The organism is Meridianimarinicoccus sp. MJW13, from assembly GCF_014901205.1.
Lineage (GTDB): Bacteria > Pseudomonadota > Alphaproteobacteria > Rhodobacterales > Rhodobacteraceae > Meridianimarinicoccus.
Genome location: NZ_JACNMU010000003.1, coordinates 1 through 57,380, shown reverse-complemented (window position 1 = coordinate 57,380; position 57,380 = coordinate 1). Strand labels below are relative to the sequence as shown.

Annotated in this window: 50 protein-coding genes and 1 tRNA gene (1 of these 51 running past the window's edge); 23 read left to right on the top strand and 28 right to left on the bottom strand. The window is 63.1% G+C overall.

What is annotated here, in order from left to right:
- The 3 genes from H8B03_RS05915 to H8B03_RS05905 form a co-directional block, all read right to left on the bottom strand.
- Positions 1-290: the beginning of a TRAP transporter large permease gene (locus H8B03_RS05915; RefSeq protein WP_193140824.1), read on the bottom strand. The gene continues 1,051 nt to the left of window position 1, outside the view; the window shows 290 of its 1,341 coding nt (coding positions 1-290); the start codon lies at positions 288-290; its stop codon lies off the left edge, out of view.
- Positions 291-310: 20 nt separating this feature from the next.
- Positions 311-841 (bottom strand): TRAP transporter small permease, encoded by a 531-nt coding sequence (locus H8B03_RS05910; protein ID WP_193140823.1) that lies wholly within the window; start codon positions 839-841, stop codon positions 311-313.
- A gap of 67 nt (positions 842-908) precedes the next feature.
- Complete coding sequence (locus H8B03_RS05905; protein WP_193140822.1) at positions 909-1,916, bottom strand: TRAP transporter substrate-binding protein; 1,008 nt, start codon at positions 1,914-1,916, stop codon at positions 909-911.
- Positions 1,917-2,070: 154 nt separating this feature from the next.
- On the opposite strand from H8B03_RS05905, the gene H8B03_RS05900 reads away from it, so the two are divergent.
- On the top strand, positions 2,071-3,552 hold the full coding sequence (locus H8B03_RS05900) for a PLP-dependent aminotransferase family protein (RefSeq protein WP_193140821.1): 1,482 nt from the start codon (positions 2,071-2,073) through the stop codon (positions 3,550-3,552).
- Between the two features lie 183 nt (positions 3,553-3,735).
- Here H8B03_RS05900 and H8B03_RS05895 read toward each other — a convergent pair whose 3' ends face one another.
- Complete coding sequence (locus tag H8B03_RS05895; protein WP_193140820.1) at positions 3,736-5,094, bottom strand: tetratricopeptide repeat protein; 1,359 nt, start codon at positions 5,092-5,094, stop codon at positions 3,736-3,738.
- Between the two features lie 96 nt (positions 5,095-5,190).
- On the opposite strand from H8B03_RS05895, the gene H8B03_RS05890 reads away from it, so the two are divergent.
- The 4 genes from H8B03_RS05890 (at position 5,191) to H8B03_RS05875 (ending at position 9,230) form a co-directional block, all read left to right on the top strand.
- Positions 5,191-5,457 (top strand): hypothetical protein, encoded by a 267-nt coding sequence (locus tag H8B03_RS05890; RefSeq protein ID WP_193140819.1) that lies wholly within the window; start codon positions 5,191-5,193, stop codon positions 5,455-5,457.
- A gap of 45 nt (positions 5,458-5,502) precedes the next feature.
- Complete coding sequence (locus H8B03_RS05885) at positions 5,503-7,266, top strand: sulfatase-like hydrolase/transferase (protein WP_193140818.1); 1,764 nt, start codon at positions 5,503-5,505, stop codon at positions 7,264-7,266.
- Between the two features lie 104 nt (positions 7,267-7,370).
- The gene (locus tag H8B03_RS05880; protein ID WP_193140817.1) at positions 7,371-8,183 is read left to right on the top strand and encodes a transporter; all 813 of its coding nucleotides are present in this window, start codon (positions 7,371-7,373) and stop codon (positions 8,181-8,183) included.
- A 285-nt stretch (positions 8,184-8,468) separates the two neighbouring features.
- Positions 8,469-9,230: a cytochrome c gene (locus tag H8B03_RS05875; RefSeq protein WP_193140816.1), complete on the top strand. Its 762-nt coding sequence runs from the start codon at positions 8,469-8,471 to the stop codon at positions 9,228-9,230.
- 166 nt (positions 9,231-9,396) lie between these two features.
- Here the strand turns inward: H8B03_RS05875 and H8B03_RS05870 are convergent, their stop codons facing one another.
- The 4 genes from H8B03_RS05870 to H8B03_RS05855 all read right to left on the bottom strand — a co-directional run bounded on the left by H8B03_RS05870 (position 9,397) and on the right by H8B03_RS05855 (position 13,505).
- Complete coding sequence (locus H8B03_RS05870; RefSeq protein WP_226925739.1) at positions 9,397-10,419, bottom strand: LacI family DNA-binding transcriptional regulator; 1,023 nt, start codon at positions 10,417-10,419, stop codon at positions 9,397-9,399.
- A gap of 40 nt (positions 10,420-10,459) precedes the next feature.
- Positions 10,460-11,959, bottom strand: coding sequence for a tripartite tricarboxylate transporter permease (locus H8B03_RS05865; RefSeq protein WP_193140815.1), 1,500 nt, complete (start codon positions 11,957-11,959; stop codon positions 10,460-10,462).
- A 10-nt stretch (positions 11,960-11,969) separates the two neighbouring features.
- Positions 11,970-12,389: a tripartite tricarboxylate transporter TctB family protein gene (locus H8B03_RS05860; RefSeq protein ID WP_193140814.1), complete on the bottom strand. Its 420-nt coding sequence runs from the start codon at positions 12,387-12,389 to the stop codon at positions 11,970-11,972.
- 66 nt (positions 12,390-12,455) lie between these two features.
- Complete coding sequence (locus H8B03_RS05855; protein ID WP_193140813.1) at positions 12,456-13,505, bottom strand: ABC transporter substrate-binding protein; 1,050 nt, start codon at positions 13,503-13,505, stop codon at positions 12,456-12,458.
- A 235-nt stretch (positions 13,506-13,740) separates the two neighbouring features.
- On the opposite strand from H8B03_RS05855, the gene araD reads away from it, so the two are divergent.
- The 3 genes from araD to H8B03_RS05840 all read left to right on the top strand — a co-directional run bounded on the left by araD (position 13,741) and on the right by H8B03_RS05840 (position 17,279).
- On the top strand, positions 13,741-15,483 hold the full coding sequence (araD, locus tag H8B03_RS05850; protein WP_193140812.1) for an L-arabinonate dehydratase: 1,743 nt from the start codon (positions 13,741-13,743) through the stop codon (positions 15,481-15,483).
- Entirely contained in the window at positions 15,483-16,382 is a 900-nt protein-coding gene (locus H8B03_RS05845) for a dihydrodipicolinate synthase family protein (RefSeq protein ID WP_193140811.1), read from the top strand. Before araD ends, H8B03_RS05845 begins: the two co-directional genes overlap by 1 nt.
- Positions 16,383-16,478: 96 nt before the next feature.
- Positions 16,479-17,279 (top strand): inositol monophosphatase family protein, encoded by an 801-nt coding sequence (locus H8B03_RS05840; RefSeq protein WP_193140810.1) that lies wholly within the window; start codon positions 16,479-16,481, stop codon positions 17,277-17,279.
- Here H8B03_RS05840 and H8B03_RS05835 read toward each other — a convergent pair.
- The 3 genes from H8B03_RS05835 to H8B03_RS05825 are packed head-to-tail and all read right to left on the bottom strand — an operon-like array spanning position 17,263 to position 21,583.
- The gene (locus H8B03_RS05835; protein WP_193140809.1) at positions 17,263-18,336 is read right to left on the bottom strand and encodes an ABC transporter ATP-binding protein; all 1,074 of its coding nucleotides are present in this window, start codon (positions 18,334-18,336) and stop codon (positions 17,263-17,265) included. The genes H8B03_RS05840 and H8B03_RS05835 overlap by 17 nt on opposite strands.
- A gap of 3 nt (positions 18,337-18,339) precedes the next feature.
- Complete coding sequence (locus H8B03_RS05830; protein WP_193140808.1) at positions 18,340-20,553, bottom strand: iron ABC transporter permease; 2,214 nt, start codon at positions 20,551-20,553, stop codon at positions 18,340-18,342.
- Positions 20,554-20,557: 4 nt separating this feature from the next.
- The gene (locus tag H8B03_RS05825; RefSeq protein ID WP_193140807.1) at positions 20,558-21,583 is read right to left on the bottom strand and encodes an ABC transporter substrate-binding protein; all 1,026 of its coding nucleotides are present in this window, start codon (positions 21,581-21,583) and stop codon (positions 20,558-20,560) included.
- Between the two features lie 386 nt (positions 21,584-21,969).
- On the opposite strand from H8B03_RS05825, the gene H8B03_RS05820 reads away from it, so the two are divergent.
- Positions 21,970-22,665 carry an N-formylglutamate amidohydrolase gene (locus H8B03_RS05820; protein WP_193140806.1) on the top strand — a complete coding sequence of 232 codons (696 nt, stop codon included), beginning with the start codon at positions 21,970-21,972 and terminating at the stop codon, positions 22,663-22,665.
- A gap of 97 nt (positions 22,666-22,762) precedes the next feature.
- Here the strand turns inward: H8B03_RS05820 and H8B03_RS05815 are convergent, their stop codons facing one another.
- From H8B03_RS05815 to H8B03_RS05805, 3 genes are all read right to left on the bottom strand, one after another.
- The gene (locus H8B03_RS05815) at positions 22,763-23,569 is read right to left on the bottom strand and encodes an ATP-binding cassette domain-containing protein (RefSeq protein ID WP_193140805.1); all 807 of its coding nucleotides are present in this window, start codon (positions 23,567-23,569) and stop codon (positions 22,763-22,765) included.
- Positions 23,545-24,627, bottom strand: coding sequence for an ABC transporter permease (locus H8B03_RS05810; RefSeq protein ID WP_193140804.1), 1,083 nt, complete (start codon positions 24,625-24,627; stop codon positions 23,545-23,547). The genes H8B03_RS05815 and H8B03_RS05810 overlap by 25 nt, the downstream gene beginning before the upstream one ends.
- A 115-nt stretch (positions 24,628-24,742) precedes the next feature.
- Positions 24,743-25,753 carry a sugar ABC transporter substrate-binding protein gene (locus H8B03_RS05805; RefSeq protein ID WP_193140803.1) on the bottom strand — a complete coding sequence of 337 codons (1,011 nt, stop codon included), beginning with the start codon at positions 25,751-25,753 and terminating at the stop codon, positions 24,743-24,745.
- Between the two features lie 193 nt (positions 25,754-25,946).
- Between H8B03_RS05805 and H8B03_RS05800 the strand changes: the two genes are divergently transcribed.
- Complete coding sequence (locus H8B03_RS05800; RefSeq protein WP_193141204.1) at positions 25,947-27,146, top strand: ROK family transcriptional regulator; 1,200 nt, start codon at positions 25,947-25,949, stop codon at positions 27,144-27,146.
- A gap of 139 nt (positions 27,147-27,285) precedes the next feature.
- Here the strand turns inward: H8B03_RS05800 and H8B03_RS05795 are convergent, their stop codons facing one another.
- The 10 genes from H8B03_RS05795 to H8B03_RS05750 form a co-directional block, all read right to left on the bottom strand.
- Positions 27,286-27,753: a hypothetical protein gene (locus H8B03_RS05795; RefSeq protein WP_193140802.1), complete on the bottom strand. Its 468-nt coding sequence runs from the start codon at positions 27,751-27,753 to the stop codon at positions 27,286-27,288.
- Positions 27,754-27,874: 121 nt separating this feature from the next.
- On the bottom strand, positions 27,875-28,621 hold the full coding sequence (locus tag H8B03_RS05790) for a hypothetical protein (protein WP_193140801.1): 747 nt from the start codon (positions 28,619-28,621) through the stop codon (positions 27,875-27,877).
- 141 nt (positions 28,622-28,762) lie between these two features.
- The gene (locus H8B03_RS05785) at positions 28,763-29,377 is read right to left on the bottom strand and encodes a membrane integrity-associated transporter subunit PqiC (RefSeq protein WP_193140800.1); all 615 of its coding nucleotides are present in this window, start codon (positions 29,375-29,377) and stop codon (positions 28,763-28,765) included.
- A gap of 12 nt (positions 29,378-29,389) precedes the next feature.
- Positions 29,390-30,838, bottom strand: coding sequence for an MlaD family protein (locus H8B03_RS05780; protein ID WP_193140799.1), 1,449 nt, complete (start codon positions 30,836-30,838; stop codon positions 29,390-29,392).
- Complete coding sequence (locus tag H8B03_RS05775) at positions 30,835-31,665, bottom strand: ABC transporter ATP-binding protein (protein WP_193140798.1); 831 nt, start codon at positions 31,663-31,665, stop codon at positions 30,835-30,837. Before H8B03_RS05775 ends, H8B03_RS05780 begins: the two co-directional genes overlap by 4 nt.
- A 9-nt stretch (positions 31,666-31,674) precedes the next feature.
- A complete protein-coding gene (locus H8B03_RS05770; RefSeq protein WP_226925736.1) occupies positions 31,675-32,886 on the bottom strand; it encodes an ABC transporter permease in 1,212 nt (403 codons plus the stop codon).
- A 195-nt stretch (positions 32,887-33,081) separates the two neighbouring features.
- Entirely contained in the window at positions 33,082-33,543 is a 462-nt protein-coding gene (locus tag H8B03_RS05765; RefSeq protein WP_193140797.1) for a thiol-disulfide oxidoreductase DCC family protein, read from the bottom strand.
- Between the two features lie 152 nt (positions 33,544-33,695).
- The gene (locus tag H8B03_RS05760; protein WP_193140796.1) at positions 33,696-34,061 is read right to left on the bottom strand and encodes a hypothetical protein; all 366 of its coding nucleotides are present in this window, start codon (positions 34,059-34,061) and stop codon (positions 33,696-33,698) included.
- A gap of 386 nt (positions 34,062-34,447) precedes the next feature.
- Positions 34,448-34,524, bottom strand: a tRNA-Arg gene (locus tag H8B03_RS05755).
- A 100-nt stretch (positions 34,525-34,624) separates the two neighbouring features.
- Positions 34,625-35,395, bottom strand: a complete 771-nt coding sequence (locus tag H8B03_RS05750; RefSeq protein WP_193140795.1) for an alpha/beta fold hydrolase — start codon at positions 35,393-35,395, stop codon at positions 34,625-34,627.
- 83 nt (positions 35,396-35,478) lie between these two features.
- Between H8B03_RS05750 and H8B03_RS05745 the strand changes: the two genes are divergently transcribed.
- A complete protein-coding gene (locus H8B03_RS05745; RefSeq protein ID WP_193140794.1) occupies positions 35,479-35,862 on the top strand; it encodes a hypothetical protein in 384 nt (127 codons plus the stop codon).
- A gap of 15 nt (positions 35,863-35,877) precedes the next feature.
- Here the strand turns inward: H8B03_RS05745 and glyA are convergent, their stop codons facing one another.
- Positions 35,878-37,173: a serine hydroxymethyltransferase gene (gene glyA, locus H8B03_RS05740; RefSeq protein WP_193140793.1), complete on the bottom strand. Its 1,296-nt coding sequence runs from the start codon at positions 37,171-37,173 to the stop codon at positions 35,878-35,880.
- 188 nt (positions 37,174-37,361) lie between these two features.
- Between glyA and H8B03_RS05735 the strand changes: the two genes are divergently transcribed.
- Positions 37,362-38,120 carry an NAD kinase gene (locus H8B03_RS05735; protein ID WP_193140792.1) on the top strand — a complete coding sequence of 253 codons (759 nt, stop codon included), beginning with the start codon at positions 37,362-37,364 and terminating at the stop codon, positions 38,118-38,120.
- Between the two features lie 70 nt (positions 38,121-38,190).
- Here the strand turns inward: H8B03_RS05735 and prpE are convergent, their stop codons facing one another.
- Together prpE and H8B03_RS05725 are read right to left on the bottom strand one after the other, a co-directional pair.
- Positions 38,191-40,080, bottom strand: a complete 1,890-nt coding sequence (gene prpE / locus H8B03_RS05730; RefSeq protein WP_193140791.1) for a propionate-CoA ligase PrpE — start codon at positions 40,078-40,080, stop codon at positions 38,191-38,193.
- Positions 40,081-40,343: 263 nt separating this feature from the next.
- Positions 40,344-42,623: an NADP-dependent malic enzyme gene (locus tag H8B03_RS05725; RefSeq protein WP_193140790.1), complete on the bottom strand. Its 2,280-nt coding sequence runs from the start codon at positions 42,621-42,623 to the stop codon at positions 40,344-40,346.
- A 164-nt stretch (positions 42,624-42,787) separates the two neighbouring features.
- Between H8B03_RS05725 and H8B03_RS05720 the strand changes: the two genes are divergently transcribed.
- The 6 genes from H8B03_RS05720 to H8B03_RS05695 are packed head-to-tail and all read left to right on the top strand — an operon-like array spanning position 42,788 to position 47,873.
- Positions 42,788-43,180, top strand: coding sequence for a cytidine deaminase (locus tag H8B03_RS05720; RefSeq protein ID WP_193140789.1), 393 nt, complete (start codon positions 42,788-42,790; stop codon positions 43,178-43,180).
- A 3-nt stretch (positions 43,181-43,183) separates the two neighbouring features.
- On the top strand, positions 43,184-44,491 hold the full coding sequence (locus H8B03_RS05715; RefSeq protein ID WP_193140788.1) for a thymidine phosphorylase: 1,308 nt from the start codon (positions 43,184-43,186) through the stop codon (positions 44,489-44,491).
- A complete protein-coding gene (locus tag H8B03_RS05710; RefSeq protein WP_193140787.1) occupies positions 44,488-45,696 on the top strand; it encodes a phosphopentomutase in 1,209 nt (402 codons plus the stop codon). The genes H8B03_RS05715 and H8B03_RS05710 overlap by 4 nt, the downstream gene beginning before the upstream one ends.
- Entirely contained in the window at positions 45,693-46,688 is a 996-nt protein-coding gene (locus H8B03_RS05705; protein ID WP_193140786.1) for an adenosine deaminase, read from the top strand. The genes H8B03_RS05710 and H8B03_RS05705 overlap by 4 nt, the downstream gene beginning before the upstream one ends.
- Entirely contained in the window at positions 46,669-47,319 is a 651-nt protein-coding gene (upp, locus tag H8B03_RS05700) for a uracil phosphoribosyltransferase (protein WP_193140785.1), read from the top strand. The genes H8B03_RS05705 and upp overlap by 20 nt, the downstream gene beginning before the upstream one ends.
- Before the next feature lie 29 nt (positions 47,320-47,348).
- On the top strand, positions 47,349-47,873 hold the full coding sequence (locus H8B03_RS05695; RefSeq protein ID WP_193140784.1) for an SPOR domain-containing protein: 525 nt from the start codon (positions 47,349-47,351) through the stop codon (positions 47,871-47,873).
- Between the two features lie 4 nt (positions 47,874-47,877).
- On the opposite strand, the gene H8B03_RS05690 is transcribed toward H8B03_RS05695, so the two are convergent.
- Complete coding sequence (locus H8B03_RS05690; protein ID WP_193140783.1) at positions 47,878-48,684, bottom strand: FadR/GntR family transcriptional regulator; 807 nt, start codon at positions 48,682-48,684, stop codon at positions 47,878-47,880.
- A gap of 416 nt (positions 48,685-49,100) precedes the next feature.
- On the opposite strand from H8B03_RS05690, the gene dld reads away from it, so the two are divergent.
- The 5 genes from dld to H8B03_RS05665 all read left to right on the top strand — a co-directional run.
- On the top strand, positions 49,101-50,792 hold the full coding sequence (gene dld / locus H8B03_RS05685) for a D-lactate dehydrogenase (RefSeq protein ID WP_193140782.1): 1,692 nt from the start codon (positions 49,101-49,103) through the stop codon (positions 50,790-50,792).
- 320 nt (positions 50,793-51,112) lie between these two features.
- Positions 51,113-53,773 (top strand): pyruvate dehydrogenase (acetyl-transferring), homodimeric type, encoded by a 2,661-nt coding sequence (aceE, locus tag H8B03_RS05680; RefSeq protein WP_193140781.1) that lies wholly within the window; start codon positions 51,113-51,115, stop codon positions 53,771-53,773.
- A gap of 119 nt (positions 53,774-53,892) precedes the next feature.
- Positions 53,893-55,161 (top strand): dihydrolipoyllysine-residue acetyltransferase, encoded by a 1,269-nt coding sequence (gene aceF / locus H8B03_RS05675; protein ID WP_193140780.1) that lies wholly within the window; start codon positions 53,893-53,895, stop codon positions 55,159-55,161.
- Between the two features lie 14 nt (positions 55,162-55,175).
- The gene (lpdA, locus tag H8B03_RS05670; RefSeq protein ID WP_193140779.1) at positions 55,176-57,239 is read left to right on the top strand and encodes a dihydrolipoyl dehydrogenase; all 2,064 of its coding nucleotides are present in this window, start codon (positions 55,176-55,178) and stop codon (positions 57,237-57,239) included.
- Between the two features lie 3 nt (positions 57,240-57,242).
- Positions 57,243-57,380 (top strand): hypothetical protein (locus H8B03_RS05665; protein ID WP_394355448.1); only part of this gene is annotated, 138 nt, incomplete at its 3' end.

Sequence of the window (57,380 nt, the reverse complement as noted above, 5' to 3'; positions counted from 1 at the left end):
GCGGAAATACCGCCGGTGAACGGACCTGCAAGGCTTTCCGCGACATTTATGAGCCGTTTGGATATGCCCGCCGCTTCCATGAGCGCTCCGGCCAGGATGAAGGCTGGCAGCGCCATCAGCGGGAAGGACCCGACCGAGGTGAATGCGATCTGAACGAACTTGATCGGGTTTTCACCCAGATACAGAAACGAGAGCAGGGACGAGACACCAAGTGCCACGGTGATCGGCGCGCCCAGGACCAGCAAAAGCAGGAAGCAGCCGAACAGAATTGTTACGATTTCATTTTCCATGGAAATTTCCCTCGAGCCGCTTACGCGTTGTCGTCGGTTTTGAAGTCATCAAGATCGATCTTGTCCGGGTCACGAACGTCGATGCCTTTGACAAGCTTCAGGTAATTCACCTGGATGATACGGATCGTCATCAGAGTGAACGCGAGCGGCAGGACCATGTAAATCCACTTCATCTCGATCCCGAGGGTCTGGGATTTCCAGAACTTGTTCATCTTGTTGAAGACGAAATCATAGGCGAGGTAGACGAAGTAGAGGTTGAAGAAGATCCAGAAGAGATCGGCGAAGCCCTCGATCCACTTGATCCAGCTTCGCGGCAGCATTCCGAACTGGAACGTGACCCGGTTGTGGGCGCTCATCTTGGCGGCATAGCTCGCGCCGAAGAAGACGAACCAGACGAACATGTAGACCGACAATTCCTCGATCCACGAGAACGAGTAGCCGAACATCTCGCGCGAAATGATTTGCGTGAACAGCAGGCACACGAACATCACCAGCAGCGCGCGGCACAGATAACTTTCGAAATTGTTCAGAAATGTCCAGAAACGACTCATTGCAGTATCCCCTCCCAGGTCGGGAAGCGCACCCAGCGTGCGCTTCCCATTGGCTGTGGACTGTCGATTACTCGACGGTTTCGCGGCCAAGCGCGGTCAGCACTGCATTCAGCTTTTCGACACCGCCGATGGAGTCGTAGAACTGCGGCCAGACAGCCGTTGTTGCCAGTTCGATGAACTCGGCTTCGCCGTCCTGCGGGTCGGAGATTTCCATGCCGCGCGACACCAGTTCTGCCTTGATGGTTTCTTCCTGGTCGAGCAGGAACTGGGCAGAGTACTCGGTGGCAGCCTGGCCGGCGGCCAGAACGGCGGCCTGGTCGTCAGCGGACAGACCCTGGAACACCGATTCCGAAACGACCAGCGGTTCGATCGAGAACAGGTAACGCAGGTTGGTGATGTACTTCTGAACTTCGTCGAACTTCATCGCGTACACGGTGATGTAGGGGTTGTCCTGGCCGTCGACGACTTTCTGCTGCAGACCGGTGAAGGTTTCCGACCACGCCATCGGGGTCGGGTTGACGCCCCATGCCTTGTAGGTCGAAATCATGATTTCGTTCGGGGGAACGCGGATCACGAGACCCTGAAGGTCGGCCACCGATTCAACCGGACGGGAAGAGTTGGTCAGAACGCGGAAGCCGGAATAGGCCCAACCGATGATCCGTACACCGGCGTCGCGGATGGTGTTTTCCACCAGCTCTTGGCCGATCGGACCCTGGGTCACGGTGATGGCATCTTCAAGGCTCAGGATCACGTAGGGCAGGGTCAGGGTGCCCACGGTCGGCGAGAACGGGGTGATGTTGTTGATGGCCAGGATCGAGAAGTCCAGCGTTCCGATTGCCAGATCGTTCACAGTTGCCTGCTCGTCGCCCAACTGGCCGTTCAGAAACAGGGATGCGGTGTGATCCGTGTTTTTCTCGAGCTCGGCGATGAACGCCTTGCCCAGGGCTTCCTGCGTGCCACCGGCACCGTCGCCAACGGCGATCTTGAAGTTGTCGGCTTGGGCTGCACCCATGCTGAGAAGAAGGGAAGTCGCGGCTGCTGTCGTGACGGCATTGAACCGTGAAAAGATCGTCATGAGTTCCTCCAAGTGTTGGTTGCGCATCAGCGCTTTGCCTGCGGAAAAATCTTGTTGTTCACCCCAAGCTGAACCGTGATAGCGGAATTTTCCCGCGATCGGTTAGGGCCAGAAATATTATTGACTTAGACCAGATGGTCTCACAGGGTGACGTATGCCCAAACCTCGCATCGCTGCCGACGCGTTTTTTATTGATCGCGACTCAAATCGGTCCTTGCAGGCCCAGATTCGAGAACGCGTTGTTGCGTCAATCCTGTCGTCACAGGCCATGCCCGGCGCTCTGATGCCATCGTCCAGAAAACTGGCCGAGTATCTGGGCGTGGCCCGCATGACCGTGACTTTGGCCTATCAGGAATTGGTCGATCAGGGCTTTCTGGAAACACGCAGCCGGAGTGGATACATCGTCGCCGACACCGGTGCGCTGCCGCGCGTGCAGTCGGAAGGTAGAATAGAAAACATTGAAAACAATGGTATTTGGAGGAACGTCCTCTCAGAACAGCTTGTGAGGCGCCGTCGCATTGTCAAACCGCGAGACTGGAGTCTTCTGCCCTATCCGTTTGTATTCGGAGAGATGGATTCCAGCATCTTCAAGTATACAGCGTGGCGGGAATGTGTGCGTCAGGCCCTGGGAAGACGCGACTTTGACCTGATGGCCCGCAACGATGCCACGGACGATCCGCTGCTGGTCAACTACATCCGAACCCGGATGTTGCCGCGCCGTGGAATAACGGCAAAGCCAAGCGAAATCCTGATCACTGTTGGCGCACAAAACGCGATCTGGCTGGCGATCGAGCTTCTGACCCGCGGCCCCTTGAAGGCGGTTTGCGAGAACCCGGGGTATCCCGACACGTTGCAGGCCCTCAGGTGGTGCGGTGCCGACGTCACAACAGTGGATGTCGATGAGCACGGGCTGCCGCCCGACGGTATTCCCGACGGGACCCAGGCCGTTTTCGTGACCCCCAGCCACCATGCGCCCACCGGGGCCACGATGTCGCGGTCGCGCCGCGCGCATCTTCTTGAACAGGCCCGATCCCGGGATTTCATCGTTGTTGAAGACGACTACGAATTCGAAATGAGCTTCATTGAACCGCCCAGCCCAGCCCTGAAGGCCATCGATCGCGACCAGCGCGTGCTTTATGCGGGCAGTTTTTCCAAGGCGCTGTTTCCAAGCCTCAGGTTGGGATACCTCGTCGGTCCCGAACCGGTGATCGCCGAAGCCCGGGAACTGCGTTCGATGATGCTTCGTCATCCGCCGGGGCACCTGCAACGGACGGCAGCGTACTTCCTGGCCCAGGGCCACTATGATTTGCTGATCCGCGACATGAGAAGAGAGTTTTCCAAGCGCCGTGAAGCGGTTGTCCATGCGATTGCCAAGACGCAGCTTGAAATCGCCGGGGCCGCGCGTTTCGGGGGAACAAGTCTTTGGCTTAAAACCCCGGATGGCATGGATACCGAAGACATTGCGAAAGAGCTCATCCGCGACGGCGTTGTCATCGAACCCGGCGCGCCGTTCTTCAGTGGGAATGACCAGCCAACAGAGTACTTCAGGCTCGGCTACTCTTCGATACCGCTCGACAGGATCCCCGAGGGCATTCGGCTGATATCCGAGAAAGCCAGGGTTGCCGAAGGGCCGTGATTTCAGGTGGTTCCGATGGCGTAAACATGCCGGATGGCCAAGTAATAAATGGGGTGTCGCAGCCTCAGGCTGGAAAGCAGATGTCCGGTCCAGCCACCGCGTTCCGGGTCTGGCCCTGCCGGCCATGTGGCGCATCCATCTACGGCGTCACCAGGCCCTTTGGACAAACCAGCTGGTATCGGCCTATTTTTCTTCGGACCAGCCCGCGGCACGCAACTGGGTCAGAACCTGCGCTGCATGTTCCGGATACTGATAGAACCGCTTCACAGCGCGTTCGGGCCGGAAGTCAGGCCAGCTTGCCCCCAGTTCTTCCAACAGGGCCATGGCGGCGCTGGTGTTGCCAAGCGCCTGATTGGCTGCGGCCTTGTACATCAGGGTCAGTTCACTGACCGGGCCGCCCTGTTGGATCGCGGTGTTGATGGATGCGATGGCGGTTTCGTGGTTTCCAAGGTGGAAGTTCGCGACCGCGTAAATGTTCAGATGGGCAGGGTGGCGCCCCTTGTTGTTCCTTGGGCGGCTGGGGTCGGAGGCCTCGGCGGACTCCGCGAAATTTCCGGTCATTCCCAGGATGACCCCGTGAAAATCCAGTGTCTTGCCATCTTCGCCATTCAGCGAGGCCGCAAGCCGGCTCAGATCGACAGCGCGGGGATAATCGCCCTTTACAAAGGCAACCCAGGCCGCGGCCGACTGGGACCAGCCGTTGCGCGGGTTCAGGTCGATGGCCGTGTCGGCCAGTGACTCGGCCTCGGTCAACAACGCGTCGCGCATCTCTGCGTCGGGGGCGAGCAGGGCAAGCGTTCCAAGGCTGTGCGCGGCCCCGGCATAGCCTTCCGAGGACGTCGGGTCGATCTGCATGGCATCGCGATACATGGCCGTGGCAAGCTTCTGATGGGTGACATCCGCGATCGGGAACAGCAGCCCGCTGGCCTGTTCGGCCAGGTTTGCCGCCTGAAGCGCCGCCGTGGACTTCTGCGCAAAGGCGGTGCGTTCCAACTGGTTGCGGGCCGCGTGATCCTTTGGCCCGACCACGGGCGGCGCGGTCTGCCCCCGCAAAACAAGCGTCGCGGCCAGAACCACCAAAGCCAGTGCCAGGACGGCAACGACCAGCCGGGGCAGATCGCCAAGCGGTCGATGCGCCGCAACCGGGGCCACGGGATTGGAAGCGGGATCCTGCGCCACCGGTTCGACAGACTGGAAGCGCGGTGCATAGCCTCCGCTGTCGATGTAGACCCGTGTGGGATCCCCGGCACCTTCGTCTTCGTAGTATTCGGACAGCCTGCGCCGCAACCGGCCCGCATCGACCCGCACGATGCTGTCGCTGCCGTCGTCCGGTGCCCGTCCATAGACATCCTGGGCAATGGTCTTGCCGGCAATGAGATGGGCCCGACCCGCAAGGCTCTCTTCGGTCACATAGCTCAGGAACGCCCGCAACCGATCGGCATTGGCAAATGCCGAACTGGCCAGAACGCGATCGAGTTCCATCCGGATGGCACGCTCGGGCAGCGCACTGGCCGCGGCCCGGTTCTTTCTGCTGTCGGCCATGAAACTGGAAAGCCTTTGGAATGAGTGCGTTACGAGATGTTAAACCGCCGGTTTAATCCCGGTTATACGGTATAATCCTTGTTCCGGAAATCAAGGATGCCACAACCTGCCACGATGAGCGTGGAAAGAGAACCGGACAATCCCGCGGCACCCACCGCAGAACAGTTCTTCCCGGAATGGCGGGAGGACATCCGGCGTCTGCGCGCAAACCGTCCGATCTTCGATGAGATATGTCGCGACCTTGAACTGGTGGCAGGGATGCTTCGGGACAAGGACCCCGATGACCCAGCGGCGACCGAGTGTCTTGAAGGTCTGAAAGACGAAATCCGTCGCGCCCTGATGCGCGACCCCGGTGGTGCATGAAGACGTCAGAACAATGGCACCGCTGACTTCAACAGGAGAGAAATGATGACAACGGATAGAAGAAAGCCGAGTGGCGGCACGTTCGCTGCGGCAGCCATGATGGCGGGCGGGCTGTTGTCGGCCCCCGCGTGGGCGCAAAGCTCGCAAGGAGCCGGCGAGATCATCCATGATGCCGAGTTCTACGTTCTGCACGCGCAGAATGGCGAGCGTTGGGTCACCGAGGATGCCGACATTCAGGCCAAGCTTGCCGAACTGGAAGAAAAATTCGGCACCCCGCCCAACCTGATCCACATCATGTGGGATGACACGGCGTACGGCGATCTGGGCATCCCGGCCATCCAGGCCGTGCGTGGGCTTGAGACGCCCAACATCAATGCGCTGGCCGAAGACGGCATGATGTTCACGCGCATGTACACCGAGGTTGGCTGTACGCCAAGCCGCGCCGCGGCTGTCACCGGGCGCTTGGCGGTTCGCAGCGGCATGTACAATATCGGCATGCTGCAGGAGAGCCACGGGCTGGCCGACGAAGAGGTCACCATGGCCGAGGTCCTGTCCGAGGCCGGGTACGCGACCGCCTTCTATGGCAAGTGGCACCTTGGCGATATCGAACAAAGCTATCCACATAACCAGGGTTTCGACGAGGCGCTGTTCACCGGCTACAATCAGATCCTGTCGCTGAACTCGCGCGAGGCCGAGCAGGGCAACGCGTCCATCGGCCTGTTCGAGGACATGCTGATCGAAGACATCTACAAGCTTGACGACACATTCATCACCAAGGATTGGGTGATGGTCGCCGAAGGCACCAAGGGCGGCGAAACCCTGCAATGGCGCGACAACAGCTATGAGAGCTACGAGATGATCGATGCCGAGGGCATGGATCGGATGTTTGCCTTCATGGAGCGCAACGTCGAAGCAGGTCAGCCTTTCTATGTCGCCAACTGGCCGATGATGGCCAGCTTCCTGCCGACGCGCCCGAAATGCACACGCGCCCGCGCGCTGCTGCAAAACGGGCTGCAATGCACCGTTGATCCGATGATCGCCGAGATCCGCGCCAAGCTTGAAGACCTGGGCATCGCGGAAAACACGCTGATCGTCGCCATGGCCGACAATGGACCGATGTCGCACAACCCACCTCCGGGCACCGGATTTGCTGAAACCATCTTTCGCGGTGGCAAGGGTGATTTCCTTGAAGGCGGCGTGCGGGTTCCGGCCTTTGCCGTCTGGCCGGGCATGATCGAGGCCGGCTCTCTGCCCGGCGACATGATCCACATCACCGACATCTTCACCACCTTTGCCAGTGTGGCGGGCGCGCTCGACAATGTGCCCATGGATCGGGTGATCGACGGGCTGGACCAGACCGCGCTGCTGCTGAATGGCGACAGTCACGGGCGGCGGGATTATACCTTCACCTATGCGGGCCCGCAGCTGGGTGCGATCGTGAAGGGCGACTACAAGCGCCACTTCATATCGCCCGACCCGGTCGGTGACGCCAGCGGCATTCCGGCAGCGTTCTACTTCCTGCCGTCCGACCCGCGCGAGGTGCAGCCCATGCTGACCAACCTGATCCACCTGAAGCGTCCGTTCAACCGGATGCGTCTGCGCCACGATCTGTGGAAGCAGCGTTACCCCGACCGTCCCGAGGTGCACGGCATCCCGTGGACCGGGATCGCGAATGCATCCGAGGCGCTGACCCAGGAACAGAACCCGCAACTGGTTCTGAAGGATCTGCCGTTCGATCCGTTGGAATACATCGAGCATCTGGATCAGTTGCCGTTTGACCCGGCGATGGATCCGAACATCGGCGAGTAAACCGCGCAGATCCCGGCCTCTGTGATTGGGGGCCGGGGTTCATTGTGGTCCGGCCCGGGCAGCCGCCCTCAAGGCCGGACCGCTTTTCCTTGGAGATGCCCCAAATGCCGTTCCCAACGTCCGCACGCCTTGTCTGCACCCTAGGCTTTCTGTCCTGCATTGCCACCGGCGTTCATGCCCAGTCCGAGGAAGAACTTGCCAAGCAACTGGCCAATCCGATTGCCTCGCTGGTCTCGGTTCCGGTCGAGGGGATCTATGACCAGGGTCTCGGGGCGGACGGCAAGGGCTCGCAAACCGCCCTTGTGGTCAAGCCTGTCATTCCGTTCAGCATCTCTGAAAACTGGAACGTCATTTCACGAACGATCATCCCGTTCGTCTGGCAAAGCGACATCACGCCCGGACCGTCCCGTGATGGCCTTGCAGATGTGGTGCAGAGCTTCTTCTTTTCGCCCAAGCAGCCCACGGCTGGCGGCCTGACCTGGGGCGTCGGACCGGTCTTCCAGATCCCCTTCGATGTGGTCGCGACCGCAGACAACCGCCCAGGCCGCAACGAATGGGGCGCCGGCCTGACGGGTGTGGCCCTGAAGCAATCCGGGCCGTGGACCTATGGCATTCTGGCCAATCATATCTGGAACGTCGACGCGTCGGACCCCACGCAGAGCGACACCTTTCTTCAGCCCTTCGTGAGCTACACCACGCAGGATGCCTGGACCTTCGCGCTGAACACGGAAAGCACCTATGACTGGGTCAACGCGCAGTGGACCACGCCGGTCAATCTCAAGACCAGCAAACTGGTGTCCTTCGGCCGTCAGCGGGTCAGCCTGTCCGCCACGGCGCGTCATTGGGCCATTTCGCCGACAGGCGGGCCAGAGGGGTGGGGCGTGACGCTTGGGGCGACATTCCTGTTTCCAAAGTAGGGCGCCTGCGCACGGCTTGGGTTGAACGAAGACACCGGTTTTCCGGTCTCGCCGGGAAGCCGCCGATTTGCGGTGATTGGCAGGCAACCGCCTGGCCCAACGCGCATGGATTTCAACAAAGAGCGCCGCACATTGCGAGCAGGCCTGACCCGACTCCCGATCCCGGACATATCCCGCGCTCGGGGGGCAAGGAGTTTTCCTTGTCCATGATGCCCCACAACGACAACGGCGTTTTCATTCCTGTAAACTAGAGAGTCCCAATGGCTGGGCTCTCAGGAGGAAAAAATGCAAACTGCCAAGCGAATGACGGCTTTGATCGTGGCTTTTCTGGTGACGGGGGCCGCGGTCGCTCAGGAACATGACGAAAGCTATCATGCCGATTTCATCTTCGGTGCGCCGCTTCAGCCGACCGAAGCCTGGATCATCACTCGGGGTGGTCGGCTTTACGACAATTGGTACGTCACGCAGGGGCTGGACGAACCCGACAGCACTCATCCCGATTGGCCGGCGTCCAACAGTCGTACGGGCGCGACCACCTGGCGCTGCAAATCGTGCCACGGGTGGGACTATCGCGGTGCAGACGGCAAATACAAAAGCGGTTCCTACCAGACCGGCATCATCGGTGTCTTTGGCTATTCCGGTGACGCATCTGCCCTGGAAGCGGTCTTGCGGGACCACGGCTATACCGAGGACATGATCCCATCCGCGCAGTCCGCCTATATCGCAACTTTTCTTGCCAGGGGTTTGGACGACATGAACGCGGTCATCGATCTGGAAAGCGGGGAAGTGTCGGGTGACACGGCGCATGGCGCAGCCATTTTCCAGACGCAATGCGCGGCCTGCCATGGCTTCGACGGACGTGCGCTGAACTGGGGCGATAGCGACGACCCCGGTTATATCGGCACCGAGGCCAACGCGAACCCGTGGGAGGTCCTGCACAAGATCCGTAACGGTCATCCGGGTGTCGAAATGATCTCGTTGGGGGCGTTCGACTTGCAGCACGCGGTCGATGTTCTGGCCTACACCCGGACCTTGCCGGTGAAATAGACCGCATCTGGCGATAGCTTTACGGGGGCATCGGTTGGGGGTGTTCCTGCCGTCGCTGCCCGCATCGAAGCCAGAGGGTTGGATTGTGACGGGCGGTTGTCATCAACCGCCCGAACGGCACAGTTCCTTGGACACGGACCGCGCCAGAGCGGGGCGTCTGCATTGGCTAGCAGGACTCGCGTTCAATCATTTCAAATCCCAGGTCCGTCACCGGCTGGACCAGATCGTTGTTGTCCAGCCGGGCCAGCAATTGCTCGGCGGCGCGGTTGCCAAGGGCATCGCGGTCGACCCGCACCGTTGTGAGCGCGGGATGCACATCGGCCGCGTAGTCCTGATCTCCGAACCCGATCACGGCAATGTCGTCGGGAATGCGGATCCCGCGGACCTGCGCTTCGACAAGGATTCCGTGGGCAAGCAGGTCGGAACTGCAGAAGATGACTCCGCGCGCAAACCCCTGTGCATCCAGCAAGTGCCGAAGGGCCTTGCGGCCTTCGCCAATGCGCGCGGCACCATCTATATCGGCACGGGCCACGCGCTGACCGCCAAGCGCCTCGAACTGGGTGGCAAAGGCCGACCTGCGCCGGTGGGCGCGTTCGTCGGCGGCGGTCACGGTGGCGGCCTGCGTGTATCCCTTCTTGCGGGCGAATTCGGCAACGGCGCGGCCCGCATCCGTATGGCTGAACCCGACGCACAGATCGATGGGAGAGCTGGTCAGATCCCAGACCTCGACCACCGGGATGCCGGCCCCCAGAAGCAGGCGCCGGGCCTGCGCGCTGTGATGTATCCCCGTCAGCAGCATGCCATCTGGCCGCCGTGACAGATGTGCGGCGACAAGGGCCTCTTCCTCGGCCGGTGCGAACCCGGTTTCCGACAGCAGGATCTGGTAGCCGGCCCCGCGCATGTGTTCGCTGAAGCTGCGCACGAAGGTTGAATAGACCACATTGGTAATCGACGGGATCAGCGCGGTGACAAGACGGGACTTGTTGGACGCCAGTGCGCCGGCGATGGCGTTGGGCACGAAGCCCGTGACCTCGATCGCCTCGCGAATGCGGCGCAGGGTGTCGGGCGAAACCTTCGACGGATCCGACAGGGCGCGGGACACGGTGACCTGGCTGACCCCGGCCATGCGCCCGACCGCGGCCATGGTGACGCGCTTGTTGGCGTTGCGTGTGTCCCGATCCTGTCCCATGCGCGCAATATTCCGTCCTTTCTGCGTCAGGGCAACGGGGTCAGCCCGTTGCCGCGATCTTCGCCTGACGCCGTGACAGATAGATCGACGCGGTCAGCGATCCGATGATCAGCACCCACAGAAGCATCGCGATCCAGCTTTTGGTGAAGAAGATCGACAGGGTGCCGAAGCTTTCAAGGCTCTTGACGAAATAGATCTCGGCCGACGGACCAAGGATGAAGCCGATGATGAAGGGTGCGATTTCCAGCCTCAGCTTGACCGCGAGCCACCCGAAGAGCCCGAAGATGAGCAGGGTCCAGACATCGAACATGATGCCATAGTTGATCGTATAGGCGCCGATGACGCACATCATCAGGATGATCGGAAACAGCACGTGTTTTGGAATGGTCACCACCAGTGCGAAATAGCGGATCGCGAAATACATCATGGCGAACATGGCGATATTGGCGACCAGCATCGCGAAGATCATTGCGTTCCAGGTGTCGGGGTTGTTGCCGATGAACAGCGGGCCGACCTGAATGCCCTGCAGCGTGAAGGCTCCGATCAGCAGGGCCGTGGTGCTGTCGCCCGGAATGCCCAGCGACAGAAGCGGTACCAGCGCCCCGCCGGTCAGCCCGTTGTTGCCGGATTCCGACGCCATCAGGCCCGTGGGCTCTCCCTTGCCGAAGTTCGCGGATTTCTTCGAGAAGGTCTTGGCCTGCGAATAGGCCAGGATCGAGGCCGCCGAACCGCCCACGCCGGGCAGGATGCCCACGAAGGTGCCGATGCCAGAGGAGCGCAACAGGTTGACCGTCTGTCCCTTGAAGACCGAGAACGAGAAGGACGAGCCCTTGCCGATCTTCACGTCCCCGCGGCTTTGTCCCTTGGGCACGCCCAGTTCCGCCTGATCCAGGATCGCGGCCAGCCCGAAGACGCCGATCAGCACCGGCAGCAGGGAAAACCCGCTGTCCAGCCAGTACTCCGTGCCCGGTGGCACCAGCCGAAGCTTGCCGTTGCCGCCGTCGGAAATGTCATAGACGCCGATCAGCGAGATGAAGATGCCCAGAAACCCCGAGAAGATGCCCATCAGCAGATCGGTCGACAGCGCCGCCATGACGGTCAGCGCAAAGAGGATGATCAGGAACTTTTCGACGTAGGAAAACTCGATGGCGAATTCCGCAAGCGAGGGGGCGGCCAGGTACAGCGCCAGCAGGCTGACGATGCCGCCAACGAAAGAGGCGCAGATGCCGATGCGCAGGGCCTTCTCGCCCTCGCCCTTCTGCGCCATCGGGTAGCCGTCGAAGGTTGTGGTGATGGAGGAGGGGGTGCCGGGAATGCCCAGCAGGATCGCCGGTACCAGCCCGCCCGAGATGCCGCCAACATAAAGACCCAGCAGCAGCGCCAATCCATTCTCCAACCCCAGCGAATAGGTCAACGGAAGGCACACGGCGACGGCCATGGTGGCCGTCATGCCGGGGATCGCTCCGAAGATGATGCCGACGAAGGTGCCGCCAACAACAAGGAACAGAAACAGCGGCGAAATGATCGAAAGGAATTCCATGGCGCGGGCCTCAGGGTAGGGTGAGGAAAAAGATCTCGGTGAACAGCCACCAGACGAAAGACGGGCCGATCACGGCGATCACCAGCATGACCAGCACCTGCCGCAAGGGGCGCTCATGCATGAACAACAGTCCCGTCGCCAGCACATAGGGGATCGAGCAGATCAGAAACCCAAGCCCCGTGTTCGGCCAGAAGTTGCCCACCGGCACCATGAGCGAGAAGTAGAGCACGGTCAGCACGAGCGTTCCGAAGAACCGCAACTTGTCCATGTCCGCAAACGTCTGGCGCCAATTGGGCCCCGAGGCCGCGATCCGGTCGCGCCGGGTGATCAGGATGGCAATGCCAAGAAGCGCCAGAATGCTGCCGATCAGGATCGGAAAGACCAGATGCGAGCGTTCAAAGTCGATGGTGACCTGACCCAGGTTGCCCATGCATGCCTCCCTTCAAGGAACCAGAACGGCCCGGGCACAGGGTGCGCCCGGGCCGGATGTGTGGGATCAGGAACCGCCGGAGATTTGTTCGATGACCTTGGCGTAGGTCTCCCGCTTGTCCGTCAGGTGCTGACGTGCTTCATCCGCAGGCAGGAAGTTGGGGATGAAGAACGATGCCTTCTGACGATCCTGGATCGCGCCCTTGTCGTAGATGGCAGTCAGCGCGGCATCGACCTGATCGATGATCGCCGGATCCATGTCCTTGTTGTACAGGAAGAAGAATTCCTTATCGAAGGTGAAATCCTGCGTGCCGTCCAGTGTCACGCTGGTCGCGGGCGAGGCGTATTGCAGCATCTGGTCACGGGTGGTGTTGCCCATGCCGGCGGCGGGGGCCTGCTCAAGGGTCGCCGGGCGCGCGGTGATCCAGACAAAGCGCATGCACTTCTGGTCATCGGCAGGCAGTTGGGTGAACTGCTCGTTGGCCTGGATCGAGCCGTTGATGACATCGGCCAGATCATCCCACATCGCCTGGTTCTTGTCGGATTGCGATCCGGTGTTGACGGCCACGATGTTTTCCTCGGATCCCGGTGCGCGCACCGAAGCGGCGTTCTTCATGGCCGAGAAGCCGATTTCAGACACGCCGCCGGGCTGGATGGCCACGCGCACGCGGTCGCCATTGGCGGCGGCGGTCAGGATGTCGTCCATCGACTGATAGGGGCTGTCGCAGCCCACCAGATAGGCGTTGCCCGGGTTGATCGCGACGGTCTGGCCCACGGTGTAGCCTTCGAACGGGTCGGCATAGCCGGTCACCCCGTAGAGGTTCCCCAGATAGGACTGGTCGTGAAAGATCATCAGCGTGTTGCCGCGGCTGTCCCGACCCAGTGCCTTGAAAGCCTCGGTGGCGCCGACCGCGTCAACCTTGATGTTGATGCCAAGCTGTTCGGCCAGGGCTTCGGCCACGATGGCCGAGTTCTGGTAGGTGTCGCCGCCCGTCGAGGTGGAGCCGATCACGAGGCGCACGTTGCGGGGCAGTTCCTGCGCGGCCGAGGCCACCGGCTGGATGAGGAGCGCCGCGCTGCTGGCGGCTGCAAGAAGGGTTCTGCGGGTCAGTTTCATGAGGTCCTCCCGTTTGGCCGCACGCGGCCACTGGATTACAATCTGTTGCGCCTCCTCCAGCGCAAAGCGCGACTCGCAGTTGCGATGAAAGCGCATACATGGCCTTAGATCATCGCCAGCGCTGCGTTGTCAAGCTGCACGGCGCGCACCTTCTGGCCATTGCGGGTGAAGCGGTCTGCGTTGACATCAATTTATGTAAGCGCATACAAAAGGGGAATATCCTCGGGAGAGACACATGACGGATTCGCGGAAGAAGACGCCAGAGACCCTGCGCAGCGCGCGCTGGTTCGGGCCCGACGACCTGCGCAGCTTCGGACACAGATCGCGGATGATGCAGCTCGGCTATGCGGAAGAAGAGTTTCGCGGCAAGCCGATCATCGGCATCCTGAACACCTGGTCGGAAATCAACTCGTGCCACGGCCATTTCCCCGAGCGTGCCAGGGAAGTGAAACGCGGCGTCCTTCAGGCGGGCGGTTTCCCGATCGAGATGCCGGTCCTGTCGGTGGACGAGCAGTTCACCAAGCCGACCTCGATGCTGTATCGCAACATGCTGGCGATGGAGACCGAAGAGGTCATCCGCTCGCATCCCTTCGACGCGGTGGTTCTGATGGGTGGCTGCGACAAGACCACGCCCGCGCTGATCATGGGCGCGCTGTCGGCCGGGGTTCCCTTCCTCTTTCTGCCCGCCGGCCCGATGCTGCGCGGCAATTACGCGGGCAAGATCCTTGGTTCTGGCTCGGATGCCTGGAAATACTGGGACGAACGCCGGGCCGGCAACATCTCGGACGAGGAATGGCGCGGCGTGCAGGGCGGCATCGCGCGCTCTCACGGTGTGTGCATGACCATGGGTACGGCCTCGACCATGACCGCCATCGCGGATTCGCTGGGCCTGACAATGGCCGGGGCCTCGTCCATTCCTGCCGTCGATGCCAACCACAGCCGCATGGCATCAAGCTGCGGCCGCCGGATCGTTGACATGGTGTGGGAGGATATGACCCCCGACCAGATCGTGACACCGGCCGCGGTGCGCAACGCCGCCATCGTGGCCATGGCCACGGGCTGTTCGACAAACGCCGTCGTGCATCTGGTTGCCATGGCACGGCGGGCCGGGGTTGATCTGACGCTGGATGAACTGGATGCGCTGGGGCGCGAGACCCCGTTGCTGGCCAATATTCGGCCGTCGGGCAAGGACTACCTGATGGAGGATTTCTTCTATGCGGGGGGTCTTCTGGCGATGATGAAGCAGATCGGCGACCGGCTGGACACCACCTGCATGACCGTCAACGGCAAGACCGTGGGCGAGAACATCGCCACCGCCCAGGTCTACAACGACGACGTGATCCGCCCGCTGTCGAACCCGGTCTACCACGAAGGCTCTCTGGCGGTGCTGCGCGGCAATCTCTGCCCGGATGGGGCGGTCATCAAGCCCGCGGCCTGTGATCCGAAATACCATGTGCATGAAGGCCCGGCACTGGTCTTCGACAGCTATCCCGAAATGAAACAGGCGGTGGATGACGAGGATCTCGATATCACCCCCGACACGGTGATGGTGTTGCGCAATGCCGGACCGCAGGGCGGGCCGGGTTTTCCCGAATGGGGCATGCTTCCCATTCCCAAGGCGCTGATCAAGCAGGGCCATCGCGACATGCTGCGGATTTCGGATGCCCGGATGTCGGGCACCTCCTATGGCGCCTGCGTGCTGCATGTGGCCCCCGAAAGCTTCGTGGGCGGGCCGCTTGCCTTGCTCAGGACCGGCGATACGGTGCGGCTGGACCTGCCGAACCGGTCGCTGGACATGCTGGTGCCCGAGGCCGAGCTTGAGGCCCGCCGCAACGCCTGGACCCCACCAGAGCCGCGCTTTCAGCGGGGCTGGGGCTGGATGTTCACCAAGCACGTGGGGCAGGCCGATACGGGCTGCGATTTCGACTACCTGCAACGCCAACACGGCCCCGCCGCCGGTGAACCGGATATCTTCTGATGACCCATGATCTCGACACAGCGCTTGCCGGCATCTCCGGCATTCTGGTCACGCCCTATGATGCCGAGGGGGAGATCGCGCCTGGGAAACTGGTGCCGATCCTTGACCGCGCCTTGACGGCGGGCGTGCACATGCCCGTGGTGAACGGCAATACCGGCGAGTTCTACGCCCTGACCACCGATGAAGCCTGCACCATGGTGCAGGAGGTTTCGGCCATGGTTGCAGGCCGTGCGCCGGTGCTGGCCGGGGTCGGGCGCGGCATCCGTGATGCCTGCCGTCTTGCCGAAGCCTCTGCCGCCGCCGGGGCCAGCGCGTTGATGATCCATCAGCCGCCCGATCCCTTCGTCAGCCCGCGCGGCACCGTCGACTATGTCAGGGCAGTCTCGAAAGCCTCGGGCGGTCTGCCGATCATGCTGTACCTGCGCAACGATGCCATCGGCACCGATGGCATCAAGGCGCTGTGCGATATCGACGGGGTCAAGGGCGTGAAATGGGCGACGCCCAACCCGTTGAAGCTGGCCGCTGCCATCGCCGCCTGTGATCCCGGCATCACCTGGGTCGGCGGGCTGGCTGAGGTCTGGGCGCCGCCGCTTTATGCCGTCGGCGCGCGCGGGTTCACCAGCGGGTTGATCAACGTCTGGCCGGAACGCTCGGTCGCGATCCATGCGGCATTGGCCACGGGCGACTATCCGCAGGCCAACCGCCTGATCGAAGACATGCGTGCGTTCGAGGATATCCGGGCCGAGGAGTTGAACGGCACCAATGTGACCGGGGTCAAGGCGGCGCTGCTGGCCCAGGGCCTCGACTGCGGCCCGACCCGCCCGCCATCGGCCTGGCCCCTGACCCCGGCGCAACAAGGCAAGCTTGATACGTTCATGGCGGCAAACGGGCTGGTTTGACGGAACAGGGACGGCCGATGTTCCATATCGGTGTGAAACCACACAGAATCTGGCAGGGTGGCTGGCATCCCTTGGGCAACGGCACCGGAGAAAATCATGAACCTAACCGAACGCACGGAAATCACCCGCCAGATCGCGGTCGAAGCCGGGCAATTGGCCCGGGACTACTTCCGGCAGATCGACACCCTGAAGATCGAGAAGAAAGGCCACCAGGATTTCGTGAGCGCGGCCGACCGCGAGGTCGAGGTTCTGGTGCGTCGCCGTCTGGCCGAGCATTTTCCCGAGGACGCCATCGTGGGCGAGGAACATGCGCCGACCGAAGGGTCCTCGGGCTTCACCTGGGTGATCGATCCCATCGACGGCACCACGAATTTCGTCAACGCCATTCCAGCCTGGGTGGTGGTGATCGCCGGGGTCGAGAACGGCCAGACCTGTATTGGGGTCATCCACGATCCCTGTCACGACGAAACATTCGTGGCCGTGCGCGGCGAGGGCGCGCGTTTGAACGGGCATCCGATCTCGGTTCCGCGCGACCTGACCCTGCGCGACGGCAGCGTTGCTGTCGGCCATTCCAACCGCATCGCTTCAGAGGCAACAGCCCGGCTTGTGGCCGCGATCCTGAATGCCGGGGGCCTGTTCCACCGCAATGCCTCGGGGGCGCTGTCGCTGGCCTATGTCGCCGCCGGTCGGTTGCTGGGATATTCCGAAGCGCATATGAACGCCTGGGACTGTCTTGCCGGTCAATTGCTGGTCGCCGAAGCTGGCGGCAAGGTCGAGGCTCAGGACGCCGACCAGATGATTGCAAATGGCGGGCGCGTCATTGTCGGTGCACCGCGCGTGTTCGACGACCTTGTGCGCCTGTACGAAGCCGCGTTGGTGCCTAGCCCTTCGGAATAAGGACCGGCCCGGTGGGCTGGAAGCTCACCTTGACGTCCGATCCGACCTCAAGCGGGGCATCGACGTTTTCCTGTACCGCGAACATTGTGCCGAAGCTGGCTTCAAGGGTGTACTCCATGCGGATGCCCACATAGGTCGACTTGATGATCCGGGCGTCAAAGCCTTCGTCCCGACCAATCACCAGGCGCGACGGCCGCACCGCAAGGGTCGCTGGACCGACGGGCATCCCGCGCGAGGGCAGGGAGAACCGGTAGCCATCCACCGCGATCTCGGCGCGCTCTCCGTGAAGGGCGGTGATCTCGCACGGCAGCAGGTTCGCCTCGCCGATGAAATCCGCAACGAAGCTGTCGACCGGCGCGTCGTACAACTGGCGCGGTGTGCCGATCTGCGCGATGGAGGCGTTGCGCATCACCACGATCTCGTCGGACACCGCCAGCGCCTCTTCCTGATCATGGGTGACATAGACAACGGTCAGACCCAGATCCTGCTGGATCGCGCGGATGTCCTCGCGCACCTGGCGACGCAGCTTGGCATCGAGGTTCGACAGCGGCTCGTCGAACAGCAGGACCTGCGGTTCCAGAACCAGCGCGCGGGCCACGGCCACCCGCTGTTGCTGACCGCCCGACAACTCGCTGGGCAGCCGGTCGTCGAACCCCTTCAGGCCGACCAGGTCCAGCCCGGCCAGCGCCCGTTGCCGGGTTTCGGCCTTGGCAAAGCCGGAAAAGGTCAGTCCGTAGGAGACGTTCTCAAGCACCGTCATATGCGGGAACAAGGCATAGGACTGGAACACCATCGAGACATCGCGATCCGTCGCGGGCAGTTTCGTCACGTCCTTGTCGCCGATCAGGATCTGGCCCGAGGTGGCCATTTCAAGCCCCGCGATCATCCGCAGGGTGGTGGTCTTGCCACAGCCCGACGGGCCGAGCAGGGTCACCAGTTTGCCCGCCTCGACCTCTAAATCGATGTTGTCGACCGCCACCACGTCGCGCCCGAAGACCTTCGAGACCCCGACGAAGGAGACCGGCGCCGCCTTGCTGCGGATCAACGTCTCTACCATGGTCTAACTCCCCGAGGTGAACTGGGTGCGCCGCCCGATCTGCGTGCGACCGACCAGCAGTTGCAGCAGGCCGATGGCGGCCAACATCACGAAAATCAGCGTTGTCGAATAGGCAATCGCAAGCCCGTAGTCGTTGTTTTCGACCCGCCCGATGATATAGCTCGTCGCCATGTCGTATTCCGCCGAGACCAGGAAAATAACGGCCGAGATCGCGGTCATGGCCCGCACGAAGCTGTAGACCAGCGCCGCCAGAATGGCAGGCTTGAGCAGCGGCAGGATCACCCGTCGGAAGGTCTGCCAACTGTTGGCCCCCAGCGTCAGCGAAGATTCATCCAGCGACTTGTCGAGCTGGGACATCGACGCGATGCCGGCGCGCACGCCCACGGGCATGTTGCGGAAGATGAAACTGACCACGAGGATGATCCCGGTGCCTGTGATCTCGATCGGCGGCACGTTGAACGCCAGGATATAGCTGACGCCGATGACCGTGCCGGGGATTGCGAAGCTCAACATGGTGCCGAATTCGAAGGCGTTCTTGCCCGCGAAGGTCTGGCGGGTCAGAAGGTAGGCGGTCACCAGCCCGACGATGGCGGTCAGTGGTGCGGCAGCGGCGGCAATATAGATCGTGGTCCAGAAACTGTCCCAGGCAGAGCCGATCCAGCGGATGCCGCCTTCTTCCAGCCGGACCGCGAAGGCGGTCACATAGTGCTTGAACGTCAGTGTGTCATTCACGCCCCAAAGCTCCACCAGACTGCCGTAGAAGATCATCACGTAGATCACCACGGTGAACCCGCCCCAAAGGGCCGCAATGCTCAGCACCGGGATCGACAGCCGTTTTGGCATCAACGGATGCACCCCGGCGTCGCCCTTGCCAGTGACGGTAGTGTAGGACTTCTTCCCAAGCCAGGCCCGCTGTGCATAAAAGGCCGACAAGGTGAAGGCCAGCAGCACCATGGCCAGGACCGCCGCGCGACCCTGGTCGTATTGCGCGCCGACGATGGCAAAGAAGATCTCGGTCGACAGCACGTTGAAATTGCCGCCCAGCACCAGCGGATTTCCGAAATCCGCCATGCTTTCGATGAACCCCAGAAGGAAGGCATTGGCCAACCCCGGCCGCATCAGCGGCAGCGATACGGTCACGAACACCTGCCACTTGTTCGCCCGCAGGGTCTGGGCGGCTTCCTCCATCGACGGCGAGACGCCTTCGACCACGCCGATCAGCACCAGGAAGGCTATTGGCGTGAAGGCCAGCACCTGCGCGATCAGAACGCCGGGCAGGCCATACAGCCAACGGCTTGGCTGGATGCCGAAGACATCGGCCACGAACACGGTGACCGATCCCGACAGCCCGAACAACAGGATCAGCGCCAGACCGATGACGAAGGGCGGGGTGATGATCGGCAGCACCGTCAACGCCCGCAACGCGCGCTTGTAGCGGAACCCCGAACGGGTCACCACCAGCGCAAAGACCAGCCCCAGCGCCGTCGTGATCACGCCGACCAGGATCGCAAGGATCAGTGAATTCCACGCCACACCGCAGCGCGCGCCCTGGAAACAGCCAAGCCCCCACAGACGGTTGCTGAAGAATTTCGACGCAAAGACAGCCATCGAATAGCTGCCCTCTTCGGTCACGAAGGCGGCCAGCAGCATCTTGGCGATGGGGAAGAAGACAAAGGTGGCGACCACCACGATCACGCCGCCGATGGCGCTGACCACGAAGACATCGCCGTTGATCGCGCCGCGCGCCGCAATGCCCTGGGTGAGCAGGAACAGAAAGGCCGAAGCCACCAGCAATGCGCCGTAGCCCATGCCGTATTGCCGGTCATCGAAGTCGCCAAACAGCGCCGTCAGCCAGTCGAAGGTAAACCCGCGAATGCCGATGCCGAACCCTTGCGCCACCAGATAGGAAAATCCCACGGCGCCGGACAGCATCAGCACGGTGGCATAGGCCGGTTCCGATTTGCGCAGCCGCAGGACCGCAAGCGGGGCAAGCAGGGGCAGGGCCAGCGGGGCCAGCCAGAGCTTCTCGCCCTGCGCCAGAAGGAACGCCGCCGGCGCGAAATCCTCGTCCAGCGGGTAGCCTTCCAGCAGCCAGGAAAACCCGAAGAATCCGTCTTCGACCCCGTACCAGGGCAGAAGGCAAAATCCCACCCAGCCTGCCAGGACCCAGAAGGTCAGGACAGGATGGGTGGTCTTGGTAGAAGCGGCGTCTCGCACCGGTTTACTGCGGTAGGACCGAGACCTCCTCGTCCCATTTCTGCAGCAGACGCTTGCGTTCGTCGGACGAGCCGTACTTCACGAAGTCATAGTCGATCAGATTGATTTTCGACATGTCCGGGGCCTTGTCTGACGCCTGAGCATTCACGTTCGACATGACCTGAAACGAGTTGACCTCAAGGGAGAGGTTCTGCGCCTCGGCGGTCAGCGCCCAGTCATAGAATTTCTGGGCTTCCTCCAGGTTGCGCGCGCCTTCGATGATCGACATCGACCCGATTTCATAACCGGTGCCCTCGCAAGGCGCCACCACGGTGACGGGGAACCCGGCGACCGCCTGTGCCACGGCGTCATGCATGAAGACGATGCCGATGGTGGTCTCGCCACGGCCAGCGGCCTTGATCGGCGCCGATCCCGACTTGGTGTACTGGTTGATGTTGGCGTGCAGGCCCTTCATGAACTCGAAGCCCTCGTCCTCGCCGAACAGCTGCACCATCGAGGCGAGCGTCGTATAGGCGGTGCCCGAGGAGTTCGGGTTCGCCATCTGCACATGGCCCTTGTATTCAGGCTTCAGCAAATCTTTCCAGCACGCGGGTTCCGGCAGGTTGTTGGCCGCCAGAAGATCGTTGTTGTAGCCATAGCCCAGGGCCCCGGAATAGATGCCGATCGTCCGGTTGCCAGCGCTTTCGGCCTGGGCGATCGCCCAGGGGTGAAGCTGGTCCCGCATCGGCGAGATGTACTCCTGCGAAAGTCCTGCTTCCGCCGCCTGAAGATGCGGATCCCCGGTGCCGCCCCACCAGATGTCCCCCTTGGGATTGCTGGCCTCGGCACGCAGCTGCGCGAAGGTTTCGCCAGACGACTTGCGGGTCATGTTGACGTCGATTCCGGTGGCATCTTCAAAGCCACGGGCCATCGCCTGGCACCACTCTTCCTCGGCACTGCAGTAGAGTGTCAGCTTGTCCGCATTGGCAGCACTTGCCGCAAATCCAAAGGCCGCCAGTGATGCACAGAGCATCAGGTTGGTTCTGGTCATGTCATTCCTCCCAAGAGCATTTTTCAGGTTTTACACCCGTATTGTGATGAAACTGTAGGCACGCACCATCGCGCTGGCAATGGCCTTGGGGCAGGGGCTTGGAAATGGCTGCACCCGCTTGCAAGGTGCTACCAAGCGGGCTGCGGGCCAGATGGATCATGGGGCGTCGGGATGTCGGCTGCGCTGGTGAAACGGCTGCGTGGCACTATCGTTCCGGTGTGCCCCTGGTGTGCTGACCACCGTGTTCGAACCGCCCTTGCCAACTGTGCCTGTTGCCAGCACGGTCGTCCCTGCGTGCGCTGGCGCGACCCCCGCGCCAGTTGCTCTCCCACCGGGTCGAGCATTTTATGCCCGTTTGCGCAGCGCGACCAACCGGAGGTACAGATTTGCCCAAACTGACCGTCCACGTTCCGCATGCATCCCTGCATATTCCCGAAGAGGCGTGGTCAGATTTCCTCGTTGAAAGAAGCGCGGTTGAGCGTGAGGCCCTGGCGTCGGCGGACCTGTTCACAGACCAGATGGCGCACGACGCCTGGCCGGACGCAAAGATCATTGAGGCGCCGGTCTCGCGGATCGTTGTCGACGTGGAACGCTACGATGACGATAGCCGCGAAGAGATGGCCACGGTCGGTCGCGGCGCCCTGTATACGCACGATCACCGCCAGAACCGCATTCGCAAGGATCTGTCCGCCCCCCGAAGGGCCGAGTTGTTGGCGCGCTACTACGCCCCCCATTGGGCGCGTCTGTCGGAGGCCGCCGCGGGTGCGACGCTGATTGACCTGCACACCTATCCCCTGGAGCCTTGGCTCATAGAGCGCCACTCAGACGGGCCAAGGCCCGAGATAGATATCGGGTTCACAGCGGATCTGACGCCCGCTGGCTGGGTCCGGTCCCTGACACGGCATTTCGCGGATGCAGGCTATGATGTCGGTCTGAATACGCCCTATGGCGGCGTGATCGATGCAACGGCCAAGGCGGCGGTGATGATCGAGATCCGGCGCGATGTTGTGGGGCGACCGGGCGCGGATCCAAAGTGGCAGCGTCTCATCCACGTTCTCAGAAACATGCCTCTGGTCCGGTAGATTGCCGAATGCTGGGCCACGGTGGCGATCTTGCGAGATGGTCTCAAAGCGCCGCCGGACTCCTGTCCGGCGGCGCTATTGACAGCCCGTGCTTCCGTCAGGCGGCGTCCTGGGCCGGAGGCTCCTTGGCGCCAGTCATGAAGGCGACCGCGTCGGACATGGTGTAGTCCTTGGGGTCGATGGTACAAAGCCGCTTGCCCAACCGGTGGATGTGGATGCGGTCGGCGACCTCGAACACATGCGGCATGTTGTGGCTGATCAGGATGATCGGGATCCCGCGGGCCCGGACATCCTGGATCAGTTCCAGCACCTTGCGGCTTTCCTTGACGCCCAGGGCCGCCGTCGGTTCGTCCATGATGATGAACTTGGTGGCGAAGGCCGCGGCGCGGGCGACGGCGACGCCCTGACGCTGGCCGCCCGACAGGGTTTCGACCGGCTGCTTGATCGACTGCACGGTCATCAGCCCCAGTTCGGTCAGCTTGTCACGCGCGAACTTCTCCATGGCGGGTTTGTCCAGCATCCGTAGATACTTGCCCATCCAGCCCTCCTTGCGGATTTCGCGCCCCGTGAACATGTTGTCGGCAATCGACAGGGCCGGGGACAGGGCGAGGTTCTGGTAGACGATCTCGATCCCCATGTCCCGCGCCTCGATCGGCGAGGTGAACCGGACCGGTTTTCCCTCGATCAGGATCTCGCCCTGATCGGGGACGGTGGCGCCGCAGATCGCCTTGACGATCGACGACTTGCCGGCGCCGTTGTCGCCGATCACCGCCAGAACCTCGCCGGCGCGCAGTTCGAAATCCGAGTGGTCGATTGCGGTCACGTGGCCATAGCGCTTCACGATCCCGCGGGCCTGTACGACAGGGGTTGCTGTCTGCGTCATGCCGAAACCCTTCTGATCCATTGGTCGATTGCGACCGCGATGATGATAAGCCAGCCGATGGCGAAGACCTGCCACAGCACATCAACACCCGAGAGGCGAAGGCCGGAGCGGAACACCCCGACGATCAGCGCGCCAAAGAGCGCGCCCATGATCGAGCCGCGCCCGCCAAACAGCGAGATGCCTCCGATCACGACGGCGGTGATCGAATCCAGGTTGCCTTCGTAGAAGGATTGCGGCGAGATCGACCCGACCCGCCCGATCGAGGCCCAGCCCGCCAGCGCACAGATGAAGCCCGACAGCCCATAGACCGACAGCAGCGTGCGGTCGGTGCGGATGCCCGACAGATCGGCGGCCTCCTTGTCGTCGCCGATGGCATAGACATGGCGACCCCAGGCGGTCTTGTTCAGCATGTACCACAGCACGACGAAGACCACGATCATCAGGATCGAGCTGAGCGTAATGCGTGCGCCGCCGACGTCGAAGGACGCCCCGAAGAACTTCAGGAACGGCGCCTCGGTATCGATGTCCTGCCCGCGGATCGACTGCGCGCCCGAGAGCCACAGCAGAAGCGCATAGAAGATCGACCAGGTGCCGAGCGTGGTGATGAAGGGCGGAAGCTTGACGCGGGTGATCAGCCAGCCGTTCATCAGGCCCGCGCCGACCCCGCCGGCCAGACCGACCAGAATGGCGAAGCCGGAGGGCACACCGGCGAAGACCGCCAGATTGCCCATGACGACCGACATCAACACCATGATGGCCGCGACCGACAGGTCGATGCCGGCGGTGATGATGATCAGCGACTGGGCGGCGGCAAGGATGCCGATGATCGACACCTGCTGCAGGATCAGGCTGAGGTTGAAGGCCGAGAAGAATTTTCCGCCCGCGATCAACCCGAAGGCCACAAGGCTGAGGACCAGCACGATCACCGGAACCAGCGTGGGATTGTTGTGAAGCAGGTGCTGGATACGGTCCAGCAGGGTATGATTCTGGACCTCGAACTCGGCGACCCTGGCGTCGCTGCGGTTCAGGTCCTGTTCAAATTCCTGGCCTGAGCGGGCAGGATTTGTGGGTTCAGACATGACTCTCTCCCTTGCCGTCAAGCATAGCTGCGGCGTCAGATTCCGTCAAAAAATAGGGGGGACGACGAGAACGGGCAGGGCGCCAAGGCGCCCTGCCAAAATGGTCAGCCGGGGATCAGCCCCAGCACTTCTTCAGACCTTCTTCCGAGGTGATCGACGGAAGGCCCTCGACGGGCTTGTCGGTCACCAACTCGACACCGGTGTTGTAGAAATCCAGTCCTTCGGTGTTCTGCGGCTTCTCGCCGGTTTCGGCAAAGGTCGCGATCGCCTCGACGCCCTTGGAGGCCATCAGCAGCGGGAACTGCATCGCGGTTGCGCCGATCACACCGCCGGCAATGTCCTTCACGCCGGGGCAGCCACCATCGACCGAAACGATCAGAACGCCCTCTTCCTTGCCGAAGGATTTCAGCGCCTCATAGGCACCGGCGGCGGCGGGTTCGTTGATGGTGTAGACCAGATTGATGTCCGGATCGATCTGCAGCAGGTTCTCCATCGCGGTCCGTCCGCCATCGGGCGATCCGTCGGTCACGTCATTGCCGACGATGCGCGGATCGTCTTCGTCACCGATGTCGGTGGGATCCTTGATGTCGATGCCGAAGCCCTGAAGAAAGCCGTTGTTGCGCTGGTAGTCGACCGAGACTTCCGAGGCGTTCAGATCCAGCAGCGCGATCTTGGCGTTGGCCGCGTCGTCCCCCATCGTGGCACGCGCCCATTGGCCGATCAGAACCCCGGCCTTGAAGTTGTCGGTGGCAAAGGTCGCGTCAGCCGCGTCGGCCGGTTCGAACTGCGTGTCCAGCGCGATGACGAGGATCCCGGCGTCGCGGGCTTGGGTGATAACCGGCACCAGCGCGCGGCTGTCGGTCGGGGTGATCAGGATACCCTTGGCGCCGGACGCGATGCAGGTCTCGACCGAGGCCACCTGGGTTTCGACATCGCCGTCGTATTTTCCGGCAAAGGTCGACAGGGTGATGCCATGTTGTTCGGCAGCCGCCGTGGCGCCTTCCTTCATCTTGACGAAGAAGGGATTGGTGTCGGTCTTGGTGATCAGGCAGGCGTTGGTATCGGCAAAGGCGGCACCTGCGCACAGGCTCAGGCCCAGGGCCGAGGTGGTCAATAGAGCTTTCATGTTTTCCTCCCACACGAAGCGAATTTCGTTCTGGACCGGGGTTTCCGTTTCCGCGCTCACCGCGGTGAAACCTGGCAGGTCCGACCCTAAAAGACCTGATTCTACTGGTTTCGTCAATTAGTTTGTAAACTTTACTTACTAAGGGTGCGTGTGTATCTTTCCTTTTAAGGGGGAGGCACATATGGTCCGCGCCATGGACGGAGACAGCATCAGCGCAAAGCGGGCAGGCGTAAATCAAAGCGGCATCCGCGACTATAACGAGCGCCTGATCCTTTCCATTTTGCAGTTCGAACGCGCCGTTCCCGCTGCCGAACTGGCGCGTCGCACCGGGCTGTCCAAACCCACGGTGTCCACCATCCTGCGCAACCTTGAAGCAGACGGTCTGGTCCGGCGTGGCAAACCGGTGCGCGGCAAGGTCGGCAAGCCCTCTATCCCCATGGAACTGGATCCCGATGGCGTGTTTTCCATCGGGTTGAAGATCGGCCGCCGCAGCGCCGATCTGGTGCTTCTGGATCTGTCGGGCACGGTGCGCGGACAGATGCACACGACCTACCAGTATCCCATGCCCGACGCCGTGTTCGGCTTTCTGAAAGACGGGCTGGCAACCCTTGTCGGGCGCCTGCCGGCAAATCTGCGGCATCGGGTGTGCGGGGTCGGTATCGGCACGCCGTTCGAGCTATGGAAATGGCATGACCTTGCGGGTCTCGCCGCCGAGAAGTTCCGCTCATGGAAGGACATTGACTTCAAGGCTGAGGTCGCGGCCTTCAGCGATCTGCCGGTGTTCATCGTCAATGACGGCACCGCCGCGTGCCAGGCGGAACATCTTTACGGACGCACGCACGCGTACCGGGACTATGCCTATTTCTTCATTGGGTCGTTCGTTGGCGGCGGCGTGGTTCTGAACGGAACGGTGTTCGAGGGAACCCGTGGCAATGCCGGCGCGCTTGGATCCATGCGCAGCACCGGACCGCTGGGAGAAGCCCAGCAACTGATCGACGTCGCCTCGATCCATCTGCTGGAAGCGCGCCTTGTCGAGGCCGGGATCGATCCGGCGGTCTTGTGGCGACAACCTCAGGACTGGAGCGGCCTGACCCGCTATGTGGAGCCGTGGATCGGCCAGACCGCGCAGGAACTGGCCAAGGCCTCGCTGTCGATCTGTTCGGTCATCGATTTCGAAGCGGTGGTGATCGACGGGGCCTTCCCGACAGACGTGCGGGACGAACTGGTCGAGAGAACCCGGCGGTATCTGGTCAATCAGGACAAGCGGGGATTGATCGAACCCCGAATCGACGCCGGAAACATCGGCCATAATGCCCGCGGTATCGGGGCCGCCAGCAGCCCGATGTTCTCGCAGTTCCTGCTGAACACAAATGCCGGGCTGTCGGCGATCTGAGGCGTCTTTTCGGGGGAAGGGATCGACCCGTCGATACACCCGTCCGTTCGATATTGCGGGCGTCTGCGCTTTTCACATGCCCCCGGCCATGCAACCCCCTCGACCGAAAAAAGACATATGTCTGAACATCGCGCGTCGTCTATGGTCCGATGGACCGGTCCAGAAGGCGCTGGTAGGTCGCTTCCCTGTCTCGATCACTGCAAGGTGGCGGAAAGGGAAGGGCATCTTCATAGGCCTGCGCCACTGCGGCCCCGTTCGCGCGGAATCGATGGTAGACCTCCAGAACCTCTTGCCCGACGCGGTCTGGCAAAGGCCGCCGCCGCGACCGGAACTTGCTGGAAAACTGCGCAACGAGACTTGCGCGCCGAACATCTCGGATCATGTGGATGAGGGAGGGGACATCGGAGCCGGCGAAATTTGTCACCAGCGTCGGCGCGCTGTCGTAGCACAGCGGCATTTCGGCCGGTCGCCAGGTGGCCTCGCCGAACAGACCGTGGTGCAGCATTCGCATGGGCGGGGTGACATGGACAAGCTTGACCCCCAGTCGGCCATTCTGGGCAAAGGCAAACTGTGAGCCGTTGTGTTCGTTCAGCCTTTTGGGGTTCATCAGGTTCCTTCGGTGGCAACCGGTGCACCCGAAGCTGCCGAATTCCCACAAGGGATCCGTCCTCATTTCGTTGGGATCATCTAGACGCGGCTGCCTGAGCAGGATGATAACGACGCGAGGACTATCCCTCACCTGAAGATCTCCCAAGGGTCGAGAGGATGCCGTCGCACCACTGCCGGGCGTCCGTGCGCTCCCCGATATCCGCAATGAACTCCTGACCACGGGCCGCGACGTTGAGTGTGTCGTTCCCGTCCCAGCGTTCCGTCCGCCCGTGGTAGGTCAGGCCAACCTCGCGTAGCCATTCGGGAACACGCCAACGGCTGACGGCACATCCCGGCCATGTCAGGCGAAGCGCCTCGCTGGCCGTATCGGTGACCTGCCCTGTCCCGAGATACAGGGTGTTGTTCGGCTTCCAGTCTCCGATGGTGTGGGGATGTTGCCGCGCAAACCCGGGCGGTTGGTTTGCCGCGGTCGGGTTTGCGCCCAGTACGACCACCTCGTCGACCCTCAGGTACCCGAACAGCCTGTGATGCCGGTCCCGGCTGCCTTGCTGTGAGAACAGACCGAAGAACAGGAAAACATCGCCGGCACCGACGGCGTTATTGGCCAGATGGGCTTGTGCGGTGCCGGTCTGGCCAAAGGCACAACGGCCAACCTGAAACATGGGGTCGGGATGACAAAGGTTGCCGCCCGTGATCCGCCCATTGGTCGCGGCCTCAACAATGTCCGAGAGCCCGAGATCTGCATAGGTCGTTTCGGATCGATGTTTGGTGGGAATGGGCAGGCTGATGGGCCGTCCAGCGATGATCGGCGATGGGACGCCGCCGGCCCCGCTGTCGAACCCCTTCCTGCTGAAAATGATCTTCATTTCAAGCGACCGGTTCTGCGGCTGCAGGAAGACCGCCTTTTGGGCCCCAGGGCAACCTGTCCGCAGGACCGTCGGGCGCTGTGCAGCCCAGGTGGCGGCGATCCCTTTCAGGCGCCGCGGGGTGAGCTGTCGGTTCCGCCGTCACCGGATCCCCGAGGCGGCGATTTCCTGGCCAAGGCGGGCAACGCTTCGGCTCATCGCGGCGGTGATCTGCGCATAGTCGGGGCCGCCCGCGCCGCCCTCGGCTCCGCTGATCGGTTCGCGCAGGACGGTGCGTCCCATCCTGATGACATCCTGCGTGCCGCCGCTGACCACCGCCCAGCGGGCATCGAGAAGCACCTGATTGTCCGGCTGCGCCTCGAATGCGTTGACCTGCACCAGAATCTGGTAGGTCACGTTGCCGGACACCGACCACGGATGAAGCAGGACGCGATCCGTGTTCAGCCTTTCGGACAGAACCTCTCCCAACACGCTCTGGAAATTCTCGGTCAGACCGCCGCCCCAGCGGTTCAGGTCAGCCACGTTCAGCGCGGTTGCATTCTCGCGGATGACGATCTCGGGGCGGTCGAGGTATTCCGGCAGGGTGACAGGTCCGACGCCGATGGACAGGCCGCGCCGCCGCGTGGTTTGCGCGGTTGCTCCTGTGGTGATGCCGGGGGCCGACAGGACATAGAAGTTCGACGGCTTGCTGTCGCAGGCCGCCACCGCAAGGCACAGGGCCAAGGCTGAGACCACCTTGAAAATTCGCTGCATCATCACTCTCTCCGGTTACCGGCGGCCTGTCAGAAGCGCGCTTGGATTGCGTTCAAGGTAATTGGCAAATTCGCGCAAGGATACGGCGGCACGGCGAATTTCCCGCAAGGCGACATCCAGTTGCGACACCGTGGGCGAGTCAGCTCCGACCAGCGACCGCACCCCGGACAGGGCGCTGCGGGCATCGCGCATCGCAAGATCGGCATTGTTCAGGATGCCATCGACCTTGGCGATGATGGGCTGTACCCCGCCATCCACGTCGGCGATCAGCTTGCGCAGATCGTCTATGGCCGTCACGCCGTCCTGCAGCGCAGACCGGGCCACCTCCATCGTCGAGATGGCCTCGCCGGTGATCGGTCCGACCTCGGTTTCAAGCTCTGCCGCCAGACGGCCGACCGAATTGATCGGCGCCCGCACCTCGTCCAGAACCTTGTTGGCGGTCGTCAGGGCGGTCCGGGCGTCGGCAATCAGAGGATCGGCCTTCGCGTCCAGCGATTTCACGACAGAGCGGGTGTCCTCCAGCGTGCCGTTCGCCGTTGCCAGGGCCTGTTGCAGCCCGTCCGAGATCGGCGTGATCTCGCCCTCCACGCTTGCGATAAGGGTGCTGGCATCCCTTGCCGTTTTCTCCAGCGCGGCGAGGGTGCTTTCCAACTCTTGCGACATCGGGGCGATCTGCGCGTCCAACCCATCTATAAGCGTCTGCAGGTGGGTCATGGTCTGCTCGGCGGTATAGAGCACTTCGCCGGGCTGCATGGACAGGCGCGCCTTGGCTTCTGCCGCGGTCGCACGAATATCAACGATGGTCGCGTGCATCTCGTCGATGAACGGGCCGATCTTGTCCGAGACTTCGTTGATCGCGGTGCTGACCCGAACGATGCTGCTGGACGCCGATTTCACTGCCTTCTGGATATCTTCCGCGACTTCCTCCAGCGGCACCTTCTGCAGGATATCCGCGACACGGGTGATGCTGGCCTTCAGTTTTTCGGTGTCCGACGGCAGGGTCGGGATTTCCTCGTGCTCGGGATCAAGCCCGGTCAGGGTGGCCTTTGATCCCGATTTGAAATCAAGCTCGATGCCAAGCTGGCCGGTGACGAAGGATTGCAGGGCAAGCTCGGCCCGCAGACCGAATTCAATGAGTTCCTGGATGCTGCGCCGGTTTTCATGGGTGCGCCCCCGGATGCGGTCGGGCTCGATCTGGACATAGACGGGAATGACGAATTCCGAGTTCTTGTCCTTTGGAAAGTAGCTGACGCTGATGTCCGTTACCTGGCCAAGGGGCACGCCCCGGAAATTGACCGGTGCCCCGACCTGCAGTCCCGCGACCGATCCCTGGAAGAACATCACGTAGGTCTGCTTCGTGATCAGGAACCCGGCGCCGCCGAAGGCGATCAGCCCGCCCATCGCAACGACAAAGGCGCCCAGGACGAAGATGCCGACAAGTTTTGGATTGGTTTTCTGGCTCATCGGGCGGCCTCCGTCGGTCGGCTGCTGTCCGTGCGCGCCGGGTCTGGCCCTTTGGTCATTGCGGACGCGCCCCGGTTCAGGAACTCGCGCACGTTGGGGTCCGGGCTGTGATCGCGCAACTCGCGCGGATCGCCCTTGGCGATCATCGTCTTGGAAACCGGGTCAAGGAAGACGGAATTGGTGCCGATGGAAAAGATGCTTGCCAATTCATGGGTGACGATCACCATCGTGGTTCCCAGGCTGTCGCGCAATTCCACGATCAGGTCGTCCAGAAGCTTCGAACTGATCGGGTCCAGGCCGGCGGAAGGCTCGTCCAGGAACAGGACATCCGGGTCCAGCGCCATGGCCCGCGCGATGCCCGCGCGTTTCTGCATGCCGCCGCTGATCTCGGACGGGTAGAAATCCTCGAACCCGGCCAATCCCACAAGGGCCAGTTTCATGGCCGCAAGATCGCGGATCTCGGCCGCGCCCAGTTCGGTGTATTCGCCCAATGGCAAGCCAACGTTTTCGGCCAGGGTCATCGAACTCCACAAGGCGCCGCTTTGATACAGCACACCGAAGCGGCGCATCATGGCCTCACGCGTGCTTGCTGCGGTGGACCAGAAATCGGCGCCGTCGAAGCGGACGATGCCGCGTGCCGGAGACTTGAGGCCGATCAGGCATTTCAGCACGGTGCTTTTGCCGCAGCCGGACCCGCCCATGATGATGAACACATCCCCGTGGTTGACGGTGAAGGTCAGATTTTTCTGAATCACGAAATCACCGTAGCTCAGATCAAGATTGCTGACCTCGATATGCGGGCTGGATGTGTGCGTGGTGCCTGTCATGCCGATTTCCTAGATCCCCATGATGCTTGTTACCACAGCGAAAAATCCGTCGAGCACGATGATCATCACGATGGACAGGACCACCGCCGAGGTGGCCGCGTCACCCACGGCCGACGCGCTGCGGCCCGACTGCAGACCCTTGAGGCAGCCTGCCAGGGCAACAACGATGCCGAAGATCACGCTTTTGGAAATGCCGATGCCAAAATCTGTCAGGCTGACGCTGGCGATCGTCTGGACGTAATAGGCCGTGGGCGTCAGGCCCAGCATCCAGATCCCCACGATGCCGCCGCCCAGAATGCCAAGGATATTCGCGTAGATGCACAGCAGCGGCATCATCACGATCAACGCCAGCATGCGCGGCAGGACAAGGAACTCCATCGGCGAGAAGCCGAGCGTGCGGAAGGCGTCGATCTCCTCGTTGACCTGCATGGTGCCCAGTTGCGCGGCAAAGGCTGCCCCGGTGCGGCCGGCCATGATGATGCCGGTCATGATCGCGGCCATCTCGCGCGCCATGGCGATGGCGACCAGATCGGCGACATAGATCTGCGCCCCGAACTGGCGCAACTGGATGGCGCCGACGAAGGCAAGAATCAGACCGATCAAAACCGAGATCAGGGTCACGATGGGCAGGGCCTTCGGCCCGCAGGCTTCCAGCGCGATCATCAGATCGACGCGCCGAAACCGTGCTCGTCCGACGGAAAAACGTGCAAGTGCGATGGTCGCCTCGCCGACGAAGGCCAGCGAGTCCTGCATGGATTTGTAGCTGGCAAGCCACCACTTCCCCAGCCCGACCAGAAACCCGTCCCGCGTCGCGGTCCGCCGCGCGCCCTGCCGCTCGGGCACGGCGGTGGCCAGGGTGACAAGTCTTTGCGCCCCGGCGGGCAGACCGCCAAGATCAACGTCGATCCCGGCAGCCTTGCCCTGCGCGACAACGCCCAGGATCGCGGTGATGAAGGTGCTGTCCCATTGTGCCAGTGCATCGGTGTCGAACCCGATGCGCCGGATCCCGGTGCCGGCGGCGAGGGCCGAGGCAATGGCCGCAGCGCCCGGCGCCTTTGCCTGAAGGGTCCAGTCTCCGGAAAAGGCAAGAAGGCCGACGCCCGCCGTGCCCATCTCGACCGAAAACGCGCCGGTCTTTCGATCCGTCGCATGGTCCTTGGCCACGGTCATGCGCGGCGCCTGTGCAAGGATGTTTTCGGCCAGCCGGACTGCAGACTCCATCGAAAGCCCAGGTGCGCCCATCCGACGGTGCCGCAAATCGCCAAAGCTGCATGTGTTGACATCATCATTGAAGGAGACAGGAGCCTGTCACGAAGTCAATATGATTGACGCCAACGGGACAAATCGCGCGTTCTCAATCGCATGGCGCGCGTCCCTAGTGTGGGACGGGATGCGGCGCCCAGGCTTCGGTGTAGATCAGGTCAAAAGCCGGCGGGCCAGTTCAGGGTCAGGCAGGGCGCACATGTCGCTGCGCCCGAAGCGATAGCGGTTGTGTGCAACCCGGCGATAAAGCCATTCCCGACCGCCGCGCGGCAGAACACGCATCATCGACGCAAGCCGTCCGGCACCGCCCGTACGCGCCCCGATCCGGATGATCGCCTCCATCCCCGACCAGGCCTGCCCGTTTTCAAGGAACAGCCACGTCTCGGGATCCTCGGGCTCAAGCCCGAAATGCCGGACCAGCGCCGCGCCGGTTGGCGACTGGGTCGGGCAGATCCGGAATTCCCCGGCGCGATCGAGCCGTGCAATAGTGCGCGCGCCCCATGAACACAGGGCGCATTCCCCGTCCATGACCGCAACAGGTCCGGTGTCGTCAAAATCCGGGACCGAAGGGTCGTCCCGATAGGAATAGGGGGTCTTGGTTCCGATAATCGCCATGTGTGGTGCTCCCTCGCCCGACAGACTGACGGTTTGGACCCGGATTGGAAAGGTCTGACGTGGGTCCGGGATCTGGCGCAGCGTTGTGTGGCTCCATTGGGCAGCCTTTGGGCAATCATGGCGGGCTCCGCCCAGGGGATTGCAAGGCCGAGCTAACCGCGCGGCTCAACCACGTCGCGCAATTCCCCAAAGGTGACCGACAGCGCGGGGGTCGCGGCGGGCCGTTGAACATTGGATCGGACACCGGCGAGGAACATGTTCAGCGCTATGGTGAACGGCGTTGCGGCAAGATTGCGCACGGCACCAAGCGCCGAAAGATGGGCGGCGTAGGCCAGAGGCACTGCCGCCGGGTGGTTGCGATCGGTCGACGTGGTTCCGGCCTGAGGTTGGCCGCGTGCCACCCAGAGCCGTGCCGCAAGGGCCAGGACAACTGCGGCGACCATCAGGACGGCCAACCCTTGGGAATAGCTGGCGGCATCGGAACAGCGGCCGCCCGGTGCGATGCCCTGATCAACCATGTTGCCGCGGATCGCCCGGCGACCAGCCCGACAATCGCGACGAACTGGATTTCGTCATTGTGCTCATGAAGACCCGGCATTGGCGGACCAACTTTTTTCGTTCCATGGCCGGGGTGGAGAAGGGCCGGCGCTGCGACAAGCGATGCCGGAATTCGTGATCGTCACGGCGCTGCATCAGGGGGGAGCAGGAGGGTTCTGCCAGAGGAGAGTGGCGGAACGCCCAGACCGCGTGTCACCCCGCGCACGAAGATGGTTTCCCGGCACCTTCGACGGGGTTCAACCGGCGGTGTCCCAGCGCAAGCCTGAACCTTGCGGGGACGCGACGCTTGTGTGGGGCGTTGGAATGCAGCCCCAAAGGACCAAAACAGGGGATTGGCTGTTTGTGCTGGCGACCCCTGAAGGACTCGAACCCTCAACCTGCGGATTAGAAGTCCGCTGCTCTATCCAGTTGAGCTAAGGGGCCGCTGAACTGCTTGTGCGGCATCGCTTGGGGGAGTTCAAGTCCTGCGGTGCCTGTCCCCGTGGCGCTTGATCCGACCGGCATGGCGGGCCCACTTCCGCCCCTAGCGGTCCGCGGTACGGGCCAGGAACTGGGTGACGGCGGCTTCGAATTCGCGGGGTTTCTCGGCGTGCAGCCAATGGTTCGCGCGCGGGATCTTGACCACCACCGCGCCGGGGAACAGGCGCTTGATCTCGCCGCGGTGTTCGGGCTGGACGTAGTCCGAGGCACCGCCTGCCAGGAACATGGTCGGGCGGGTGAAAGTGGCCTCCAGCGCAGGGAAGGACAGGATCTTGTCCATGTCCTGTTCCAGCGTGGGCAGGTTCAGCCGCCAGCGGCCCTCGGCCACGTCCAGCGATTGCAGCAGGAAGGCGCGGATCGCCAGTTCGGGCACCTGGTCGCGCAGTTTGCGGTCGGCCTGCGCGCGGCTGGTCACACCGGTCAGGTCCAGATCGCGCATGGCGCGCAGGAATTGCATCTGGCTGTGGCTGTAGCTGACCGGAGCGATGTCGGCGACGATCAGGCGATTGACCTTGCCCGGATCGGTCAGGGCCAGCACCATTGCCGCCTTGCCGCCCATGGAATGGCCCAGCACATCGGCCTCGCCGCCATGATCAGTAATGACCTCGGCCAGATCGGCCGCCATCTCGGGGTAGCTGTGGGTGTTCGTCCAGTCGCTGGCACCGTGGTTGCGCATGTCGACGGTCAGCACCGGACGCTCCGCCGACAGGTTCCGCGCGATCACGCCCCAATTGCGGCCCGACCCGAACAGCCCGTGCACGATCAGCAGCGGGCGGCCCTCGGTCACCTGCCCATGTCTTGTAGTTGCCAGCACCGACAGCCTCCGCCTATGGTTCGAAGACCATATCCGGGCGCGGCCCGGGGGATGTCAAGCAGGTGACGGGCAGGGTGCAGGGTATGGCCAGAAAGACGCAGACGGATCAGGAGTTTTCGGCGCTGGCCAACCGCATGGGCGAAAAGCTGGACGTGCCGGGCCATGACCTGACGACGGTGGTCGGCCGGGCCGGACGGTTGCTGCCCAGACGGCTGCGCCGCGAGGCGGACTACCTGATCCAGATGGAAATGATCTCGGGTCATCCCAAGCTGTGCCACATGGTCGATCCGGCCCGCGTGGCCAAGGCCGAGGCACGGCTTCGGGCGCATGTGCGTCACCTGAACCCCGAGAAAGAGCGCCGCGACCGGCTGTTGGGCCAGATCGCGGGCTATGCCTTCGGAATGCTGGTGTTTGTCGCGCTGCTGATCACGGTCCTGGCGTGGCGCGGGGTGTTGGGGCCGCAATAGGCGGCCCCGGACAGGTTACAGGCCCGGATATATCGGGAAGCGGTCGCACAGCGCCTGAACCTCGGCGCGCACCTTGTCCTCGACCTCGGCGTTGCCGTCTTCCCCATTGGCGGCCAGCCCGTCGACCACCTCGATGATCCAATCGGCGATCTGGCGGAACTCGGCCTCGCCGAACCCGCGCGAAGTGCCCGCCGGAGACCCAAGACGAATGCCCGAGGTGACGGTCGGTTTCTCGGGATCGAACGGCACACCGTTCTTGTTGCAGGTGATGTGGGCGCGGCCCAGAGCCTTCTCGGTGGCATTGCCCTTCACGCCCTTGGGGCGCAGGTCCACCAGCACCACATGGGTGTCGGTGCCATGGGTCACGGTGTCGAGTCCGCCCTTGATCAGCTGGTCGCTGAGCGCCTGCGCATTGACGATGACCTGGCGGGCATAGTCCTTGAACTCCGGGCGCAGCGCCTCGCCGAAGGCCACGGCCTTGGCGGCGATCACATGCATCAGCGGGCCACCCTGAATGCCGGGGAAGATGGCCGAATTGACCTTCTTGGCGATGGTCTCGTCATTGGTCAGGATCATGCCGCCACGCGGGCCGCGCAGGGTCTTGTGCGTGGTGGTGGTGGCCACATGGGCGTGCGGGAAGGGCGATGGGTGCTGGCCACCCGCCACCAGACCGGCGAAATGGGCCATATCCACATGCAGGTAGGCACCGACCATATCGGCGATCTCGCGCATCCGCTTGAAGTCGATCTGACGCGGAATGGCCGAGCCGCCGGCGATGATCAGCTTCGGCTGATGCTCCTTGGCCAGTTCTTCCACCTGGTCATAGTCCAGCTGGTTGTCCTGCTTGCGCACGCCGTATTGTACGGCGTTGAACCATTTGCCCGACTGGTTCGGGCGTGCGCCGTGAGTCAGGTGACCGCCCGCGTCCAGCGACATGCCCAGGATGGTGTCGCCGGGCTGGATCAATGCCTGAAAGACACCCTGGTTGGCCTGTGACCCCGAGTTCGGCTGCACATTGGCATAGGCGCAGTCAAACAGCTGCCTGGCGCGGTCGATCGCGAGGTTCTCGGCGATGTCCACGAATTGGCAACCACCATAGTAGCGGCGGCCGGGATAACCCTCGGCGTATTTGTTGGTCAGGACGGTGCCTTGCGCTTCCATTACGGCGCGGCTGACGATGTTCTCGCTGGCGATCAGCTCGATCTCGTCACGCTGGCGGCCAAGCTCTTTCTCGACGGCACCAAAGAGTTCCGGGTCGCGTTCGGACAGGGCTTCCGTGAAGAATCCGTCGGTACGGTGCGGGGTGTTCATGGGGCATCACTCCTGCGGGTGGGAACAGCCTTGCGGCGATGCCGCTGTGTACGCAAGGACGGGGCTGAACGAAAGCCCACAAAACGGCTTGGCCCCGGCAGATTGCGGCACACTGGCAGCCACCGCGCTTGCCTTTCCGCAAGGACCGCGCGAAGAACGAAGGACGCCTGCATACAGGGACGGTCCGGATGAACAAGATTGCCTTTCTGGCCAGCGAGTCGCCGGTCGCCCAAAGCGCACGCCGCGAGCTTTCGGCGCTGTACGGTCATGTGGAGCCGGAAAAGGCCGATGTGATCGTGGCCCTTGGTGGCGACGGCTTCATGTTGCAGACCCTGCACGGCACCAATGAGCTTTCGGTGCCGGTCTACGGCATGAACCGGGGCACCGTTGGCTTCCTGATGAACGAATATTCCATCGTGCGCCTGAAAGAGCGTCTGAATGCGGCCGAGGTCACCACCATCCAGCCGTTGCAGATGCGGGCCGGGTGCACCGATGGCACGGTGCAATCGGCCTTGGCCATCAACGAGGTGTCGCTGCTGCGTGCCGGACCGCAAGCCGCCAAGCTGCGGATCAGCATCGATGGTCGCGTGCGGCTGGAAGAACTGGTCTGTGACGGGGCGCTGGTCTGTACGCCCGCGGGCTCCACCGCCTACAACTACTCGGCGCATGGGCCGGTGTTGCCAGTGGGGTCCGACGTGCTGGCCCTGACCGCCATGGCCGCGTTCCGGCCAAGGCGCTGGCGCGGGGCGCTGCTGCACCAGACCTCGAAGGTGCGATTCGACGTGATGGATGCCGACAAGCGCCCGGTGATGGCAGATGCCGACGGCCGGTCAGTCAGGAATGTGGAATGGGTCGAGATCGAAAGCCATCCTTCGATCGAGCACAAGATCATGTTCGATCCCGGTCACGGGCTGGAAGAACGGCTGATCCGCGAACAGTTCACCTGAGCCATGCTTTCCGGACACGAAAAGGGCCGCCCCCGAAGGCGCGGCCCGATCTTCACAATTGCCACGTGACTTATTTCGCGTAACCAATACTTTGTAGCGCAACCTTGATCTCGTCCAGAATGGCGGGATCATCGATTGTGGCGGGCATCTTGAACTCTTCACTGTCCGCGATCTTGACCATCACGCCGCGCAGGATCTTGCCCGAACGGGTTTTGGGCAGGCGATCTACCACGACGCAAAGCTTGAAGGCGGCCACGGGGCCGATCTTTTCGCGCACCAGCTTGACCACTTCCTTGATGATCTCGCCATGGTCCCGGGTGACGCCGGAATTCAGGCAGAGGAAGCCCATCGGTATCTGGCCTTTCAACTGGTCGGTGACGCCGATGACGGCGCATTCGGCCACCTCCGGATGCGCGGCCAGAACCTCTTCCATGCCGCCCGTGGACAGGCGGTGACCGGCCACGTTGATGACGTCATCGGTGCGCGCCATGATGTAGACATAGCCGTCTTCATCCTTCATGCCCGCATCGCCGGTCTCATAGTAGCCGGGGAACTGCTGCAGGTAGCTTTTCCTGAACCGCTCTTCGGCATTCCAAAGGCCCGGCAGTGTGCCCGGCGGCAGCGGCAGCTTGATCGCGATGGCGCCCAACTCGCCGTTCTTCACCGGGTGTCCGCCTTCGTCCAGGATCTCGATCTGGTAGCCCGGCATCGGCAGCGCGGGCGAGCCCAGCTTGACCGGCAATTCCTCGATCCCCAATGGGTTCGCGGCGATGGCCCAGCCGGTCTCGGTCTGCCACCAGTGGTCGATGACCGGCACATGCAGTTGCGCCTGGGCCCACAGGATGGTGTCGGGGTCGGCGCGTTCGCCGGCCAGGAACACGGCCTGCATGCCGCGGGTATCGTATTTCTTGACGAATTCGCCGGTCGGGTCTTCACGCTTGACGGCACGCAGGGCGGTCGGCGCGGTGAAGAACGACTTGACCTTATGCTCTTCGATCACCCGCCAGAAGGTGCCGGCGTCCGGCGTGCCCACGGGCTTGCCCTCGAAGACGATGGTGGTGGAGCCGTTGATGAGCGGTGCGTAGCAGATATAGCTGTGGCCCACGACCCAGCCCACGTCGGATGCGGCCCAGAACACTTCGCCCGGCGCGACCTTGTAGATGTTTTCCATGGTCCAGCGCAGGGCCACCAGATGCCCGGCGGTGGCGCGGATCACACCCTTGGGCTGGCCGGTGGTGCCAGAGGTGTAGAGGATATAGGCCGGATGGTTGCCTTCCACCGGTACGCATTCTGCGGGCTCGACGCCGAACTGGAAGCCGTGCCAGTCAAAATCGCGGCCGTCGATCAGCTTGGCAACTTCCTGATCGCGCTGGAAGATCACGGTGAAGTCCGGCTTGTGCTTGGCCAGATCGATGGCGCCGTCCAGAAGCGGCTTGTAGTGGACCACGCGGCCCGGCTCCAACCCGCAGGAGGCGGCGATGATGCATTTGGGTTGGGCGTCGTCGATGCGCACCGCCAGTTCGTTGGCGGCAAACCCGCCGAACACGACCGAGTGGATGGCGCCGATGCGGGCACAGGCCAGCATGGCTTCCAGCGCTTCGGGCACCATCGGCATGTAGATGATCACGCGATCGCCCTTTTCCACGCCCTTGGCGCGCAGGGCTCCGGCCAGCGAAGCGACGCGGTCGCGCAACTCGCCATAGGTGATCTCATGCTTGGAATGGGTGATGGGGCTGTCGTGGATAATGGCGATCCGGTCGCCATGTCCGGCTTCCACGTGGCGGTCGACGGCGTTCCAGCAGGTGTTGACCTTCGCGTCCGAGAACCATTCGTAGATCGGGGCGTTCTCGTCGAACAGAGCCTTGGTGGGCTTTTCGACCCAGTCGATCTGCTCGGCTGCAGTCATCCAGAACCCTTCGGGGTCTTCCTGCCAGCCTTTGTAAACGTCCGAATACTTCATGAATGCGTCCTCCTCGGTTACGGACACAATATGCAGGGTTTCCCTTCCGGCAAGGTGACAGTTGTGCCAACACGGCCAATTCGAAAAGGAATTTACAGATTTTCAGATAGTTGCCCGAGAGGTTGTAAATTCAATCTGAAAATGTCGCGTGAATGGCTCTTATCTCTCTGAAAATCAGCGATATTATTCTGTTTGCGCTAAAGTAAAGCGTTAACATGTTCGGACCGGCCGGACCCGAGGGGTGTCCGGCCGGTCCGATCGGGTCAGCTGTAGTGCGACATCGGCGTCCCGGCGATGGCCGCCATGTTCAAAAGGCCGCGGGTGGTGATCGACGGGGTCACGATATGGGCGCGGTTGCCCATGCCCATCAGGATCGGTCCGACCTCCAGGCCGCTGGCCTTGGTCTTGAGCGTGTTGCGCACCGCCGAGGCACTGTCCGAGGTCGCAAAGACCAGCCCGTTGGCCGCGCCCTCGAACCGGCTGTGCGGGAAGATCCGCTCACGCTGTTCGGGACGCAGGGCGGTGTCGACGTTCATCTCGCCCTCATAGGTGAAGTCGCGTGGCTGGCTGTCGAGGATCTCCATCGCGGCCCGCTGGGTGCGGCCCGAATAGATGTCGAGGCTGCCGAATTCCGACGAGGAGCACAGCGCGATCCGGGGCGACACGCCGAAACGGCGTATGTGCCGGGCGCAGCCCAGAACCGTTTCCGCCAGTTGCGCGGGCGTCGGTTCGGGATGCACATGGGTGTCGGCAACGAAGATCGGCCCGTCTTCCTGGATCATCAGCGACAGGGCGCCGACGGGGTGGAACTCCTTGGTGCCCAGGATCTGGTCGACGTAGTTCAGATGCCACAGGTACTGGCCGAAGGTGCCGCAGATCAGGCTGTCGGCCTCGCCGCGATGGACCATGATGGCACCGATGGCGGTGGTGTTGGTGCGCATGATGGCGCGCGCCAGGTCCGGGGTGACGCCCTTGCGGGCCATCAGTTCCAGGTAGGTTTCCCAATAGGCGCGGTAGCGCGGATCGTTCTCGGGGTTGACCACGTCGAAGTCGCGTTCGGGGCGGATTGACAGGCCGGCGCGTTCGCAACGGGTGGCGATGACATCGGGACGGCCGATCAGGATCGGGGTCTCGGTGGTTTCCTCGATCACCGCATGGGCGGCACGCAGCACGCGTTCGTCCTCGCCCTCGGCAAAGACGATGCGCCGCGCGGTCGAGGCCGCGGCCTCGAACACCGGGCGCATGATCATCGCCGATTTGAACACCGAACCGTCCAGTTCCGCCTTGTACCTGGCCAGATCATCCAGCGGCTTGGTCGCCACACCGCTTTCCATGGCCGCCTTGGCCACGGCGCTGGCCACCACACCCATCAGCCGTGGATCGAAGGGCTTCGGGATCAGGTAGTCGGCCCCGAAGCTGAGCTGTTCGCCCTGATAGGCGGCAGCGGCTTCGGCGCTGGTGGTGGCGCGGGCCAGCGCGGCGATGCCTTCGACGCAGGCGACCTGCATCTGGTCGTTGATCTCGCTGGCACCGACGTCCAGCGCGCCTCGGAAGATGAACGGAAAGCACAGGACGTTGTTGACCTGGTTGGGAAAGTCCGACCGGCCGGTGGCGATGATCGCGTCAGGTGCTACCTCGCGGGCGAGATCCGGCATGATCTCGGGCGTGGGATTGGCCAGCGCGAAGATGATCGGGCGGTGGGCCATCTTTGCCACCATCTCGGGCGTCAGGACGCGGGGACCGGACAGGCCCAGAAACAGGTCCGCACCTTCGATCGCCTGATCCAGCGTGCGCTGGTCGGTGGGCTGGGCGAAAGCGGCCTTCTGCGGCGTCATCTCGGCCTCGCGGCCTTCATAGACCAGCCCCTCGATGTCGCACAGCCAGACGTTCTCGCGTTTCACCCCCAGCTTCAGCAGCATGTTCAGGCAGGCGATGCCCGCCGCGCCGCCGCCGGTTGAGACGACCTTGATGTCCTCGAAGCCCTTGCCGGCAACCTTGAGCGCGTTGGTGGCCGCAGCCCCCACGACAATGGCGGTGCCGTGCTGGTCGTCGTGGAACACCGGAATGTTCATGCGCTTGCGGCAGATTTCTTCGACAATGAAACAGTCGGGCGCCTTGATGTCTTCAAGGTTGATCGCGCCGAAGGTCGGTTCCAGCGCGCAGACGATGTCGGCCAGTTGTTCGGGATCGGTGGCGTTCAGCTCGATATCGAAACAGTCGATATTGGCGAATTTCTTGAACAGGACGGCCTTGCCTTCCATCACGGGCTTGGACGCCAGCGCCCCGATGTTGCCCAACCCCAGCACGGCCGAGCCGTTGGTCACGACAGCAACAAGGTTGCCACGCGCGGTATAGCGGCTGGCCTGCGTCGCATCCTTGGCGATTTCCAGACAGGCTTCGGCCACACCGGGCGAATAGGCGCGCGCAAGATCCCGGCCGTTGGCCATGGGCTTGGTCGCGCGGATCTCCAGTTTCCCCGGTTTCGGGTATTCGTGATAATACAGCGCCTCGTTGCGCAGGCTGTCACCGGTGTCGTCGGACATGTTTCCCCCTGGTCTTTGGACAGATAAGTCCTAGTGCTGTGACAGGGTTAACACCAGTCCACAGATGCGCGCATCTTTCTTGGAACTTCCGTGTGATCCGCCGGGGCAGGTCTTGCAATGGGCCGGTGCGCGCCGCAATCTGGCCCGAACAGACGGAGGATCTGATGGATCTCATCGCCGAAGCCCGCGCCGTGCGCGAAAATGCTCATGCCCCCTATTCGGGCTTCAAGGTCGGGGCAGCGGTCCTGTCCGACGCCGGCACCGTCCATCGCGGCTGCAACGTGGAAAACGCCGCCTATCCGGAAGGCACCTGTGCCGAGGCCGGGGCCATCGCCGCGATGATCGCCGCCGGGGACAAACGGTTGCAGGCGGTGGCGGTGATTGCCGACAGCCCGCGCCCGGTGCCGCCCTGCGGCGGCTGCCGTCAGAAACTGGCAGAGTTCGGCGGCGCGGATGTGAAGGTCACCCTGGCCACAACCGGCGGGCAGGTCGAGGAAACCACCATCGGCGCATTGCTGCCCGGAGCTTTCACGCAATCGGACATGGACGGGGCCTGAATAATGGACCCGCGCCATGTTCTGGCCAAGCTGCGCGAGGGCCAGCCGCTGACCGACGCCGAGCTTGCAGGCTTTGCAGTCGGGCTGGCCGAGGGCAGCGTCAGCGATTCGCAGGGCGGGGCTTTCGCCATGGGCGTCTGCAAGGCCGGGTTGAGCGAGGCCGAGACCGTCGCCCTGACCATCGCCATGCGCGACAGCGGGCGGGTTTTGTCCTGGGATCTGCCGGGGCCGGTGGTGGACAAGCATTCCACGGGCGGGCTGGGCGACAGCACCTCGCTGGTGGTGGCGCCGGTTGTGGCGGCCCTTGGGGCCTATGCGCCTTTCATGTCCGGCCGGGGTCTGGGCCATACCGGCGGTACGCTGGACAAGATGGAAGCGGTGGCCGGGGTGGACACCACCGTCTCGGGTGCGCGGCTGCAACGGCTGGTGGCCGAGGTCGGCTGCGCCGTGGTCGGCGCTTCGGACACCATCGCGCCGGCAGACCGGCGGCTCTATGCGCTGCGCGACGAAACCGCGACGGTGGAAAGCCAGGCGCTGATCACCGCCTCCATCCTGTCGAAGAAACTGGCCGCCGGGGCGCGGGCACTGATCCTTGACGTGAAGGGCGGCAGCGGCGCCTTCATGAAAACCCCGCAACAGGCGCGCGACCTGGCACAGGCGCTGACCCGCGCCGCCAATGGCGCGGGCTGTGCCACCCGCGCGCTGATCACCGACATGAACCAGCCGCTGGCCCCGGCGGTCGGCAATGCGGTCGAGTTGCACGAGGTATTGAAAGTGCTGCGAGACCCGCGGCCCGACAGTCGGTTGTGTCAATTGTCGCTGGCCCTGATCGGCGAACTTCTGGAACTGGCCGGTGCCTATGCCACGCCCGAGTCCGCCGCGCAGGCTGCGCTTGAGGTCTTGCAGAACGGGCAGGCGGCCGAGCGGTTCGAGCGCATGATGCACGCCCTGGGCGGGCCCGCCGACTTGCTGGATGATCCCGACGGTTACTTGCCCGCCGCCCCGGTGATCCGCCCGGTTGCGGCAGGCACCTCGGGCCATGTCTGTGCCATCGACGGGGTTTCGCTGGGCGAGGTGGTGCGCAACCTGGGCGGCGGGCGGCGCCACGCGGGCGATGCCATCGACCCGCGCGTCGGCCTGACCGAGGTGGTGCTGCTGGGCCAGCGGCTTGGTCCCCGCGATGCGCTGTGCCTTGTGCACGCCGCCACCGAGGCCGATGCCGAAGATGCCACGGACGCCATCCGCCGCGCCATTCAGGTGGGTGAGAAGACGGCGACTCCGCCCTTGATTCATGAACGGGTGAACGCATGACACGTGCCTTTCTGGTGGTGCTCGATTCCGTGGGCTGCGGCGGCGCGCCCGATGCCGCCGATTTCGGCGATGCAGGTGCCGACACGCTGGGCCATATCGCCCGCGCCTGCGCCGAGGGCCGGGCCGAAGACGGCCGCAGCGGGCCCTTGCAACTGCCGGTTCTGGCATCGCTGGGGCTGGGGCGCGTCATGGCGGCCTCGACCGGCGCGGTGCTGGGCGACACGGGCGCGCTGCGGTCCGATGCGTTCTACGGGGCCGGGGAAGAAGTGTCGAAAGGCAAGGACACGCCCTCGGGCCATTGGGAGTTGGCCGGCGTGCCGGTGCCCTGGGACTGGCACTATTTCCCCGACACCAACCCAAGCTTTCCCGCCGATCTGACCGCCCGCATCTGCGACCTGGCGGGTACCGACGGGATTCTGGGCAACCGCCATGCCTCGGGCACCGTCATCATCGCCGAGGAGGGGGCCGCGCATCTGCGCACCGGCTGGCCAATCTGCTATACCTCTGCCGACAGCGTCTTCCAGATCGCCGCCCATGAAGAGCATTTCGGGCTGAACCGCCTGTTGGACCTGTGCCGCGCCGCCGCACCGATCCTGCACGAGATGCGGGTGGGCCGGGTCATCGCACGGCCCTTCGTCGGCACGCCGGAAGACGGGTTCACCCGCACCGCAAATCGCCGCGATTTCGCCGTGGCCCCGCCCGCGCCGACCCTGTGCGACTGGGTGCAGAGGGCCGGACGCAAGGTGCATGCCATCGGCAAGATCAAGGACATCTTTTCGGGGCAGGGGATCGACGATGTGGTCAAGGGTCCGGACGCCGACCTGATGACCGCCCTGCACCGCGCCTTGGAACAGGCCGAACCCGGATCGCTGACCTTCACCAACCTTGTGGAGTTTGACAGCCTGTATGGACACCGCCGCGACGTGTCCGGATACGCCCGCGCGCTGGAATGGGTGGACGCGGAAATCGGTCGCCTGCTGCAGGCCTTGCCCAAGGGCGACCTGCTGCTGGTCACCGCCGACCACGGCAACGATCCGACATGGCGCGGCACCGATCACACCCGCGAACGGGTGCCGATCCTGGGCTGTCTCAAGGGGCAGGCAGGGCGCGGCGATCTTGGGTTTCGGGCCTTCGCCGATGTCGGCGTCAGCGTGGCGGCGCATCTGGGCGTCCCGCCACAAGGACCGGGAAGGAGTTTTCTGTGAGTGACAAGCGCATCGAATTGCACCTGCATCTGGAGGGGGCGGCCCCGCCCGACCTGATCCGGCGCTTGGCTGAGGAAAAGCATCAACGGCTGGTGGGCGTGTTTGACGCGCAGGGCCGTTTTGCCTTCCGCGACTTCGGGCATTTCCTGCAGGTCTACGAGGCCGCAACCTCGGTCCTGACAACGCCACAGGATTATGCCCGGCTGGTGACAGCTGTGGCCGAGGATCTGGCCGCGCAACAGGTGATGTACGGCGAGGTATTCGTCAGCCCGGCCTTTTGCGGCAATCACGACGTTGCGGCCTGGCGCGACTACCTGGCCGCCATGCAGGAGGCCGCGACGCAGGCCGAAGCGCGCCACGGCGTCACCCTGCGCGGCATCGTCACCGCGATCCGCCACATGGGGCCGGAGGTGGCGAAACAGGCCGCCCATTGTGCCGCCGAAACCGCCGGCGACTGGATCGTCGGCTTTGGCATGGGCGGGGACGAGCGCATGGGCAAGCCCGGAGATTTCGCGTGGAGTTTCGATCTGGCGCGCGAGGCCGGATTGGGCCTGACCGTACACGCCGGCGAATTTGGCGGCCCCGACAGTGTGCGCGACGCGCTGGAAGATTTGCGGGTGTCGCGCATCGGCCATGGCGTGCGCGCCGCCGAGGATCACGCGCTGATCGACCGGCTGGCCGAAAGCGGCACGGTGCTGGAGGTCTGCCCGGGCTCGAACCTGAAGCTGGGCCTGTTCCCCGACTGGACATCCCATCCCATCGACCAGTTGCGCCGCGCCGGGGTGGCGGTGACCGTCTCGACCGATGATCCGCCGTTCTTCCACACCACCCTGAGCCGCGAATACGAACGTCTGGCGGAAGTTTTCGACTGGCAGGCCGAGGATTTTCAGGCCATCAATGTCACCGCCGCACAGGCCGCGTTCTGCGATGCCGAAACCCGTGCGCGGCTGCTGAAACTGCTGGAGACTGACGATGACCGAGACCCCACATGATGTTCCCCATCTGACCTTGGTCGATCACCCGCTGGTGCAGCACAAGCTCAGCCTGATGCGGGACAAGGAAACATCGACCGGGTCGTTCCGCCGGCTGTTGCGCGAGATCAGCCAGCTTCTGGCCTATGAGATCACCCGCGGCATGCCGATGACCCATGAGCGGATCGAAACCCCGCTGATGGAAATGGATGCGCCCGTTCTGGACGGCAAGAAACTGGCGCTGATCTCGATCCTGCGGGCGGGCAACGGGCTGCTGGACGGGGTGCTGGAACTGATCCCTTCGGCCCGTGTCGGCTTTGTCGGACTGTACCGCGACGAGGAAACGCTGGAGCCGGTGCAATACTACTTCAAGGTGCCCGAGGCGCTGGAGGATCGGCTGGTGATTGCCGTCGACCCGATGCTGGCCACCGGCAATTCCTCGGCCGCGGCCATCGACCTGCTGAAACAGGCCGGGGCCACCAACATTCGCTTCCTGTGTCTGCTGGCCGCCCCCGAAGGCATCGCGCGGATGAAAGAGGCGCATCCGGATGTGCCCATTGTCACCGCCGCGGTGGACACCGGCCTGACCGACAAGGGCTATATCTATCCCGGTCTGGGCGACGCGGGCGACCGCATGTTCGGCACCAAGTGATCGGGGGCAGGGTGATGCGGGGGCAGGCAATGGCGGTTGTTCTGGCAGGACTGGCGCAAGCTGCACAGGCCGGACCAGCCGAGGCGCCGCCCGAGGATTTCACCGGTCCCGAGTATGTCGACAGTGCCGGCTGTCACTTCTGGCGGGCCCAGCTTGCCGGTCAGACCCTTTGGGCCGAAGTGATCGGCGCCGACGGCCAGCCGGTGTGCGATGCGCCGCCGCCGGTGGCCGAGGTTGATCCGAACCTGTCGCCATCCGATGCGTTGCCCGCACTGGCACCGACCCGGCGCGGGGTCAGCCCGACTTTTCCGCAGGATGGCCGCTATGCGCAGGTCGGGGCCTTCACCTCGACCCGCAAGGCCGACGAGATCGTGCTGGCCTTGCAGGAAGCGGGGTTTTCGGTGCTGCGGCAGGATTTTTCGCGCGGCTCGGGCCGGTTGCGGGTGCTGTTCGTCGGGCCGCTTGGCGATCAGGATCGGGCGCAGGCGCGTCTGCGCGACCTGCGGAGCCTTGGGTTCCGCGATGCGTTTCTGCGGGTTCAGGCACCGTCGTGATTCCCTACGTCTGATCGGGCGGGGTCGGCACATCTTCTGACAGCAGGGCCGCGCGTTTGGCGGCAATGGCCTCGCGGCGCGCCTGATCCAGCCCGATCCGCATGGATTGCGCGACAAAGTCGATATGGGCTTCGGCGGCCTGAGCCGCCCGGTCGGGATCATGGGCGCAGACGGCTTCGGCAATGGCAGTGTGCTGCTTGTGCAGCAATGCCCCCGAGCCGTCGATGGTACGCAGATAGGCACGATTGTAGAACACCGTCTGTCTGGACAGGTCGTAGATCGACCTCATCATGTGGATCAGCGTCGCGTTGTGGCTGGCCGCCACGATGGCCGCATGGAACTTTACGTCGTGGTCGCGCGATGCATCGCTGTCGCCCCGTTCCAGATCCTGCGCCAGCGCCTCAAGATATAGATGAATGATCGCCTTGTCGGTCTTGGTCGCCCGATCCGCAGCCAGGCGCGCGGCAAAGGATTCCTGCACGCGGCGGTATTCCAGATAGTCGAAGAAAGCGGTGCCGTGGCGGCCGTACAACTCGATCAGCGCGTCGGACATCGCCTTGCCGGTCAGCGGCGCGATGAACGAGCCTTCGCCGTGGCGGACGGATAACAGGCCGCGCGCTTCCAGCAATTTCAGCGCCTCGCGCAGCTTGGGGCGCGACACCCCCAGGGTTGCGGCCATATCGCGTTCCGACGGCAGGCGGCGGCCTTCGCTCAGCACACCTGCCAGGATCATGTCCTCGATCTGTTCGACGACGCTGTCGGCAACCGAATGATGGTCGATCGGCGTCAGCAGGGCGCGAACATTCTCCATGGCGGTCTCCTTGGTCGGATCAGGCGAGGTGCATTTACTGTACCACCAGATCACAGCATCGGTCAGGTGGGCGTGGCGGGTTATCCGCGTAGCCTGCCAATAAAACGCACATGTTTCAATGGGTAACGCAGCGGAGTGAAGCAGCGCAGGGCAGTTCTGCGACAGCGTGTCATGCCCGACCCCAGCCGAAAAAATGCTAGAGGCACCGCAAAACGATCAAGAGGTCAACTTAATTTACCAAATGGGCTGACCTCAACGCCGCTCAAGCCACTCGAAAGGACGCCTCGCATGTCATTTCACACCTGTCTGATCCACCGTTGCCGCGTCGCCATGCCAAACTGGCGCAGGTTTTCAGCAAAGCGGCCCTTGCAACCCGGCGACAGTCAGTTGCTTACTGAGCGCGGGGAGGCGCACCAATGACAGACACAGATCTGATCACGGCGCTGAAGTCGATCGTGGGCAAGGCCCATGTGCTGACCGGAGCGAAACAGACCGAGCGGTTCCGCAAGGGGTTCCGATCGGGCGAGGGCGATGTGCTGGCGGTGGTGCGTCCCGGCACGCTGGTCGAACAATGGCGGGTGCTGCAGGCCTGTGTGGCCGCCGACAAGATCATCATCATGCAGGCGGCCAACACCGGACTGACCGAAGGCTCGACCCCGAAGGGCACCTATGACCGCGACGTGGTGTTGATCAACACCAACCGCATGGATGCGCTGCACCCGCTGGACGGCGGGCGTCAGGTGGTGGGGCTTCCGGGTTCGACCCTGTTTGCGCTGGAAAAGCTGCTGGCCCCGATGGGGCGGCAACCGCATTCGGTGATCGGTTCGTCCTGCATCGGCGCGTCGGTCATCGGCGGGGTGTGCAACAATTCAGGCGGTGCGCTGGTGGAACGCGGGCCGTCCTATACCGAGCTGTCGCTGTTTGCGCGAGTGACCGAGGACGGCCAGATCGAACTGGTCAACCATCTGGGCCTGGACCTTGGCGACACCCCGGAAGAGATCCTGTCGCGGGTGGAGCGCGGAGAGTTTCAGAAGGATGGGCTGGATCCCACCAACCGCCGCGCGTCGGACACCGAATATGCCGCGCGGGTGCGCGACGTGGATGCTGCCACCCCGGCACGGTTCAACGCCGACAAGCGGCGCCTGTATGAGTCAGCAGGATGCGCCGGCAAGCTGGCGGTGTTCGCCGTGCGGCTGGACACCTATCCGAAGAATAACGCCGAGAAGACCTTCTATATCGGCACCAATGATCCCGCCGATCTGACCGCGTTGCGCCGTCATATCCTGTCGGAATTCTCGACCCTGCCGGTCAGCGCCGAATACATGCACGCCGAAGTGTTCGACATTTCCGACCGCTACGGCAAGGACACGGTGGTGATGATCGACAAGCTGGGCACCGACCGGCTGCCGATGTTCTTCGCCATGAAAGGCGCGATGGATGCGCGGCTGAACAAGATCCCCTTCCTGCGCGGCGCCACTGACCGAATGATGCAGGGGCTCAGCCGGGTGTGGCCCGATATTCTGCCCAAGCGCATGCGGGTGTGGCGCCAGCGCTTCGAACACCACCTGATCCTGAAGATGCATGATGCCGGGATCGACGAAGCCGCGGCCTATCTGAAAACCCTGTTTGCCGACCGTGAGGGAGATTTCTTCGAATGCACCGATCGCGAAGCCAAGATCGCCGGGCTGCACCGGTTCGCGGCAGCGGGCGCGGCGGTGCGCTATCAGGCGGTCCATGCGAGCGAGGTCGAGGACATCCTGGCACTGGACATCGCCTTGCGCCGTGACGATCGCGACTGGCTGGAGGACCTGCCGGAAGAGATCACCCGCGATCTGGTGCACAAGCTCTACTACGGCCACTTCATGTGTCACGTCCTGCATCAGGATTACATCGTCCGGAAAGGAGCCGATCCCAAGGCGCTGAAGGCCGCCATGCTTGCCATCCTGGACCAGCGCGGTGCCGAGTATCCCGCCGAGCACAACGTCGGGCATCTCTATGCCGCCAAGCCGGATCTGGCCGGGTTTTACCGGTCCTGTGATCCCACCAACACGTTCAATCCGGGCATCGGCAAGACATCACGCAACAGACGATATGCAGGCACAGCATAGGTCGAGCCAAGATATGCATATCACGCCGGTCAGGTATGCAAGTGCCGACGGTTTTCAAAGGCGCGGAATCTGGTAGGGAATGCGTGCTGACATAAATTCCTGCAAGATGTTGAATTCGTGCAGCAATAACTGAGGGAGGGGAAATATTCTTGCGCGCAAAATTGGTTAACCGAAGGGCATCCACCGCGCAACGAAATGTCCCGGCCACGAAATCACCGACCGCTTTCCTGCCGTTGGGGCAGTCGAAAAGCGGTTAAGCATTGACGCCTTTGCCGAATGTGCAAGGGTCATGGATAGGAGAGGAAAGGGGACCTTGTTCTATGACTAAACAGACTGACATTGATCCGATTGAGTCACAGGAGTGGCAAGAAGCCATTTCGGATGTGATCGAACGGGATGGAGCAAACCGGGCTCACTTCCTGCTGGATCGCGCCGTGCAACAGGCCCGCGCCGCGGGCGCGACGCTGCCGTTTTCGGCGACTACGCCTTACCAGAACACCATTCCCACCGACGACCAGGAAGAAATCCCGGGCGACTCGGAAATGGAATGGCGCATCCGCACCATCAACCGCTGGAACGCCATGGCGACCGTCGTGCGCCGCAACAAGGAAAGCAGCGAATACGGCGGCCACATCGCGTCGTTCGCCTCGTCTGCCGCCCTGTATGATGTCGGGCTCAACCACTTCTGGCGCGCCAAGTCGGCCATCCACGGCGGCGATCTGGTGTTCTTCCAGGGCCATGTGATCCCCGGCATCTATGCGCGGTCCTTCATGGAAGGACGGATCAGCGAAGAGCAGCTGGAGAACTTCCGCTCGGAAGTGGACGGCTCGGGCCTCAGCTCCTACCCGCACCCCTGGCTGATGCCGGACTACTGGCAGTTCCCGACCGTGTCGATGGGCCTGGGCCCGCTCATGGCGATCTACCAGGCGCGGTTCATGAAATACATGCACAACCGCGGCCATATCGACATGGCCGACCGCAAGGTCTGGTGCTTCCTTGGCGACGGCGAGATGGACGAGCCGGAAAGCCTGGGCGCCATTCACCTGGCGGCACGCGAAAAGCTCGACAACCTGATCTTCGTCATCAACTGCAACCTGCAACGTCTTGACGGTCCGGTGCGCGGCAACGGCAAGATTGTTCAGGAACTGGAAGGCAATTTCCGCGGCTCCGGCTGGGAAGTGATCAAGCTTCTGTGGGGCAAGGGCTGGGACGAGCTGCTTGAGAAAGACACCAGTGGCCGCCTGCGTCAGCTGATGGATGAAACCGTTGACGGCGACTACCAGACGTTCAAATCCAAGAACGGCGCCTACATCCGCGAGCATTTCTTCGGCAAATACCCCGAAACCGCCGAACTGGTGAAAGACTGGACCGACGATCAGATCTGGGCGCTGCGCCGTGGCGGTCATGATCCGCAGAAGGTCTATACCGCCTTCAAGCGCGCGACCGAGGTCAAGGATCAACCGACCTGCCTGCTGGTCAAGACCGTCAAGGGCTATGGCATGGGCACGGCTGGCGAAGGCCAGAACACCACCCACCAGCAAAAGAAGATGGCCGAGGATCAGCTGCGGGCGTTCCGCGATCGCTTCCAGATCCCGGTCAGCGACGAGGATCTGCCGAAAGCGCCCTTCGTTCAGCTGAACAACGCGCAGAAAGCCTATTTGGCTGATCGCCGCAAGGCTCTGGGCGGGGCCTTCCCGGTCCGGCATTGGCGCGACACGCCGAAGCTGGCGATCCCGCCGCTGGAGAAATTCGAGGGTCAGCTGAAAAGCACGGGCGACCGCGAAATCTCGACCACCATGGCTTTTGTCCGTATCCTGACCACGCTTCTGCGGGACAAGAACATCGGCAAGCAGGTGGTGCCGATCGTGCCGGATGAAAGCCGCACGTTTGGTATGGAGGGTCTGTTCCGCTCGGTGGGGATCTACAACCCGCTTGGCCAGCACTATACCCCCGAAGATGCCGACCAGATGATGTACTACAAGGAATCTGAATCCGGTCAGGTTCTGCAGGAAGGCATCAACGAGGCTGGTGCCATGGCCGACTGGATCGCGGCGGCCACGTCCTACTCGGTTCACGGCGTGCCGATGATCCCGTTCTTCATCTACTACTCGATGTTCGGGTTCCAGCGGATCGGCGACCTGGCCTGGGCCGCCGGCGACAGCCGGGCGCGCGGCTTCATGCTGGGCGGCACCGCGGGACGCACCACGCTGAACGGCGAGGGCCTGCAGCACGAGGATGGCCACAGCCACATTCTGGCCGGCACCATCCCGAACTGCATCACCTACGATCCGACCTTCAGCTACGAGGTGGCGGTGATTGTCCATCACGGGTTGCAGCGAATGTATGTGGATCAGGAAGACGTGTTCTTCTACCTGACCCTGATGAACGAGAACTACAGTCATCCGGACATGCCGATGGGTGTGGAGCAGGACATCATCAAGGGGCTCTACCGCTTCAAGGATGTGAAGAAGCCGGGCGACAAGCACGTGACGCTGATGGGGTCGGGCACCATTCTGGTGCAGGCAATGAAGGCGGCCGAGATGCTGGAAGAAGATTTCGGGGTGACCTCGGAAATCTGGTCGGCAACCTCGTTCAACGAACTGGCCCGCGACGGTCAGGACGTGGCCCGCTTCAACCGCCTGAACCCGCTGGCCGAGCAGCGCAAGGCCTTCGTGACCGATCAGCTGGAACGGTCGCGCGGACCGATCGTGGCTGCCACCGACTACATGAAGAACTACGTGGAGCAGATCCGCGGGTTCGTGCCGGACGGCCGCACTCTCAGCGTGCTGGGCACCGATGGCTACGGCCGCTCGGACAGCCGTGTGAACCTGCGTCGTTTCTTCGAGGTGGATGCCAATCACATCGCGGCGGCAGCCATGACCGACCTGTACAAGGCCGGCAAGGTTTCGACGGATGAACTGACGGCGGCGCTGAAGAAATACGACATCGACGGCAACAAGCCCAATCCGCGCCTGGTCTGATCCAGGCGCGCGGCTCATTCCGCGCCGGGACGGCCCCGGCGCGGCACGACACGAACTGACCGGACCCGGACAGCGCGGGGGAAGCGCCACCGGGCACCCGGAACGAGGAGACAAATGAGATGACCATCGAAGTTAAAGTACCCGATATCGGCGATTTTTCGGATGTGCCGGTTGTCAGCATCCTGGTGAGCGTCGGCGATACCGTCGCCGTCGAGGATCCGCTGGTAGAGCTGGAATCCGACAAGGCCACCATGGAAGTGCCCAGCTCGGCCGCCGGTGTGGTGAAAGAGATCAAGATCGCGGAAGGCGACAATGTCTCTGAAGGCAGCCTAATCCTGATCCTGGAAGGCGAGGGCGCTGGCGCCGCGCCGAAAGAAGCGCCCAAGGCGGAAGCCGCACCTGCCGCGGCCCCCGCAGCCGCCCCTGCGGCCGCCCCCGCTGCGGCGGCCCCCGCGGTCACCGACGCGGGCTTCTCCAAGGCCCATGCCTCGCCGTCGGTGCGTGCCTTCGCGCGTCAACTGGGCGTCGATCTGAGCAAGGTCAACGGTTCGGGCCGCAAGGGACGTATCCTGCGCGAGGACGTGGCGAGCTTCTTCAAGAAAACCTCGGCCCCGGCGCCGTCTGCCGGTGCGGCTCCGGCCTCGGGCGGAATGGGCATCCCGCCGATCCCGGTTGTGGATTTCTCGAAGTTCGGTCCGGTCGAAAACGTGGACATGCCCCGGATCAAGAAGATCTCGGGTCCCGCGCTGCACCGCGCCTGGCTGAACATCCCGCATGTCACCCACAACGACGAAGCCGACATCACCGATCTGGACAAGTACCGGAAGGAGATGGACACGATGGCCAAGGAAGACGGCTATCGCGTCACCCTGCTGAGCTTTGTCATCAAGGCCTCGGTCTCGGCCCTGAAAGAGCATTGGGAGTTCAACAGCTCGATCCATCCCGATGGCGACAAGCTGATCAAGAAAGACTTCTACAACATTGGTTTTGCAGCAGATACACCGAATGGTCTGATGGTTCCGGTGATCAAGGATGCGGATCGCAAGGGTCTGGTGGAAATCTCGAAAGACCTGATGGAGCTGTCAGCCAAGGCCCGCAAGGGCGAGCTGAAGGGCCCCGACATGCAGGGTGCCACCTTCACCATCTCGTCGCTGGGCGGCATTGGCGGCACCTCGTTCACGCCCATCGTGAACGCGCCCGAAGTCGCGATCCTCGGCCTGACCCGGTCGAAAATCTCTCCGGTCTGGAACGGCGAGGAATTCGTGCCGCGCCTGATGCAGCCGCTGTCGCTGTCCTATGACCACCGCGCCGTCGACGGGGCCCTGGCCGCACGCTTCTGCGTGACGCTCAAGACCCTGCTGGGCGATATGCGCAAGTTGATGTGGTAAGGGGAGAGAGATCAATGGACGTCAAAGTACCCGATATCGGTGATTTCGCCGAAGTCCCCGTGGTGTCGATCCTGGTTTCCGTGGGCGACACCGTCGCCGCGGAAGATCCGCTGATCGAGCTGGAATCCGACAAGGCCACCATGGAAGTGCCCAGCCCAGCAGCGGGCAAGGTGACCGAGATCAAGGTCGCCGAAGGTGACAAGGTCTCCGAAGGCTCGGTGATCATCGTGCTGGAAGCCGAAGGGGCGGCCGCCGGGGCCGTCGAGACCCCGGCCCCCGCCGCCGAAGCTGCCGCTCCGGCCGCAGGTGGCGGCGGTTCGGTCGAGGTGACCGTGCCCGACATCGGCGATTTCACCGATGTGCCGGTGGTGTCGATCCTGGTTGCGGTGGGCGACACCGTGGCGGCGGAAGATCCGCTGCTGGAGCTGGAATCCGACAAGGCCACGATGGAAGTGCCCAGCCCGGCGGCTGGCAAGGTCAAGGAAATCAAGGTGGCCGAGGGCGACAAGGTCTCCCAGGGCACGTTGATCGTGGTTCTGGAAGGGGCCGGGGGCGCGACTGCGGCACCGGCGGCTGCGTCTTCCACGGCACCGGCCGCGCCGGAAAAAGCCCCGGCTGTTGAAGCTCCCGCCCCCCTGGCCGCTGGCCAGCAGGGCGATCTTCATGGTGAGGTTGTGGTTTTGGGCTCTGGCCCTGGCGGCTATACCGCGGCGTTCCGCGCGGCGGATCTGGGCAAGAAGGTCATCCTGATCGAGCGGGATCCGCAGCTTGGCGGCGTGTGTCTGAACGTCGGGTGTATCCCGTCGAAGGCGCTGCTGCATGTGGCCAAGGTCATCACCGAGGCCGAGGACATGGGCGCCCATGGCGTGAGCTTTGCCAAGCCCGAGATCGATCTGGACGGGCTGCGCAAGTTCAAGGAAAGCGTTGTCGGTCAGCTGACCGGCGGGCTGGGCGGTCTGGCGAAAGGCCGCAAGGTTCAGGTCGTCACCGGCACCGGCAAGTTCACCGGCCCGAACATGATCGAGGTCACGGGCGACGAGGGCACCAAGACGGTCAGCTTCGACCAGTGCATCATCGCGGCAGGCTCCGAACCGGTCACGCTGCCCTTCATCCCGCATGACGACCCCAGGGTGATCGACAGCACCGGCGCCCTGGAACTGAAGGACATCCCTGAACGGATGCTGATCCTTGGCGGCGGCATCATCGGTCTGGAAATGGCCTGTGTCTATGATGCGCTTGGCTCGAAGATCACCGTCGTGGAACTGATGGACCAGATCATTCCGGGCGCCGACAAGGACATCGTCAAGCCGCTGCACACCCGCATCGGCAAACGCTATGAGAACATCCTGCTGAAGACCAAGGTCACGGCGATGGAAGCCTCGGACGCGGGCCTGAAGGTGACTTTCGAGGATACCTCGGGCAATGTGTCCAATGACACATTTGACAAGGTGCTGGTCGCCGTGGGCCGCAAGCCCAATGGCAAGCTGATCGCCGCCGATGCCGCCGGTGTTGCCGTTGACGATCGTGGATTCATCCATGTGAACAGCCAGCAGCGCACCAATGTGTCCCACATCTACGCCATCGGCGACGTCGTGGGCCAGCCGATGCTGGCGCACAAGGCCGTGCACGAAGGCAAGGTCGCGGCCGAAGCCGCCAACGGTGATCCGCGCCATTTCGATGCGCGCGTGATCCCCTCGGTCGCCTATACCGATCCCGAGGTGGCCTGGGCCGGCATGACTGAAACCCAGGCCAAGGCGCAGGGCATCAAGTACGAAAAAGGCGTGTTCCCCTGGGCGGCGTCGGGCAAGGCATTGTCCAACGGTCGGTCAGAAGGCATGACCAAGCTGCTGTTCGATCCCGAGGATGACCGCCTGATCGGCGCGCTGATCGTCGGCACCAACGCCGGTGACCTGATCGCCGAGGCTGCACTGGCCATCGAGATGGGCGCCGATGCCGTCGACCTGGGCCACACCATTCACCCGCACCCGACACTGTCGGAAACGGTGAACTTTGCGGCCGAAATGTTCGAAGGCACCATCACCGACCTGATGCCGCCGAAAAAGAAAAAGAAGCACTGAGGGATGGCCATGAAACTTGGAGTACCCAAGGAGTTATATCCTGGCGAGTGTCGGGTTGCCTTGACGCCGCAGTCTGCGGGTCAGTTGGGCAAGCTGGGCTATGCGTGTCTGGTTGAGTCCGGGGCCGGGGCTGCGGCGGGG

Excerpts from the sequence above, each read along its gene's own strand:
- H8B03_RS05910 (WP_193140823.1), bottom strand. The coding sequence starts at position 841 with ATGAGTCGTTTCTGGACATTTCTGAACAATTTCGAAAGTTATCTGTGC.
- H8B03_RS05905 (WP_193140822.1), bottom strand. The coding sequence starts at position 1,916 with ATGACGATCTTTTCACGGTTCAATGCCGTCACGACAGCAGCCGCGACT.
- H8B03_RS05900 (WP_193140821.1), top strand. The coding sequence starts at position 2,071 with ATGCCCAAACCTCGCATCGCTGCCGACGCGTTTTTTATTGATCGCGAC.
- H8B03_RS05895 (WP_193140820.1), bottom strand. The coding sequence starts at position 5,094 with ATGGCCGACAGCAGAAAGAACCGGGCCGCGGCCAGTGCGCTGCCCGAG.
- H8B03_RS05890 (WP_193140819.1), top strand. The coding sequence starts at position 5,191 with ATGCCACAACCTGCCACGATGAGCGTGGAAAGAGAACCGGACAATCCC.
- H8B03_RS05885 (WP_193140818.1), top strand. The coding sequence starts at position 5,503 with ATGACAACGGATAGAAGAAAGCCGAGTGGCGGCACGTTCGCTGCGGCA.
- H8B03_RS05880 (WP_193140817.1), top strand. The coding sequence starts at position 7,371 with ATGCCGTTCCCAACGTCCGCACGCCTTGTCTGCACCCTAGGCTTTCTG.
- H8B03_RS05875 (WP_193140816.1), top strand. The coding sequence starts at position 8,469 with ATGCAAACTGCCAAGCGAATGACGGCTTTGATCGTGGCTTTTCTGGTG.
- H8B03_RS05870 (WP_226925739.1), bottom strand. The coding sequence starts at position 10,419 with ATGGGACAGGATCGGGACACACGCAACGCCAACAAGCGCGTCACCATG.
- H8B03_RS05865 (WP_193140815.1), bottom strand. The coding sequence starts at position 11,959 with ATGGAATTCCTTTCGATCATTTCGCCGCTGTTTCTGTTCCTTGTTGTT.
- H8B03_RS05860 (WP_193140814.1), bottom strand. The coding sequence starts at position 12,389 with ATGGGCAACCTGGGTCAGGTCACCATCGACTTTGAACGCTCGCATCTG.
- H8B03_RS05855 (WP_193140813.1), bottom strand. The coding sequence starts at position 13,505 with ATGAAACTGACCCGCAGAACCCTTCTTGCAGCCGCCAGCAGCGCGGCG.
- araD (WP_193140812.1), top strand. The coding sequence starts at position 13,741 with ATGACGGATTCGCGGAAGAAGACGCCAGAGACCCTGCGCAGCGCGCGC.
- H8B03_RS05845 (WP_193140811.1), top strand. The coding sequence starts at position 15,483 with ATGACCCATGATCTCGACACAGCGCTTGCCGGCATCTCCGGCATTCTG.
- H8B03_RS05840 (WP_193140810.1), top strand. The coding sequence starts at position 16,479 with ATGAACCTAACCGAACGCACGGAAATCACCCGCCAGATCGCGGTCGAA.
- H8B03_RS05835 (WP_193140809.1), bottom strand. The coding sequence starts at position 18,336 with ATGGTAGAGACGTTGATCCGCAGCAAGGCGGCGCCGGTCTCCTTCGTC.
- H8B03_RS05825 (WP_193140807.1), bottom strand. The coding sequence starts at position 21,583 with ATGACCAGAACCAACCTGATGCTCTGTGCATCACTGGCGGCCTTTGGA.
- H8B03_RS05815 (WP_193140805.1), bottom strand. The coding sequence starts at position 23,569 with ATGGATCAGAAGGGTTTCGGCATGACGCAGACAGCAACCCCTGTCGTA.
- H8B03_RS05810 (WP_193140804.1), bottom strand. The coding sequence starts at position 24,627 with ATGTCTGAACCCACAAATCCTGCCCGCTCAGGCCAGGAATTTGAACAG.
- H8B03_RS05805 (WP_193140803.1), bottom strand. The coding sequence starts at position 25,753 with ATGAAAGCTCTATTGACCACCTCGGCCCTGGGCCTGAGCCTGTGCGCA.
- H8B03_RS05800 (WP_193141204.1), top strand. The coding sequence starts at position 25,947 with ATGGACGGAGACAGCATCAGCGCAAAGCGGGCAGGCGTAAATCAAAGC.
- H8B03_RS05795 (WP_193140802.1), bottom strand. The coding sequence starts at position 27,753 with ATGAACCCCAAAAGGCTGAACGAACACAACGGCTCACAGTTTGCCTTT.
- H8B03_RS05790 (WP_193140801.1), bottom strand. The coding sequence starts at position 28,621 with ATGAAGATCATTTTCAGCAGGAAGGGGTTCGACAGCGGGGCCGGCGGC.
- H8B03_RS05785 (WP_193140800.1), bottom strand. The coding sequence starts at position 29,377 with ATGATGCAGCGAATTTTCAAGGTGGTCTCAGCCTTGGCCCTGTGCCTT.
- H8B03_RS05780 (WP_193140799.1), bottom strand. The coding sequence starts at position 30,838 with ATGAGCCAGAAAACCAATCCAAAACTTGTCGGCATCTTCGTCCTGGGC.
- H8B03_RS05775 (WP_193140798.1), bottom strand. The coding sequence starts at position 31,665 with ATGACAGGCACCACGCACACATCCAGCCCGCATATCGAGGTCAGCAAT.
- H8B03_RS05770 (WP_226925736.1), bottom strand. The coding sequence starts at position 32,886 with ATGGAGTCTGCAGTCCGGCTGGCCGAAAACATCCTTGCACAGGCGCCG.
- H8B03_RS05765 (WP_193140797.1), bottom strand. The coding sequence starts at position 33,543 with ATGGCGATTATCGGAACCAAGACCCCCTATTCCTATCGGGACGACCCT.
- H8B03_RS05760 (WP_193140796.1), bottom strand. The coding sequence starts at position 34,061 with ATGGTTGATCAGGGCATCGCACCGGGCGGCCGCTGTTCCGATGCCGCC.
- H8B03_RS05745 (WP_193140794.1), top strand. The coding sequence starts at position 35,479 with ATGGCCAGAAAGACGCAGACGGATCAGGAGTTTTCGGCGCTGGCCAAC.
- glyA (WP_193140793.1), bottom strand. The coding sequence starts at position 37,173 with ATGAACACCCCGCACCGTACCGACGGATTCTTCACGGAAGCCCTGTCC.
- H8B03_RS05735 (WP_193140792.1), top strand. The coding sequence starts at position 37,362 with ATGAACAAGATTGCCTTTCTGGCCAGCGAGTCGCCGGTCGCCCAAAGC.
- prpE (WP_193140791.1), bottom strand. The coding sequence starts at position 40,080 with ATGAAGTATTCGGACGTTTACAAAGGCTGGCAGGAAGACCCCGAAGGG.
- H8B03_RS05725 (WP_193140790.1), bottom strand. The coding sequence starts at position 42,623 with ATGTCCGACGACACCGGTGACAGCCTGCGCAACGAGGCGCTGTATTAT.
- H8B03_RS05720 (WP_193140789.1), top strand. The coding sequence starts at position 42,788 with ATGGATCTCATCGCCGAAGCCCGCGCCGTGCGCGAAAATGCTCATGCC.
- H8B03_RS05715 (WP_193140788.1), top strand. The coding sequence starts at position 43,184 with ATGGACCCGCGCCATGTTCTGGCCAAGCTGCGCGAGGGCCAGCCGCTG.
- H8B03_RS05710 (WP_193140787.1), top strand. The coding sequence starts at position 44,488 with ATGACACGTGCCTTTCTGGTGGTGCTCGATTCCGTGGGCTGCGGCGGC.
- upp (WP_193140785.1), top strand. The coding sequence starts at position 46,669 with ATGACCGAGACCCCACATGATGTTCCCCATCTGACCTTGGTCGATCAC.
- H8B03_RS05695 (WP_193140784.1), top strand. The coding sequence starts at position 47,349 with ATGGCGGTTGTTCTGGCAGGACTGGCGCAAGCTGCACAGGCCGGACCA.
- H8B03_RS05690 (WP_193140783.1), bottom strand. The coding sequence starts at position 48,684 with ATGGAGAATGTTCGCGCCCTGCTGACGCCGATCGACCATCATTCGGTT.
- dld (WP_193140782.1), top strand. The coding sequence starts at position 49,101 with ATGACAGACACAGATCTGATCACGGCGCTGAAGTCGATCGTGGGCAAG.
- aceE (WP_193140781.1), top strand. The coding sequence starts at position 51,113 with ATGACTAAACAGACTGACATTGATCCGATTGAGTCACAGGAGTGGCAA.
- aceF (WP_193140780.1), top strand. The coding sequence starts at position 53,893 with ATGACCATCGAAGTTAAAGTACCCGATATCGGCGATTTTTCGGATGTG.
- lpdA (WP_193140779.1), top strand. The coding sequence starts at position 55,176 with ATGGACGTCAAAGTACCCGATATCGGTGATTTCGCCGAAGTCCCCGTG.